The 55,591-nt window shown below is 66.4% G+C and carries 52 protein-coding genes (2 of these 52 running past the window's edge); 33 read left to right on the forward strand and 19 right to left on the reverse strand.

Going from position 1 to position 55,591, the window contains the following annotated elements:
* The 7 genes from ACSQ3Q_RS08490 to ACSQ3Q_RS08520 form a co-directional block, all read left to right on the forward strand.
* Positions 1-255: the end of an ABC transporter ATP-binding protein gene (locus ACSQ3Q_RS08490; protein ID WP_436133959.1), read on the forward strand. Its footprint begins 543 nt before the window's first position; only the last 255 of its 798 coding nucleotides appear in the window; its start codon lies off the left edge, out of view; the stop codon is at positions 253-255.
* 124 nt (positions 256-379) lie between these two features.
* Positions 380-1,366, forward strand: coding sequence for a branched-chain amino acid ABC transporter permease (locus tag ACSQ3Q_RS08495; protein ID WP_436133960.1), 987 nt, complete (start codon positions 380-382; stop codon positions 1,364-1,366).
* Between the two features lie 18 nt (positions 1,367-1,384).
* A complete protein-coding gene (locus ACSQ3Q_RS08500; protein ID WP_436133961.1) occupies positions 1,385-2,458 on the forward strand; it encodes a branched-chain amino acid ABC transporter permease in 1,074 nt (357 codons plus the stop codon).
* Between the two features lie 92 nt (positions 2,459-2,550).
* Positions 2,551-4,695 (forward strand): D-(-)-3-hydroxybutyrate oligomer hydrolase, encoded by a 2,145-nt coding sequence (locus tag ACSQ3Q_RS08505; RefSeq protein WP_436136967.1) that lies wholly within the window; start codon positions 2,551-2,553, stop codon positions 4,693-4,695.
* Between the two features lie 114 nt (positions 4,696-4,809).
* The gene (locus ACSQ3Q_RS08510; RefSeq protein ID WP_436133962.1) at positions 4,810-5,958 is read left to right on the forward strand and encodes an ABC transporter substrate-binding protein; all 1,149 of its coding nucleotides are present in this window, start codon (positions 4,810-4,812) and stop codon (positions 5,956-5,958) included.
* A gap of 50 nt (positions 5,959-6,008) precedes the next feature.
* Positions 6,009-6,875, forward strand: a complete 867-nt coding sequence (locus tag ACSQ3Q_RS08515; RefSeq protein WP_436133963.1) for an alpha/beta fold hydrolase — start codon at positions 6,009-6,011, stop codon at positions 6,873-6,875.
* Positions 6,876-6,957: 82 nt separating this feature from the next.
* Positions 6,958-7,425, forward strand: a complete 468-nt coding sequence (locus tag ACSQ3Q_RS08520) for a DM13 domain-containing protein (RefSeq protein ID WP_436133964.1) — start codon at positions 6,958-6,960, stop codon at positions 7,423-7,425.
* A gap of 32 nt (positions 7,426-7,457) precedes the next feature.
* On the opposite strand, the gene ACSQ3Q_RS08525 is transcribed toward ACSQ3Q_RS08520, so the two are convergent.
* Positions 7,458-7,826 carry a glutaredoxin family protein gene (locus ACSQ3Q_RS08525; RefSeq protein ID WP_436133965.1) on the reverse strand — a complete coding sequence of 123 codons (369 nt, stop codon included), beginning with the start codon at positions 7,824-7,826 and terminating at the stop codon, positions 7,458-7,460.
* Between the two features lie 55 nt (positions 7,827-7,881).
* On the opposite strand from ACSQ3Q_RS08525, the gene ACSQ3Q_RS08530 reads away from it, so the two are divergent.
* From ACSQ3Q_RS08530 to ACSQ3Q_RS08560, 7 genes are read left to right on the forward strand one after another with little or no spacing between them, the layout of a single operon-like run.
* Positions 7,882-8,391, forward strand: a complete 510-nt coding sequence (locus ACSQ3Q_RS08530; protein ID WP_436136968.1) for a lipocalin family protein — start codon at positions 7,882-7,884, stop codon at positions 8,389-8,391.
* The gene (locus ACSQ3Q_RS08535; RefSeq protein WP_436133966.1) at positions 8,388-9,398 is read left to right on the forward strand and encodes an NAD(P)/FAD-dependent oxidoreductase; all 1,011 of its coding nucleotides are present in this window, start codon (positions 8,388-8,390) and stop codon (positions 9,396-9,398) included. The genes ACSQ3Q_RS08530 and ACSQ3Q_RS08535 overlap by 4 nt, the downstream gene beginning before the upstream one ends.
* 27 nt (positions 9,399-9,425) lie before the next feature.
* The gene (locus tag ACSQ3Q_RS08540) at positions 9,426-9,599 is read left to right on the forward strand and encodes a DUF2256 domain-containing protein (RefSeq protein ID WP_436133967.1); all 174 of its coding nucleotides are present in this window, start codon (positions 9,426-9,428) and stop codon (positions 9,597-9,599) included.
* Positions 9,596-10,927, forward strand: coding sequence for a DASH family cryptochrome (locus ACSQ3Q_RS08545; protein WP_436133968.1), 1,332 nt, complete (start codon positions 9,596-9,598; stop codon positions 10,925-10,927). The genes ACSQ3Q_RS08540 and ACSQ3Q_RS08545 overlap by 4 nt, the downstream gene beginning before the upstream one ends.
* Positions 10,924-12,474, forward strand: coding sequence for a cryptochrome/photolyase family protein (locus ACSQ3Q_RS08550; RefSeq protein ID WP_436133969.1), 1,551 nt, complete (start codon positions 10,924-10,926; stop codon positions 12,472-12,474). The genes ACSQ3Q_RS08545 and ACSQ3Q_RS08550 overlap by 4 nt, the downstream gene beginning before the upstream one ends.
* A gap of 20 nt (positions 12,475-12,494) precedes the next feature.
* Positions 12,495-12,839, forward strand: a complete 345-nt coding sequence (locus ACSQ3Q_RS08555; protein WP_436133970.1) for a hypothetical protein — start codon at positions 12,495-12,497, stop codon at positions 12,837-12,839.
* Positions 12,836-13,534 (forward strand): SDR family NAD(P)-dependent oxidoreductase, encoded by a 699-nt coding sequence (locus ACSQ3Q_RS08560; protein WP_436133971.1) that lies wholly within the window; start codon positions 12,836-12,838, stop codon positions 13,532-13,534. The genes ACSQ3Q_RS08555 and ACSQ3Q_RS08560 overlap by 4 nt, the downstream gene beginning before the upstream one ends.
* A 257-nt stretch (positions 13,535-13,791) precedes the next feature.
* Here the strand turns inward: ACSQ3Q_RS08560 and ACSQ3Q_RS08565 are convergent, their stop codons facing one another.
* Together ACSQ3Q_RS08565 and ACSQ3Q_RS08570 are read right to left on the reverse strand one after the other, a co-directional pair.
* Positions 13,792-14,196, reverse strand: coding sequence for a DUF3592 domain-containing protein (locus ACSQ3Q_RS08565; protein WP_436133972.1), 405 nt, complete (start codon positions 14,194-14,196; stop codon positions 13,792-13,794).
* 96 nt (positions 14,197-14,292) lie between these two features.
* Entirely contained in the window at positions 14,293-16,233 is a 1,941-nt protein-coding gene (locus ACSQ3Q_RS08570; protein WP_436133973.1) for a sigma 54-interacting transcriptional regulator, read from the reverse strand.
* A 279-nt stretch (positions 16,234-16,512) separates the two neighbouring features.
* Between ACSQ3Q_RS08570 and ACSQ3Q_RS08575 the strand changes: the two genes are divergently transcribed.
* The 10 genes from ACSQ3Q_RS08575 (at position 16,513) to ACSQ3Q_RS08620 (ending at position 26,971) form a co-directional block, all read left to right on the forward strand.
* Positions 16,513-17,988 (forward strand): benzaldehyde dehydrogenase, encoded by a 1,476-nt coding sequence (locus ACSQ3Q_RS08575; protein ID WP_436133974.1) that lies wholly within the window; start codon positions 16,513-16,515, stop codon positions 17,986-17,988.
* 76 nt (positions 17,989-18,064) lie between these two features.
* The gene (locus ACSQ3Q_RS08580) at positions 18,065-18,832 is read left to right on the forward strand and encodes a coniferyl-alcohol dehydrogenase (protein ID WP_436133975.1); all 768 of its coding nucleotides are present in this window, start codon (positions 18,065-18,067) and stop codon (positions 18,830-18,832) included.
* Positions 18,833-18,847: 15 nt separating this feature from the next.
* Positions 18,848-19,774 (forward strand): alpha/beta hydrolase, encoded by a 927-nt coding sequence (locus ACSQ3Q_RS08585; protein WP_436133976.1) that lies wholly within the window; start codon positions 18,848-18,850, stop codon positions 19,772-19,774.
* A gap of 47 nt (positions 19,775-19,821) precedes the next feature.
* The gene (locus tag ACSQ3Q_RS08590; protein WP_436133977.1) at positions 19,822-21,036 is read left to right on the forward strand and encodes an ABC transporter substrate-binding protein; all 1,215 of its coding nucleotides are present in this window, start codon (positions 19,822-19,824) and stop codon (positions 21,034-21,036) included.
* Between the two features lie 89 nt (positions 21,037-21,125).
* On the forward strand, positions 21,126-22,028 hold the full coding sequence (locus tag ACSQ3Q_RS08595) for a SphA family protein (RefSeq protein WP_436133978.1): 903 nt from the start codon (positions 21,126-21,128) through the stop codon (positions 22,026-22,028).
* Positions 22,029-22,066: 38 nt separating this feature from the next.
* Positions 22,067-23,422: an ABC transporter substrate-binding protein gene (locus ACSQ3Q_RS08600; protein WP_436133979.1), complete on the forward strand. Its 1,356-nt coding sequence runs from the start codon at positions 22,067-22,069 to the stop codon at positions 23,420-23,422.
* A 6-nt stretch (positions 23,423-23,428) separates the two neighbouring features.
* Positions 23,429-24,190: an ABC transporter ATP-binding protein gene (locus ACSQ3Q_RS08605; RefSeq protein WP_436133980.1), complete on the forward strand. Its 762-nt coding sequence runs from the start codon at positions 23,429-23,431 to the stop codon at positions 24,188-24,190.
* The gene (locus tag ACSQ3Q_RS08610) at positions 24,187-24,990 is read left to right on the forward strand and encodes an ABC transporter ATP-binding protein (protein WP_436133981.1); all 804 of its coding nucleotides are present in this window, start codon (positions 24,187-24,189) and stop codon (positions 24,988-24,990) included. The genes ACSQ3Q_RS08605 and ACSQ3Q_RS08610 overlap by 4 nt, the downstream gene beginning before the upstream one ends.
* Entirely contained in the window at positions 24,987-25,886 is a 900-nt protein-coding gene (locus ACSQ3Q_RS08615) for a branched-chain amino acid ABC transporter permease (protein ID WP_436133982.1), read from the forward strand. Before ACSQ3Q_RS08610 ends, ACSQ3Q_RS08615 begins: the two co-directional genes overlap by 4 nt.
* Positions 25,883-26,971: a branched-chain amino acid ABC transporter permease gene (locus ACSQ3Q_RS08620; protein ID WP_436133983.1), complete on the forward strand. Its 1,089-nt coding sequence runs from the start codon at positions 25,883-25,885 to the stop codon at positions 26,969-26,971. The genes ACSQ3Q_RS08615 and ACSQ3Q_RS08620 overlap by 4 nt, the downstream gene beginning before the upstream one ends.
* Before the next feature lie 34 nt (positions 26,972-27,005).
* On the opposite strand, the gene ACSQ3Q_RS08625 is transcribed toward ACSQ3Q_RS08620, so the two are convergent.
* Complete coding sequence (locus ACSQ3Q_RS08625; RefSeq protein WP_436133984.1) at positions 27,006-27,881, reverse strand: LysR family transcriptional regulator; 876 nt, start codon at positions 27,879-27,881, stop codon at positions 27,006-27,008.
* A 124-nt stretch (positions 27,882-28,005) separates the two neighbouring features.
* Here ACSQ3Q_RS08625 and ACSQ3Q_RS08630 point away from each other — a divergent pair, with 124 nt between their 5' ends.
* Both ACSQ3Q_RS08630 and ACSQ3Q_RS08635 read left to right on the forward strand, forming a co-directional pair.
* Positions 28,006-28,704, forward strand: coding sequence for a class I SAM-dependent DNA methyltransferase (locus tag ACSQ3Q_RS08630; protein ID WP_436133985.1), 699 nt, complete (start codon positions 28,006-28,008; stop codon positions 28,702-28,704).
* 108 nt (positions 28,705-28,812) lie between these two features.
* Positions 28,813-29,274, forward strand: coding sequence for a hypothetical protein (locus tag ACSQ3Q_RS08635; RefSeq protein WP_436133986.1), 462 nt, complete (start codon positions 28,813-28,815; stop codon positions 29,272-29,274).
* Between the two features lie 361 nt (positions 29,275-29,635).
* On the opposite strand, the gene ACSQ3Q_RS08640 is transcribed toward ACSQ3Q_RS08635, so the two are convergent.
* Entirely contained in the window at positions 29,636-30,025 is a 390-nt protein-coding gene (locus ACSQ3Q_RS08640) for a nuclear transport factor 2 family protein (protein ID WP_436133987.1), read from the reverse strand.
* A gap of 163 nt (positions 30,026-30,188) precedes the next feature.
* Between ACSQ3Q_RS08640 and ACSQ3Q_RS08645 the strand changes: the two genes are divergently transcribed.
* Complete coding sequence (locus ACSQ3Q_RS08645; RefSeq protein ID WP_436133988.1) at positions 30,189-31,160, forward strand: AraC family transcriptional regulator; 972 nt, start codon at positions 30,189-30,191, stop codon at positions 31,158-31,160.
* Positions 31,161-31,325: 165 nt separating this feature from the next.
* On the opposite strand, the gene ACSQ3Q_RS08650 is transcribed toward ACSQ3Q_RS08645, so the two are convergent.
* Positions 31,326-32,228 (reverse strand): NmrA family NAD(P)-binding protein, encoded by a 903-nt coding sequence (locus ACSQ3Q_RS08650; protein ID WP_436133989.1) that lies wholly within the window; start codon positions 32,226-32,228, stop codon positions 31,326-31,328.
* Between the two features lie 80 nt (positions 32,229-32,308).
* Here ACSQ3Q_RS08650 and ACSQ3Q_RS08655 point away from each other — a divergent pair, with 80 nt between their 5' ends.
* On the forward strand, positions 32,309-33,229 hold the full coding sequence (locus tag ACSQ3Q_RS08655) for a LysR family transcriptional regulator (RefSeq protein WP_436133990.1): 921 nt from the start codon (positions 32,309-32,311) through the stop codon (positions 33,227-33,229).
* Here the strand turns inward: ACSQ3Q_RS08655 and ACSQ3Q_RS08660 are convergent.
* The gene (locus ACSQ3Q_RS08660) at positions 33,226-33,657 is read right to left on the reverse strand and encodes a DUF1810 domain-containing protein (protein WP_436133991.1); all 432 of its coding nucleotides are present in this window, start codon (positions 33,655-33,657) and stop codon (positions 33,226-33,228) included. The genes ACSQ3Q_RS08655 and ACSQ3Q_RS08660 overlap by 4 nt on opposite strands.
* A gap of 140 nt (positions 33,658-33,797) precedes the next feature.
* Between ACSQ3Q_RS08660 and ACSQ3Q_RS08665 the strand changes: the two genes are divergently transcribed.
* Entirely contained in the window at positions 33,798-34,679 is an 882-nt protein-coding gene (locus tag ACSQ3Q_RS08665) for a lysophospholipase (protein WP_436133992.1), read from the forward strand.
* 47 nt (positions 34,680-34,726) lie between these two features.
* Here the strand turns inward: ACSQ3Q_RS08665 and ACSQ3Q_RS08670 are convergent, their stop codons facing one another.
* Positions 34,727-36,421: a hypothetical protein gene (locus tag ACSQ3Q_RS08670; protein WP_436133993.1), complete on the reverse strand. Its 1,695-nt coding sequence runs from the start codon at positions 36,419-36,421 to the stop codon at positions 34,727-34,729.
* Between the two features lie 473 nt (positions 36,422-36,894).
* Here ACSQ3Q_RS08670 and ACSQ3Q_RS08675 point away from each other — a divergent pair, with 473 nt between their 5' ends.
* On the forward strand, positions 36,895-38,034 hold the full coding sequence (locus tag ACSQ3Q_RS08675) for a dsDNA nuclease domain-containing protein (protein WP_436133994.1): 1,140 nt from the start codon (positions 36,895-36,897) through the stop codon (positions 38,032-38,034).
* Positions 38,035-38,112: 78 nt separating this feature from the next.
* The gene (locus tag ACSQ3Q_RS08680) at positions 38,113-39,795 is read left to right on the forward strand and encodes a hypothetical protein (RefSeq protein ID WP_436133995.1); all 1,683 of its coding nucleotides are present in this window, start codon (positions 38,113-38,115) and stop codon (positions 39,793-39,795) included.
* A 280-nt stretch (positions 39,796-40,075) separates the two neighbouring features.
* Here ACSQ3Q_RS08680 and ACSQ3Q_RS08685 read toward each other — a convergent pair whose 3' ends face one another.
* Positions 40,076-42,559 carry a Lon protease family protein gene (locus tag ACSQ3Q_RS08685; RefSeq protein WP_436133996.1) on the reverse strand — a complete coding sequence of 828 codons (2,484 nt, stop codon included), beginning with the start codon at positions 42,557-42,559 and terminating at the stop codon, positions 40,076-40,078.
* 129 nt (positions 42,560-42,688) lie between these two features.
* Positions 42,689-43,804, reverse strand: coding sequence for a ferrochelatase (gene hemH, locus ACSQ3Q_RS08690; protein ID WP_436133997.1), 1,116 nt, complete (start codon positions 43,802-43,804; stop codon positions 42,689-42,691).
* 224 nt (positions 43,805-44,028) lie between these two features.
* Between hemH and ACSQ3Q_RS08695 the strand changes: the two genes are divergently transcribed.
* Entirely contained in the window at positions 44,029-44,745 is a 717-nt protein-coding gene (locus ACSQ3Q_RS08695; protein ID WP_436133998.1) for an HAD-IA family hydrolase, read from the forward strand.
* Here ACSQ3Q_RS08695 and ACSQ3Q_RS08700 read toward each other — a convergent pair.
* The 9 genes from ACSQ3Q_RS08700 to ACSQ3Q_RS08740 all read right to left on the reverse strand — a co-directional run bounded on the left by ACSQ3Q_RS08700 (position 44,737) and on the right by ACSQ3Q_RS08740 (position 54,791).
* On the reverse strand, positions 44,737-45,717 hold the full coding sequence (locus ACSQ3Q_RS08700; RefSeq protein ID WP_436136969.1) for a tripartite tricarboxylate transporter substrate-binding protein: 981 nt from the start codon (positions 45,715-45,717) through the stop codon (positions 44,737-44,739). The two genes, ACSQ3Q_RS08695 and ACSQ3Q_RS08700, sit on opposite strands and share 9 nt — an antisense overlap.
* A gap of 127 nt (positions 45,718-45,844) precedes the next feature.
* The gene (locus tag ACSQ3Q_RS08705) at positions 45,845-47,242 is read right to left on the reverse strand and encodes a sensor histidine kinase N-terminal domain-containing protein (RefSeq protein ID WP_436133999.1); all 1,398 of its coding nucleotides are present in this window, start codon (positions 47,240-47,242) and stop codon (positions 45,845-45,847) included.
* Positions 47,243-47,244: 2 nt separating this feature from the next.
* The gene (locus ACSQ3Q_RS08710; protein ID WP_436134000.1) at positions 47,245-47,913 is read right to left on the reverse strand and encodes a response regulator; all 669 of its coding nucleotides are present in this window, start codon (positions 47,911-47,913) and stop codon (positions 47,245-47,247) included.
* A 162-nt stretch (positions 47,914-48,075) separates the two neighbouring features.
* Positions 48,076-49,089 (reverse strand): Bug family tripartite tricarboxylate transporter substrate binding protein, encoded by a 1,014-nt coding sequence (locus ACSQ3Q_RS08715; RefSeq protein WP_436134001.1) that lies wholly within the window; start codon positions 49,087-49,089, stop codon positions 48,076-48,078.
* A 206-nt stretch (positions 49,090-49,295) separates the two neighbouring features.
* Positions 49,296-50,615 (reverse strand): hydroxysqualene dehydroxylase HpnE, encoded by a 1,320-nt coding sequence (gene hpnE / locus ACSQ3Q_RS08720; RefSeq protein WP_436134002.1) that lies wholly within the window; start codon positions 50,613-50,615, stop codon positions 49,296-49,298.
* Entirely contained in the window at positions 50,612-51,424 is an 813-nt protein-coding gene (locus tag ACSQ3Q_RS08725) for a hypothetical protein (protein WP_436134003.1), read from the reverse strand. The genes hpnE and ACSQ3Q_RS08725 overlap by 4 nt, the downstream gene beginning before the upstream one ends.
* Before the next feature lie 44 nt (positions 51,425-51,468).
* The gene (gene hpnD / locus ACSQ3Q_RS08730) at positions 51,469-52,308 is read right to left on the reverse strand and encodes a presqualene diphosphate synthase HpnD (RefSeq protein WP_436134004.1); all 840 of its coding nucleotides are present in this window, start codon (positions 52,306-52,308) and stop codon (positions 51,469-51,471) included.
* Between the two features lie 61 nt (positions 52,309-52,369).
* Positions 52,370-53,176: an amino acid ABC transporter substrate-binding protein gene (locus ACSQ3Q_RS08735; RefSeq protein WP_436134005.1), complete on the reverse strand. Its 807-nt coding sequence runs from the start codon at positions 53,174-53,176 to the stop codon at positions 52,370-52,372.
* A gap of 208 nt (positions 53,177-53,384) precedes the next feature.
* The gene (locus ACSQ3Q_RS08740) at positions 53,385-54,791 is read right to left on the reverse strand and encodes an L-serine ammonia-lyase (RefSeq protein WP_436134006.1); all 1,407 of its coding nucleotides are present in this window, start codon (positions 54,789-54,791) and stop codon (positions 53,385-53,387) included.
* A gap of 770 nt (positions 54,792-55,561) precedes the next feature.
* Here ACSQ3Q_RS08740 and ACSQ3Q_RS08745 point away from each other — a divergent pair.
* Positions 55,562-55,591: the 5' portion of a LysR substrate-binding domain-containing protein gene (locus ACSQ3Q_RS08745; protein WP_436134007.1), read on the forward strand. The gene runs 933 nt beyond the window's last position; 30 of the gene's 963 nt are visible here — the first part of the coding sequence; the start codon lies at positions 55,562-55,564; the stop codon falls past the right edge of the window.

Below are 55,591 nucleotides of genomic sequence, written 5' to 3' on the forward strand. Positions count from 1 at the left end.
CGCGATCTGCTCATCGTGGACGAGCCCAGCAAGGGCCTCGCGCCCGCAATCATCAACAACATGATCGAGGCGTTCGACCAGCTCAAGAAAAGCGGCGTGACGATCCTGCTCGTCGAGCAGAACATCAACTTTGCGAAGCGGCTCGGCGACACCGTGGCCGTGATGGACAACGGCAAGGTGGTGCATGCGGGCAGCATGGCCGCGCTGGCCGAGGACGAGGCATTGCAGCGGTCGCTGCTGGGGTTGGCACTATGAGTTTTGCATCAAATTTCAAGCCTTTTTGGGCCACAGCGCTTATTTATAAAGCGCTTATAGCTATCAAATGCATAGCACCAGCGCCGATGGCATCTGCAGCGACGCCACTGCAAGGAGGCCGGGAATGAACATCACCCGCGACTTCGACTGGAAGCCCCTGGCACTGGTGCCGGCGCTTGCGCTGGTGGTGCTGCCCTTCATCGGCTCGCCCAGCACCTGGCTCACGCTCACGGTGGCGGGCCTGGCCATGGGCATGATCGTTTTCATCATCGCCTCGGGCCTCACGCTGGTGTTTGGCCTCATGGACGTGCTGAACTTCGGCCACGGTGTGTTCATCGCGCTCGGTGCCTTTGTGGCCACCAGCGTGCTGGGTGCCATGGGCGACTACACCCAAAGCGCCGACCTGTGGCGCAACATGCTGGCCGTGCTGCCCGCCATGCTGGTGGCCATGGCGGTGGCGGGCGCCGTGGGCCTGGCGTTCGAGCGTTTCATCGTGCGGCCCGTGTACGGCCAGCACTTGAAGCAGATCCTCATCACCATGGGCGGGATGATCATTGGCGAGGAGCTCATCAAGGTCATCTGGGGCCCCGCGCAGATCCCGCTGCCGCTGCCTGAAGGCATGCGCGGCTCGCTGCTGGTGGGCGACGCTGCCATTGAGAAATACCGCCTGGTGGCAGTGGCCGTCGGCCTGCTGGTGTTTGGTGTGCTGGCCTGGACGCTCTCGCGCACCAAGGTCGGCCTCTTGATCCGTGCCGGCGTGCAAGACCGCGAGATGGTCGAGTCCCTGGGCTACCGCATCCGCCGCCTGTTTGTCGGCGTGTTTGTGGTGGGCTCGGCCCTGGCAGGCCTGGGTGGCGTGATGTGGGGCCTGTACCAGCAAAACGTGGTGCCGCAGATGGGCGCACAGGTCAACGTGCTGATCTTCATCGTGATCATCATCGGCGGCCTGGGCAGCACGGGCGGGGCGCTCATCGGCGCGCTGCTGGTGGGCCTGATGGCCAACTACACCGGCTTTCTGGCGCCCAAGGTGGCGCTGTTCTCCAACATCGCGTTGATGGTGGCGATCCTGCTCTGGCGTCCCCAGGGCGTCTATCCGGTCGCGAACCGCTGAAGTGAAGGAAACAAGACCATGTTGAACCGTCTTCTTTCCAACGACTACCCGCGCAGCAAGGTGCTGGCGGTGATCCTCGTGGCGATCTTCCTCGGGCTGGCGTTCGCGCCGTTCTTGTTCCCGGGCGTCAAGGCGCTGTCTGTCGCGGCCAAGGTGCTGATCTTTGTGGTGCTGGTCGCCAGTTTTGACCTGCTGCTCGGCTACACCGGCATCGTGAGCTTTGCGCACACCATGTTCTTTGGCATCGGCGCCTACGGCATTGCCGTGGCCACCACGCGCATGGGGCCCACGTGGTCGGCGCTGCTGGTGGGGCTAGTGGGTGCGCTGATCTTGTCACTGCTGCTGTCGCTGGCAGTGGGGCTGTTCTCACTGCGCGTTCGGGCCATCTTCTTTGCCATGATTACTTTGGCCGTAGCGGCGGCGTTCCAGACGCTGGCCTCGCAGCTGTCGGACATCACGGGTGGTGAAGACGGCCTGACCTTCAAGGTGCCCGAGATTTTGTCGCCCAGCTTCGAACCTTTTGAAGATCCCTTTCTGGGCGTGACCATCGACGGGCGGCTGCTCTGCTATTACCTGCTGTTCGTCACGGCCGTTGTGCTGGTGCTCTCACTGCTGCGCATCGTCAACTCGCCGTTCGGCCGCGTGCTGCAGGCCATCCGCGAGAACGAGTTCCGCGCCGAGGCCATCGGCTACCGCGTGGTGGTGTACCGCACCACATCCAGCGTGCTGTCCGCGTTGTTTGCCTGCTGTGCGGGCGCCATGCTCGCGCTCTGGCTGCGCTACAACGGGCCGGACACCTCGCTGTCGTTCGAAATCATGATGGACTGCCTGCTCATCGTAGTGATTGGCGGCATGGGCACGATCTACGGCTCGGCCCTCGGCGCCGTACTCTTTTTGGTGGCGCAAAGCTATCTGCAGGACCTGTTGCGCCTCGGCAGCGAGGCCACGGCGGGCCTGCCCTGGTTGTCCGGACTGCTGTCGCCCGACCGCTGGCTGCTGTGGCTGGGTGTGTTGTTCGTTTTGTCGGTTTATTACTTCCCCACCGGTGTGGTGGGGCGCCTGCGCGCGGCAGCCGCGCGCAAGGTGGCGTAAGTGGGTGGGCCACGTTCGCATCCGCTGACGTGGCCTGCCGGTGGCTGTGCAGAAGATTCAAAGAAAAAACTGGAGACAAGCACATGATGACGATGAGCACCAAGGTGGGCCTGCGCCCTTTCGTTCCTGCGGCCATAGCGGCTGCTGTTCTGGCCGCTTGCGGCGGCAGTGGCGGTGGAGACGGTGAAACCGCCGCCCTCAACGCCAAGCCCGCGTACCTGGGCGCCATCAGCGAAGCCAGCTACGACGGCGCCAGCAACGACCTGCTGACTGCGGGCCTTGGCGCCACCGGCATGGCCGCGGCGGTGCCGCCCGCCTTTGCCGACCCGCTCAAGCCCACCGCGGCCGAGCTGCGCCGCACGGCCATCCACACCAACTACCGCGCCATGCTCGACATGACGGCGGCCGGTGGCTACGGCACTTTGTACGGCCCCAACGTCGATGCGCAGGGCAAGGTCACGGCGGGCGAGGGCAAGGTGGCGGGCACCGAGTACATCGCGTTCGCCGACGACGGCACAGGCCGCAAGAATGTCACGCTCATGGTGCAGGTGCCGGCCAGCTTCAACCCGGCCAAGCCCTGCATGATCACAGCCACCACCTCGGGCTCGCGCGGCGTGTACGGCGGCATCTCCACGGGTGAATGGGGCCTCAAGCGCGGCTGTGCGGTGGCCTACTCTGACAAGGGCACGGGCGGCGCGCCGCACGACCTGCAGAACGACACCGTGCCGCTGATCGACGGCACGCGCACCACAGCCACCGCGGCGGGCAAGAGCGCGGCCTTCAACGCCGGCCTCACGGCCACAGAACTCGCGGCCTTCAACACCGCCACGCCCAACCGCTTTGCCTTCAAGCACGCGCATTCGGGCCAGAACTCCGAGAAGGACTGGGGCACCACCACGCTGCAGGCCGTGGAATTTGGCTACTACGTGCTCAACCAGCGCTACGGCAACACCAACGCGGCCGGCCAGCGTTTGAAGACGCTCACGCCCGCCAACACCATCGTGATTGCCTCCAGCATCTCCAACGGCGGTGGCGCGGCCATCGCGGCTGCCGAGCAAGACACGCAGGGCCTGATCAGCGGCGTGGCCGTGTCCGAGCCCGCACTGGAGCTGCCCGCCAACCCGGGCGTGACCGTGCGCCGCGGCAGCACCGACCTGGCCGTGACCGGCAAGACGCTGGTGGACTTCACCACCTACGCCAACCTGTACCAGGCCTGCGCGTCGCTCGCTCCTTCGGTCAGCACCAGCCCCTTTGCCGCGGCGTATGCCGCCGGGTTTGCCAGCGCTGGGCTGCCCATTGCCCCCAACCGGTGCGCTGCGCTCAAGACGGCGGGTTTGCTGTCGGCCAGCACCACGGCCACACAGGCGGAAGAAGCCCTGCAGAAGCTGCGCGACTACGGCTGGGAGCCCGAGTCGAACGACCTGCATGCCTCGCTCGCGGCGTTTGAAGTCGCGCCCGCGGTGGCAGTCACGTTTGCCAACAGCCTTTCGCGCAGCAGCGTCAAGGACCACCTGTGCGGGTTCAGCTATGCCGCGGCGTCGGCCGTTGGTGCGGTGATACCGCTCGCCCCTGCGGCCCTTCCAGGCATGTTCGCCACAGGCAATGGTGTGCCACCGGCTGGCGGCATCCAACTCATCAACAACCAGGGCAAGCTCGGGCCCGCACGCGACTTCCTGTCGGTCTCGGATTCGGGCGTGCTCGACTGGAACACGCCGGGCGCGCTGTGCCTGCGCAATCTGGTCACCGGCAGCGATGCCGCCGCCAAGAAGCTGCAGGCCGGCCTGGATGAAACGCGCCGCAACGGCAACCTGCGTGGCAAGCCCACGGTCATCGTGCACGGCCGCGCCGACGCGCTGCTGCCCGTGAGCCACACCTCGCGCCCCTACGCCGCGCTGAACAAAAAGGTGGAAGGCGCCGCCAGCAAACTCAGCTACGTGGAGGTGGCCAACGCCCAGCACTTTGACAGCTTCATCGGCCTGCCCACGGTGCTGCCCGGCTACGACACACGCTATGTGCCACTGCACGTGTACCTGAACCACGCGCTCGACGCCGTGTACGAGCACCTGGCCAACGGCAAGGCACTGCCCGCCAGCCAGGTGGTGCGCACCGTGCCGCGTGGCGGCACACCGGGCAGCGCGCCTGCCATTACCGCGGCCAACGTGCCTGCATTGGCAATGACGCCCGCGGCGGCCAACGCCATTGCCATCACGGCCGGTGCAATTTCCATCCCCGACTGAACCGAAGGACTTTCGCAAGACGCAAGTTGAACGCCCCCTGGTGAGCGCCGCGGCCCTGTGCCGGGCGCTCCGGTGGGCTGCGCGAGCCGCATACAGACAAAAGGGATGGACAGCATGGACAAGGTTTTGGCATGGGGCCGCCGCATGGCGGCAGCGCTGGCGGTGGTGGGGGCCGGCGCTGCCGCGGCTCCGCTGCACGCAGCGGAAATTGTGGTCGGGCAGGTGGCGCCGCTCTCAGGCGTATTGGCCAGCACCGGCGCGCAGATGGTGCTGGGCGGCAAGATCTACTTTGACTGGGTCAACGCCCAGGGCGGGGTGCATGGGGCGACCATCCGCCAGGAGGTGGTGGACGACGCGTACAAGGTGGCCGACACCGTGCGGCTCACACGCGGCCTGCTGGAGCGTGCCGAGGTGGTGGCGCTGTATGGCTTTGCGGGCACGGCCAACATCACGCAGCTGCTGGCCGATGGTGTGCTGGAGCAGGGCGGCGCCGCGCTGGTGGCACCGTACACGGGCGGGGAGTCGCTGCGCAATCCGTTCAACCCGTGGATCTTTCATGTGCGCGCAGGCTATGTGGACGAAACCGAGCACATGGTGCAGCAGCTCACGACGCTGGGCATGAACCGGGTGGCGGTGATGTACCAGGACGACGGCTTCGGCAAGGCGGGCCTCGCGGGTGTCGAGGCGGCGCTGGCCAAACGCGACCTCAAACTGGTGGTGACTGCAGGCTACGAGCGCAACACCGACAACGTCGACGACGCGGTCAAGGCCATCAAGGCCGTCGACGTGCATGCGGTCATCATGATTGCCGTCAACAAGCCTGCCGCCGCGTTCATTCAGCGTTACCGCGAGCAGGGTGGCGGCGCGCAGCTGTACAACATTTCGGTGGTGGACCCGACCGAGCTGGTCAAGCTCGCGGGCCTCAAAAACGCGCACGGCCTGGGCATCAGCCAGGTTGTGCCGTACCCATACCGCCCTCAGCTGCCCGTGGTGCGTGAATACCATGCGCTGCTCAGGAAATACGCGCCAAAGGCCGAGGTCAACTACACCAGCTTCGAGCAGTTCCTGGGTGCCAAGGTGCTGGTCGAGGCCCTGCGCCGCGCGGGCCCTGCGCCATCGCGCGCCAAGGTGGTCAAGGCGCTCGAATCGCTGCAGAGCTACGACCTGGGGGGCATCACGCTGGGTTATTCCCCCACCAACCGCATTGGGTCGCGTTTTGTCGAGGTGACGGTCATCGGCAGCAATGGCCGCCTGATGAAGTAGCTACCGACCGCACCACCGTTTTCCCACCGCTGATCCCGAAGGTCATCACCATGTCCCCCACTTCGCGCTACGCCACCTGCGCCGGCTATGAAATCCACTACCTGGAGTGGGGCGCGCCGGATGCGCCCGTGGTGATTGCGTGGCACGGCCTGGCGCGCACCGCGCGCGACATGGACGAGCTGGCCTCGCACCTCGCGCCACGCTACCGCGTGATCTGCCCCGACACCATCGGCCGGGGCCTGAGCCAGTGGGCGCGGGCGCCCGAGGCCGAGTACTGCCTGTCGTTCTACGCGCGCATCGCGGCCGACCTGTTTGATCAGCTGTCTATCGAGTCCGCGCACTGGGTGGGCACCTCGATGGGCGGCGCGGTGGGCACGGTGTGCGCCTCGGGCCTGTTCGAGCCCCAGCTCAAAGGGCGCATCCGCAGCCTGCTGCTCAACGACAACGCCCCGCGCCTGGCCGATGCGGCGCTCGAGCGCATCAAGGCCTATGCGGGGCACCCGCCTTCCTTCGACTCGGTGCGGGAGCTGGAAGCGTTCTTCCGGCAGGTGTACCAACCCTACGGCTGGCTCAGCGACGCCCAATGGCGCCGGCTGACGGAATCCTCCACCCGCCGCCTGCCCGACGGCCGCGTGACGCCGCATTACGACCCGGCCATGGTGCAGCAGTTCACGCACCACACCAACGACTACCTGATCTGGGACCACTACGACGCGCTCGACATCCCGGTGTTGTGCCTGCGTGGCGTGGACTCCGACCTGGTGCTGCGCGAGGTCACCGCCGAGATGCTGACCCGCGGCCCCGGTGCGCGCGGCCAGGCGCAGGTGGTGGAGGTGCCCGGCTGCGGCCACGCGCCTGCGCTCAACGTGCCGGAGCACTACGCGCTGGTGGATGGGTTGCTGGCGCGCGCCGCCTGATGAAGACGGCGGTCGGGTAACTGGGGTGTGAGCTGGAGAAGGCGCGCAGTACATTGGCGCAATGCCATTTCACCCCGCTGCCATGAAACGCCTCTTGCTCATCGCCTCGCACCTGTCCGCCCTGGCCGTGGGTTTTGCCGCGGGTGTGTACGTGCTACCGATCCTGATCGCGCCCGATGCGCCGACGCAGCAGCAGGCCGAAGCAAGCCTGCCCACCGCGCAGTGGACCGCCACCTTCCGCCGCGACCTCAAGGACAGTGATGCCCTGCACTGGGGCGAGGGCGTGGTGGCCATTGGCGCGAAGAGCATCACCCTGGCCGGCAAGCTCGCGCCGGGGCCGGACTACAAGCTGTACCTGTCGCCCGAGTTTGTTGAAACCGAGACCGACTTCGTGCGCCTGAAGCCCCAGATGCTGCGTGTGGGCGATGTGAAGACCTTCGACAACTTCATCGTGCCCTTGCCGGAGGGCGTGGACCCGGCAAAGTTCACCACCGTGATCGTGTGGTGCGAGACCTTTAGCCAGTTCATCACCGCCGGCAAATACCGGTAACCCGGTGAGGGCCGGGTCGCCAGGGCCCGAAACTACTGCGCCATTTGGGCCAACGCGGCCTGCAGCCCTGCCAGGCCACCGACCCGCTGTTCATTGATGAAAATCTGCGGCATCTGCCGCACCGAGGGGCCGCACTTGGCATAGAACGCCAGGCGCTCGGCCTCGTCATCGATCTTGATTTCCTCGTAGGGCAACGAACGGGATTTCAGAAGCATCTTGGCCGACTCGCATTGCGGGCAGGCGGACTTGGAATAGACGGTGATTTGAAAGGTCATGGCCCTGAGTTTACGGGCCACTGCACGGTGGACTGCGGTGGGCTGCCGTAGCAAAAGGCCTGCACGGCGGCGGGAAAGCCGGGTGATATACCATTCGGTTTGTTTTGTGACTGATTGGTAATTCATGCCTGCAATCTCCCCGCTTCTTCGCCGGTTCGCGCTGCTTTCGGCGGCGGCCCTGATGTTCGCGCTTGGGGGCTGCATGTCCACGACCCCGCCGCCCGGCATCACCGCCGTGACCCCGTTTGACCTGGCCCGCTACGAGGGTCGCTGGTTTGAGGTGGCGCGGCTTGATCATTCGTTCGAACGCGGCCTCACGGACGTGAGTGCCACCTACCAGCGCCAGCCGGACGGCAGCGTGCGCGTGGTCAACCGGGGCTTTGATGCGGCCAAAAACGATTGGCGCGAGGCAGTCGGCAAAGCGCTGTTCACGGGCGATGCGCAAACCGCCTCGCTCAAGGTGTCGTTCTTTGGCCCGTTCTACGGTGGCTACCACGTGGCTGCGCTCGACGCGGACTACCGCTGGGCCAGCGTGGTGGGGCCCGACCGCAGCTACTGCTGGATCCTGTCGCGCACCAAACAACTGCCGCCCGGATTGCGCGAGGCCCTTGTCGCCCGTGCGCAGGCACTGGGCATCGACACCCAGGCGCTGATCTGGGTCACCCACCATCGCACCGATCCGCAGCCATGAACACCATCGTGCCCCACACCATCGCTGTTGTCGGAGCAGGCATGGCGGGCCTGTCGTGCGCGCACGCGCTGGCGCAGGCGGGCCACGCGGTGCACGTGTTCGACAAGAGCCGGGGCCCGTCGGGCCGCATGAGCACGCGCTGCGCTGAGGACGCGCACGGCCCCTGGCAGTGCGACCACGGCGCGCAGTACTTTACCGCCCGCGACCCGGCATTCCGCGCCGAGGTCGCGCGCTGGCAGCAGGCCGGTGTGGCCGCTTTGTGGGACGCGCGCCTGGCCAGCTTTGACGGCAGCACATGGACCACGCCAACCACGCCCGTGGAGCGTTTTGTGGGCACCCCGCGCATGACATCGCCTGCCGCGTGGCAGGCGCAAAACCTGGGAGTGGGTGCGCAGGCGCAGTGGCAAACCACCGTGCAGCGGCTGGACCGCACCGAGGCCGGCTGGGCCATCACCTCCGCAGAGCATGGTCTGCACAGCCAACGCTACGGCGCTGTGCTGCTGGCCGTGCCCGCGCCACAGGCCGCGCCCCTGCTGGCGCCCGTGGCCCCCGCAGGCGCGGCCCTGGCCGCCAGCGCGCGCATGCGGGGCAGCTGGGCCGTGATGCTGCGCTACGCCGCGCCGGTGCACATGGCTTGGGACGGCGCCTTTATCAACACCGGCCCGCTGCGCTGGGTGGCGCGCGACAGCAGCAAACCCGGCCGCACCGGGGCAGAAACCTGGCTGCTGCACGCCAGCCCTGAGTGGAGCGACGCGCACATTGAAGACAGCGCAGAGTCCGTCACCGCAGTGCTCGTTGCCGCCTTTGCCGCATTGGGTGGCCCTGCGCCGCTGGCGGCCACAGCCCACCGCTGGCGCTATGCCGACACCGAACCCGCGCTCACGCTGGGCAGCTGGTGGGACGCCCCGCTGCGCCTAGGCGTCTGTGGCGACTGGCTCCACGGCGGCAAGGTCGAAGGCGCGTGGCTCAGCGGCCGGGCGCTGGCCGCGCAGGTAGTGCCGGGCTGATTCGTTCATCTCTTGCATTGAGCCGCCATGCGCATGCGCAAAAAACACGACCTTCCGCAGAAGACCTGCCAACACTGCGGCCTGCCCTTCACCTGGCGCAAGAAGTGGGAGAAGGTGTGGGACGAGGTCAAGTACTGCTCCGACCGCTGCCGCAGCGGGCGCAAGGCTCCAGGTGGTGCGCCCACGGGAGGCGCTGCATGAGCACAGTGATCTTCTGGTTTCGCAGCGACCTGCGCCTGCACGACCAGCCTGCGCTGGCGGCGGCCCTCGCCAGCGGCGCCACGCACCTGCTGCCCGTGGTGTGCTTGGCCCCCGCGGATGAGGCCACACCCTGGGGCTTTGCCCGCGTGGGCCCACACCGCCAAGCCTTTGTGGCCGCTGCGCTGCGTGACCTGGGCGCGCGCGTGGCAGCGCTGGGCAACCCGCTGCAGGTGTGCCGCGCGGTGCCTGCCGTCGCCTTGCCCGCATTGGCACGTGCCGTGGGTGCCAGCACCGTGGTGTGCGAAGAGATCGCCGCCCCGTATGAACAGGCTGAAGTCGCTGCCTTGCGCGCCGCCGGGCTTGCGGTGCACACCGTGTGGCACAGCAGCCTGTTGCAGCCGGGTGACCTGCCTTGGCCCGTGGCAGAACTGCCCGGTGTCTTCAGCCCGTTTCGCCACGCCGTGGAGCGCGCTGGCATCGTGTCCCCGCAGCCGTTGCCAGTGCCGGCATCGCTGCTGCCGCCACCGGGTGTGGCGCCCGACGTGCTGGAGGCTGCGGGCGCATTGCCAAGCCCAGGGCATGGCGCGGATTTGGATGGCGGTGCGACCACTACCTCGGCCGGGCGCGATCCCCGCTCGTCCTTCCCCTACGGCACGCCCGCGTGTGACGGCGGTGAAATGGCCGCGCTGGCCCACCTGGCGCAATACCTTGCCCGCAAGCTGCCCCACAGCTACAAGGCCACGCGCAACGGCCTCACCGGGCTGGACTATTCCAGCAAGCTCTCGCCCTGGCTGGCCACCGGCGCACTCTCGGCCCGGCAGGTGTTTGCCGAGCTCAAAACCTTTGAGCGCGAGCATGGCGCCAACGACGGCACTTATTGGCTTTGGTTCGAGCTGCTGTGGCGCGACTACTTCCGCTTGCTGCATCTGCAACACGGCCGCGCGCTGTACCGTGCCCGCGGCCTGTCGGCCGTGCCGCTGGCGCCGCACAACGCGCGGGGCTTTGAGCGCTGGTGCCAGGGCCGCACGGGTGAGCCGCTGGTCGATGCCGCTATGCGCGAGCTGGCTGCTACCGGCATCCTGAGCAACCGCCTGCGCCAGGTGGCGGCCAGCTACCTCATCCACGACCTGCGTGGCGATTGGCGCGCGGGCGCCGCATGGTTTGAAGCACAACTGGTGGACTACGACGTCTACAGCAACCAGGGCAACTGGCTCTACATCGCCGGGCGTGGCACCGACCCGCAAGGTGGCCGCCGCTTCAATCCAGTCAAGCAGGCGCACGACCACGACGCCGACGGCACTTACCGCCGCATGTGGAGCATGTCGTGAGCACCCTCCAGCCCCGCGCCCACACGCTGCGGCTGTTGCTGGGCGACCAGCTCAACCCCCAGCACAGCTGGTTTGCCACGCAAGACGACGGCGTGGTTTATGTGCTGATGGAGGTGCGGCAAGAGACCGACTACGTGCTGCACCACGCACAAAAAATCCTGGCCATCTTTGCCGCCATGCGCGACCTGGCCCGGCACCTGCGCGAAGCCGGGCACCGCGTGCGCTACGTGGCCATTGACGACGCGAGCAACCGCCAGTCCATCCCCGGCAACCTGGCGGCGTTGATGGCGCACTACGGCGCCGCCAAGCTGCAATACCAACACCCCGACGAATGGCGGCTGGATGAACAGCTGCACACCTGGGCTGCCGCGCAGGCCTTTGAGGTGGAGGCCGTCAGCAGCGAACATTTCTACACCGCCCGCACGGAGCTTGCCGAGGTGTTCAAGGGCCGCAAGCAGTGGCTCATGGAACACTTTTACCGCCGCATGCGCCAGCGCCACGGCGTACTCATCGACGACGCGGGCGAGCCCGAAGGCGGCGAGTGGAACTACGACCACGACAACCGCAAGCCCTGGCCTGGCACCCCTGACTTGCCTACCGACGCGAGGCCATCACATGACCACAGCGCGCTGTGGGCCACCATCAAGGCCGCTGGAGTCCAACGCTTTGGCAACCCACAAGCCGGGGAGCTGCGCTGGCCGCTGAACCGCGCCGAAGCGCTGGCGTGGCTGGACCACTTCATCGCCACCACGCTTCCGCACTTTGGCGCGTATGAAGACGCCATGAGCACGCGCAGCACGCGGCTGTTCCACTCATTGCTGTCGTTTGCGCTCAACACCAAGATGCTGCACCCGCGCGAAGTGGTGCAACGCGCGCAAGCGGCCTTCCACGCTGGCGCTGCGCCGCTGCCCGCGGTGGAGGGCTTTGTCCGGCAAATCCTGGGTTGGCGCGAATACGTGCGCGGAATTTACTGGGCGCACATGCCCGGTTATGACGAGCGCAATGCGCTGGGCCACACGGCCCCGCTGCCGCAGTGGTTCTGGTCGGGCGACACCCGCATGCGCTGCCTGCAGCACGCCGTGGGCCAGTCGCTGGAGCATGCGTACGCCCACCACATCCAGCGCCTGATGGTCATCGGCAACTTTGCGCTGCTGGCCGGCCTCGATCCCGCCGCGGTGCACCGCTGGTACCTGGGCGTGTACATCGACGCCTTTGAATGGGTGGAGGTGCCCAATACCGTGGGCATGAGCCAGTTTGCCGACGGCGGCCTGCTCGCCACCAAACCCTATGTGAGCAGCGCCGCGTACATCGACCGCATGAGCGACTACTGCCAAGGCTGCCACTACGACAAGAAGCTCAAGGTGGGCGAGCGCGCCTGCCCCTACAACGCCCTGTACTGGGACTTTTTTGCGCGCAACGAAACGACGTTGGGGCAAAACTTTCGCCTCGGCATGGTTTACCGGCAACTGCAAAAGATGCAGGGCCCGCAGCTTGACGCGCTGAGGGAACGCGCGGACGGCATCCGTTCTAGACTCGACTCGCTCTGACTTCGCATTGACCCTTGACCATGCAAATCCACCAATACCCTGTACCCAGGTTCTCAGCCCAGGTCATTCACGAATGGGCTGCCGAACTGGCCGCCCGCCACCAGCGCACCGTCGAGGCCTTTTTGGCCAAGCCCAATCATCTGATCTTCTTTACCTCGCAAACGCTTCGTATCGAGTTGATGGATGACTCTGCCGTGGAGTTTTGCTATGCGTTCGCCTTGGTCAGCGAGGCGCGGCGCGCGATAGCGGTTTTTACCGAACACTGCGGCCACCATGTGTTTCCGCATCACAACGCTAAAGTGTTTTGCAATGGCGAGCTGAGTTACGCGCAGACCACCCATCCAGGCGACTGGTCATCACCGTGAACTCCCTTCCCCAGGGCTACCGCGCCCTCGTCATCGGCGCCACCGGTGCCATCGGCAGCGCCTTGCTCGCCCACCTGCAGGCCGACCCGCGCTGCGCCCTGGCGGTGGGCTTGGGTCGCCACACCACGCCGGTGGTGGACCTGGACGACGAGGCCACCATCGCGCACGCCGCGCAGCAGCTCAAAACCCGGGGGCCATGGCATTGCGTCATTCACGCGGCGGGCATGTTGCACGGCCCGCATGGCATGCCCGAGAAGCGGCTGGGGCAGCTCAACTACGCGCAGATGGAGGCCACCTTCCGCACCAACACTTTTGGCCCTGCGCTGGTGCTGGCCCACTTCGCGCCGCTGCTGCCAAAGCAAGAGCGGAGCATTCTGGCTGTGCTGTCGGCCAAGGTCGGCAGCATCGGTGACAACCGCCTCGGCGGCTGGTACAGCTACCGCGCCTCCAAAGCTGCGCTCAACATGCTGATCAAAACGGCGTCGATTGAAGTGGCCCGCACCCACCCGCTGGCGGTGCTGGCGGCGCTGCACCCGGGTACCGTCGATTCGGCGTTGTCGGCGCCGTTCAATGGCGCAGACATCGGGCGGGCAGCGGGGGATGCTGCGGCGGATTTGCTGCGGGTGCTGGATGGGCTGGCAGCGGATGCCGGCGGCGGGTTTTATGGCTACGACGGGCAGGCGCTGCCGTGGTAAAACTCGATATGCTACAAAAATAATAGCTATAAGTCGTTATGGGATAAGCGCTAGGTCCGAATATTGCTTAAAAGCATGCCCAGTGGCACCACGGGCTGGCCCTCTGGCCATCGAGACTGCTGGCTTGCTGCCGAATGGCAAACCAATGCGGCGCAGACGGGGCGGCAGTCGCTTCAGCCGCTGAGGTGAGTAAGGGGTCCGCGGGGGAGGGGCAGGCCGTCTTGAGGCGGCCCCCCAGCACCGCGGCGATCACGCGATCAGGCCAGGACGAGCGCCGCCAGGAACAGCGCGGCGCCGATGGCGACGAGGGTCCACGACGCCTTCTCGCGCGCAAACACAAAGTTGCTCGGGTCCGCCGGCATGTACACGATCTCGACGGGCTTGGAGGCCTTGAAGTCCGCGAGAACTTCTTCAGGGAAGCTGTGCTTCACCACCATCTTTCGGCCGTCATCAGTGGTGAAGCGGAACTCGGCGGTGTAGGTCGACGAACCGCGTTTGCTGAACTCCGTGTATTGGGTGATGGGCTCCACCACCGCCCGCTTGCCGCGCTTTTGAATGCTGGTGAGTTCCGAGCGTTCGTTGAAACCCGCGATGACGAACACGAGGCCAGCGGCTGCCCCGAGCAGCTTGAAGAGAAGCTTGCCTTGTTGATGACGTTTCATGATTCCCCCCTGTTTTTGTCCGGGCACTATATCCGCGCCGCTGTGCAAGGGGCGCCGCGTTGCCAAGAGATTTTGATGGTGGATGAATCGCGGGCCTCAACCCTTGCCCACGCCAATTCCAAATTTCCGCAGCCGATACGCCATCGTTGCCCGGCTGATCCCCAGCAGCCGCGCGGCGGATGCGACGTTGCCGCCTGCGCTGTGCAGGGCTTGCCGCAGCAACTGTTCCTCGGCCTGGTGCAGCGGTGCCACGAGGGGCGCGCCGGATGGGGGCGGATTCCACGCGGAGGTTTGCTGCGCCGCCGCCGTCGATGCCTGCGGCGCTACCGCCACAGTGCTGTGCTGCGCCGTCCCGCCCGCCGCATGCAGCGTCGCCGTGCTGTTCGGATTCAGGTGCAGCGACATCACATCCGAGCTCGGCTGCTCGCCCCCGGCAAACAAATGGTGCGGCTCGATCGGCTCGCCGTCGGTGGCCAAGATCACGCTGCGCTCGATCAGGTTCTGCAGCTCGCGGATGTTGCCGGGGAAGGGGTAGTGAAACATCGCCTTCACCGCCGCCTGGCTGAAGCCCGGCACCTGGCGCTGGTGCTTGCGCTGGTAGTGCGCCAGGAAATGGCTCATCAGCAAGGGGATGTCGTCGCGCCGGTCGCGCAGCGGCGGCAGGTGAATGGGAAACACGTTCAGGCGGTAGAACAAGTCTTCGCGGAACGTTCCTTCGCGCACAGCCTGGCGCAGGTCGACGTTGGTGGCGGCGACCAGGCGCACGTCCACGCGCACGGTGCGGGTGCCGCCCACGCGTTCCACTTCGCCCTCTTGCAAAGCACGCAGCAGCTTGCCCTGGGCCACCAGGCTGAGCGTGCCGATTTCGTCGAGGAATAGGGTGCCGCCGTGCGCGCGCTCAAAGCGCCCGGGGCGCGATGTGCCTGCGCCGGTGTAGGCACCGCGCTCCACGCCAAACAGTTCGCTTTCCACCAGCGTGTCGGGGATGGCCGCGCAGTTGATGGCCACAAAGGGCTGATCTTTGCGCGGGCTGATGCGGTGCAGCATGCTGGCAAACATCTCTTTGCCTACGCCCGATTCGCCGGTGAACAGCACCGTGGCGGCGGTGGGCGCCACGCGCTGCAGCATGTGGCAGGCGGCATTGAAGGCCGATGACGCACCGACCATGGTGGCCTGGGCCGTGGGCTCGGCGGCGGTGCCTGCGAGGGCCGCTGAGGTTTTGCCCGGTGGCACGCCCAGGTAGGTGGTGCGCGCCTTGGCCTGCGCCCCTTCTGGCATCGAGGGGGGCAGCGACGCAGGCGGGGTGCCCACAAAGTCCTGCGCGTTCAGATAAAAGAGGTCCTGCTCGGGGTCTTCCCACAGGTGGGCCGACTTGCCGATCACGCGGCAGTGCGCGGCGCCGGACGAGCGGCAGTCCACCTCGCGGAAGACGATCATGTGGCCGAACAAGGTGCTCACGTAGCCCGTGGCGTAGCCCACCTGCATCCAGCACGCGGGCGATCCGCCCACGCCGTAGGCGGCAATGTGCTCGTCGTCCTCGCTGGAGTTGTGCCACAGGAACTCGCCTTCGTAGGCGCCCCTGTCCGCGTCATAGCGCGCGTGCACCACTTCCACCTGCACCACGCCCTCCAGCGCATGCAGGCGGGTGCCCGCAATGGCCGCGGCCGTAGGCTCGGCATTCGGCCATTGCTGGCGCACCAGGCGGGCGTCGCGCGCGCCGCTCACATAGCCCGCGCGGGTGAGCAGGCCGCGTGCCTTGTCCAGGCCGATGCTGTCGATCAGCTCCCGCCGCAGCGAGCCCAGGGCTTCGGAGTGCAGCAGGATCATGCGCTGGTCCTGCAGCCAGATGCGCCCATCGCCGGGGGAGAAGAACAGGCACTCGCTGATGTCGGCCACCGTGGGGTGGGTGTGCTGGCTCACGCCGACGGTGTCGAAGCCGCCAAGGGCAGAGGGCGCGGTCGGGGCGAGCAAACCCCCGGCCTGACCGGTGGCGGTGCTGCGATTCAGATCGGCCAGGGAGACACGGCGTCGGGACATGGACTTCTCCGGCAGTCATCAAAAGTTGATCAGAAAGTGATCATTTGAGCAATTGGCAAGCGCCCATTTGTTTATGAATGGTAACTATTTGGCGGGAAAAAGTCGCCCATGCCAGCCGTCTTTCAGCCTAGGGAAAGTCCGTAGCGTCCCCTCTCAAAAAAGCCCGGCTGAGCGTGCTCAAAGGCGTTGGGGCGTGTGGGGCTGGTACGCCCGTTGCAATTTGAGGTCACACCGCCGCAGCAATGCGGTGGGTTTTGATTTCAACCAAGGAGCAATGCAATGGGTGTTTCAGAAAAACCAGGCCTGCTGGACAACCGCCTGTGGGCGGGCAAGGCCTTTGATGGTGCGTGGGAAACCTCGCTGAGCACAGCGCGTGATGCGGTCGAGCCGGCAACGGGCCAGGTGCTCAGCCGCGTGGGCATTGCCAGTGCGGCCGACATGCAGGCCGCCATTGGCCGGGCGCAGCAAGCGCAGGCCGCTTGGGCGGCGACGGCGCCGCGCGAACGTGCGGCCGTGTTCCACCGTGCAGCCAGCATTTTTGAGCAGCACTTTGACGAGCTGGCCATGGCAGTCGCCCGCGAAACCGGCGGCATCGTCCCCAAGGGCCAGCACGAGGTGCGCGAGTCCATCACGCTGTGCCACCTGGCCGCAGCCCTGCCCATGCAGGCCCAGGGCCAGGTGCTGCCCAGCACGCCCGGCCGCCTGTCCATCGCCCGGCGCGTGCCGCATGGCGTGGTGGGCGTGATCTCGCCGTTCAACTTCCCGCTCATCCTGGGCTTGCGCTCGGTGGCCCCGGCGCTGGCGCTGGGCAACGCGGTGGTGCTCAAGCCCGACACGCGCACGCCAGTCAGCGGCGGCTTCATCATGGCCCGCGTGTTTGAAGAGGCGGGCCTGCCCAAGGGCCTGCTGCAGGTGGTGCCCGGCGACGCCGAAGCGGGCGAGGCGCTGGTGGTGGACGAGCGCGTGCCCATGATCGCCTTCACCGGCTCGCCCGCCGTGGGCCGCCGCATCGGCGCGCTGGCGGGGCAGCACCTCAAAAAGGTATCGCTGGAGCTGGGCGGGGCCAACAATCTCATCATTCTGGAAGACGCCGACCCCGATGCCGCAGCCAGTGCCGCGGCCTTTGGCGCGTGGTTCCACCAAGGGCAGATCTGCATGGCATCGAACCGCATCCTGGTGCACGAGTCGATTGCCGACGCCATCTTGCAGCGCATGGTGGGCAAGGCCACGCACCTGCCCGTGGGCGACGGCGCCAGCGGCCAGGTGGCCTTGGGCCCAATGATCGACGCCAAGCAGCTGCAGCGCTTCGACAAGCTCATCCAGGACAGCGTGGCCCAGGGAGCCAAGCTCGAAGCGGGTGGCACCTACGAGGGCCTTTGCTACAAGCCCACGGTGCTCTCGGGCGTCAAGCCCGGCGTCCGTTCGTTCGACGAAGAGCCCTTTGGCCCGGTGGCCAACCTCGTCACCTTCCGCACCGACGACGAGGCCGTGCAACTGGCCAACACCAGCCAGGGCGGCCTGGCTGCAGCCGTCATCAGCCCCAGCGTGGGCCGCGCCATGGCCATCGGCCAGCGGCTGCGCGCAGGCATGGTCCACATCAACGACCAGACAGTGAACGACGAATGCACCAACCCCTTTGGCGGTCCCGGCGTGGGCGGCAACGGCGGCAGCGTGGGTGGGCCTGCCGACATTGACGAGTACACGCAATGGCAGTGGATCACCGTGAAGGACACGCTGCCCGCGTTCCCGTTCTGAAGTCGCAAGCCCTCGGCGCGGCTTGGCCGCGCCGAGGGCTTGTGCCACCAATCACAAAAATCAGGAGACCACTTTCATGACCCTTCACAACAAAACCATCGTCGTCACCGGCTGCTGCTCCGGCATCGGCGCAGACTTTGCCAAGCTGGCGCGCCAGCAGGGCGCCCGCGTGATTGGCGTAGACCGCAATGCGCCCACACTCACGCTCGACGGCTTCGTGCAGGTGGACCTGGGCGACCCGGCCGCCATTGACGCCGCCGTGGCGCAACTGCCCGCCAGGATCGATGCACTGGCCAACATTGCCGGCGTGCCGGGCACTTCGCCCGCCGAGCTGGTGGGCCGCGTCAACTACCTGGGCCTGCGCCACTTCACGCAGCGTGTGCTGGAACGCATGGGCGAGGGCGGCTGCATCGTCAATATCTCTTCCATCCTGGGGGCCGAGTGGCCGCAGCGCCTGGAGCCACACCGCGCACTGGGGGCGACCACCAGCTTTGAAGAAGGTGCACGGTGGCTGGCCGCCCACCCCGTGGAGCAAGAAACCTGCTACCAGTATTTCAAAGAAGCGCTGATCGTGTGGACCTACACCCAGTCGCAAAAGATCTTCATGGAGCGCGGTGTGCGCATGAACTGTGTGGCCCCGGGCCCCGTGTTCACGCCCATCCTGGGCGACTTTGTGCAGATGCTGGGGCAGGAGCGGGTGGAGAAAGACGCCCACCGCATGAAGCGCCCGGCCTTCAGCGATGAAGTGGCGCCCGTGATTGCGTTCCTGTGCAGCGACGCCGCACGCTGGGTGAGCGGCATCAACCTGCCCGTGGATGGCGGGCTGGCTTCCACCTACATCTGATCCAAGGAGCTCCACATGTCCGCACAGCAACTTCAGGCCATTCTGCAGATGGCCGCACAGAACCCTCCGCCCGCGCAGGGCGGCCCCGCCCAGTTGCGCGCCTGGTTCGATGCCAACAACAGCCACATGCCGCCGGCCGCCGGGCTCACGGTGACGTCCTTGCAGATCAGCAACGGTGCGGGTGGCACCATGGCAGCAGAGCTGCTGAGCACGCCGGGCGCCGACCCGGCCAAGCTCATCATCTACTACCACGCGGGCGGTTTTGTCTTCGGCTCGCTGGATTCGCACCGCACGCTGTGCTCTTACCTCTCGCAGTTCAGCGGCGCGCAGGTGCTCAACGTGGGCTACCGGCTGGCCCCCGAACACCCTGCGCCTGCTGCGCACGACGATGCCTTCGCGGCCTACCAATGGGCGCTGGACAACGGCTATGCCGCGTCAGCCATCGCGCTGGCAGGGGATTCGGCCGGCGGCAACCTGGCCTTGTCCACGGCAGTGCGCGCGCGCAACCAGGGCCTCGTCCTACCGGCCGCTATCGTGGCCCTTTCGCCGGCGCTCGACCTCGCCGCTGAAGGCGAATCCCACCACACAGTGGACGACCCGTTCATCACGCGCGAGCTGATGGGATTTTTCAACGCCATGTATGTGCCTGATGGCGACCTGCGCTCGCCCGCCATTACGCCGTTCTACGGCGCCGACCTGCAAGGACTGCCGCCTGTGCAACTGCAAGTGGGCGGCTGGGAGCGCCTGCGCGACGACGCCGTGACCACGGCCACTCGCCTGAAGGCTGAAGGTGTGCAGGCGGAATGCACGGTGTGGGAAGGCATGGTGCACTGCTGGCAACTGTTCGCACCGGCGCTCGATGAAGCGACGGCGTCGCTGGAGCAGGCCGGCAAGTTCATCGCCACCCAGCTGAGCGCCGTGCCGCTGGCCCGCGTGGCCTGAGCGGCCAGACCAGGCAGGCATCCAGCCCACCTCAAAGACCCACCATGATGAACCCATCTACCGGCCCAGGCCGGGGCGCGAGCCTGCGCGGCGCAAGGGCCATGGCCCTTGCCACGGCTGCACTGTGGCTGTGCGGCGCCATGCTGCCGCCCGCTGCTGCTGCCCCAGAAGCCCAGCGGCCCATCAAGCTGGGCGCCGTCAGCGCCCTGAGTGGGCCCCACGCCTTTCCTGAGTCCTCGCAGGCCGCCAAGGCGTATCTGGACGCTGTGAATGCCACTGGCGGTATTCGCGGACGCCGCATCGAGTTCATCTCGCTGGACGAAGGCACCTCGCCCGCCACGGCCGCCGCCGCTGCAAGCCGGCTTGTCAACGACCCCGAGGTGGTGGCGTTGGCAGGCAGCTCCGGTTTGCTTGACTGCGCGGTCAACGCCGACCGGTATGCGGCAGGCGGGCTGATGTCGCTGCAGGGCGCCTCGGTCTCGCCGGTTTGCTTTACCGCATCGCACGTGGTGCCGCTCAACAACGGGCCCTACATCGGGCTCGCCAGTGCCGTGCTGTTTGCCCGCCAGACGCTGCGCAGTGGCCGCCTGTGTGCTGCGGTGATGGATCTTCCGGGCATGGTGGACGGCTTCCGCAGGGCCCTCGGACAACTCGCCAAGGTGAAGGCGATCGAGGTGCCACAGCTGCAGGTCCTTGCGCCCGAGCAGGACCCGACAGAGCTTCTGCGCGCAATGAAGGTCCAGGCGTGCGACACCGTGATCTTCACCGGGCATGAGGCGGCCGTGCTGCGCTGGAGCGAGGTTGCACAGGCGCTAGGAACGCGCGGCATGACCTCCATCTATCTGACCCCGGCCTACACCGACCGCGTGGCCCGCGCGCTGGCCACGCACGACGGTGCCGTGTACGTGATGGCCGAGTTCGAACCGTGGAAGAGCCGGTCGCTGCCCTCGCAGGACTGGCGGCGCCTGATGCAGGAGGCCCGGCTGCCATTGAGCTCGTTGTCCCAAGGCGGCTACGTCGCGGCCCAGATGCTGGTGCGCGCCCTGCGCCAGGTTGAGGGCCCCATCACCCGCGAGACCGTGACCCGCGCCTTGCAGCAAATGCCGCCCTCCAGCCATCCCCTGCTGGGGATGCCGTTTGAGATCGGCCACCGCCGCGCCCACAACCCCAACCGTGCGGCCCTGCCGCTCAAGCTGCAGCAAGGGAACTGGTACATCGCGACCCCTGCCTGGATCGAGGTGCCCGAGTTGCTGGCGCCCTGAAGCCGTGCGGCCCCGTTTTGTGAACGGATCGATTTCCCCTGAGACCGGAAGCGTGCATTTCAAAAAACCAACCTGAACGAGGAGACAACATGACAACGCACTACAAAAAATCTTCCCACCTGGCAGTGCTGGCCCTGGCCGGCACGCTGTGCACAGCCGCCTTCGCCACCGAGGGCGGAGGTTCCACCTATCCGCTGGGCACCGAGAACTTCATGGCCGGCGCCGCGCCGCCGCCCGGCCTGTATGTGCTGGAGTACCTCAACTACTACACCACCAGCCGCGTGAACGATGGCCAGGGCAACGCCGTGCCCATCCCCGGTTTCAAGGTGCGTGCCGCCGCCGCTGCCACACGCCTGATCTGGATCACGCCACAGGAGGCACTCGGCGGCCATCTGGTCGCGCACGCCATCCTGCCTGTGGTGGACCTGTCGGTGCGTGCCGGTGGTGCAAACGATTCGCGCACCGGACTGGGCGATGTGACGATCGGGGGATCGGTGGCGTGGCACCACTCGCCGCAGCTGCACAGCGTGGTCGGACTTGATGCCGTGCTGCCCACCGGCGGATATGACCGCACGCGCCAAGCCAACATTGGCCGCAACTATCTGTCGCTGCAGCCCCTGGGCGTGCTGACCTGGATGGACCCGAGTGGCTTCAACGGCGACGTGAAGGCCACGCTGAATTTCAACCGCACCAACAGCGACACCAACTATCGCTCAGGCCGCGAATTCATCGTGGACTACGCCGCGGGCTGGGGCCTGGGCAATGGCTGGGTGGTGGGTGTGGGCGGCTATGTGTACCGGCAGTTCAGCGACGACAAAGCAGGCGGCGTGGCGCTGCCGGGCTCGCGTGGCCGCAGCCAGTCCATTGGCCCGTCTGTGCGCTACGCCAATGGCAAGGGCTGGCTCATCACCGCCAAGGTTGAAAAAGAGTTCGGCGTGCGCAACCGCGCGCAGGGCTCGCAGTTCTGGCTCAAGACCACCATTCCTTTCTAAAAAAACCTGCAACCGAACCGATCCCTGGAGACATTCCCATGACAACCAACACCCCCGAATTCACCGTGCGCGCCGCAGAAGATGAGCAGACCCACCAAGCCGCCACCTCCCGCACCATCTCGCGCCGTGGGTTGATCACGGCCGCGGGCGCCGGCGGCCTCGCGCTCAGCGCCGGCCCGCTATGGGCGCAGGCAGCCGGTGCCGCGCCCGTGCTCAAGGTCGGCTTCATCAGCCCGCGCACCGGCCCGCTGGGCGCCTTGGGTGAGACCGACACCTTCATCCTGGCCCAGGTGCGCAAGACGCTGGCGGCAGGCCTGACCATTGGCGGCGTGAAGTACGCGGTGGAGATCCTGGACCGCGACACCCAGTCCGACCCGGCCCGCGCCAGCCAGCTGGCCAAGGCGCTGATCAACAGCGACAAGATCGACCTCATGCTGACCACCACGACGCCCGAAACGGTGAACCCGGTGTCGGATGCGTGCGAGGCGGCGGGTGTGCCCTGCCTGTCCACCGTGATGCCGTGGGAGGCCTGGTACTTTGGCCGCGGCGCCAAGCCCGGTGCGCCGTCGCCCTTCAAGTGGACCTACCACTTCTCGTTTGGCGGCGGCAGCTTCACCACGTCGTACACGTCGCAGTTTGCGGCGCTGCCCACCAACAAGAAGATTGGTGTGCTGTACCCCAACGATGCCGACGGCAACGCCATTCGCGGCACGCTGGCGCCCGAGCTCGCTAAGGCCGGCTTCACCATCGTGGATGCCGGCCCGTACGAGAACGGCACTACTGATTACTCCGCGCAGATCGCCAAGTTCAAGGCCGAGCGCTGCGAGATCTTCAACACCTTCCCCATCCCGCCAGACTTCGCCACCTTCTGGCGGCAGGCGGCCCAACAGGGCTACACGCGCATGGTGAAGATCGCGCAGATCGCCAAGACCGGCCTGGTGCCCTCGCAGGTCGAGGCGCTAGGCCCGCTGGCGCTGAACCTGGGCGCGGGGTGCTTCTGGCACAAGACCTTCCCGTACGCGTCGCCGCTCACGGGCCTCAGCGGCGTGCAGCTGGCCGATGCGTATGAGGCCAGCACCGGCAAGCAGTGGACGCAGATGCTGGGCTCCACCATGTCGCTGTTTGACGCGGGCACCGAGGCGCTGAAAGCCAGCACCAACCCGCGCGACAAGGCGGCGCTGGTCAAGGCCATCAGCACGCTCAAGGCCACCACCATGCAAGGCCCGGTGGACTTTGCGAAGGGCCCGGTGCCCAACGTGTCGGTGACACCCGTGGTGGGCGCCCAGTGGGTCAAGCCTGCAGCGGGCAGCAAGTTCAAGCTCGACATTGTGGTCACCGAGAACGCCACGGACCGCAACATCCCTGTGGCGGCGGCACTCAAGTCCTACAGCTGATCGGCCATGGCACATCCACAACCATCGCGCCCGCCGGGGGGCGGCCCCCTGCTGTTGCAGGCCCAGGGCATCGAGATGCGCTTTGGCGCCTTGAAGGTGCTGGACCAGCTCGATTTTTCGGTAGGCACCGGAGAGGCCGTGGGCATCGTCGGCCCCAACGGCGCGGGCAAAACCACGCTGTTGAACGTGCTGGCCGGGGCGTTCGCGCCCAGCCAGGGCACCGTCTGGTTCCAGGGGGTGGATGTAAGCGCGCGCGACGCGGCCGACCGCTGCCGTGCCGGGATCGGGCGCACCCACCAGGTGCCCCGGCCGTTTTTGGGCATGACGGTGTTTGAAAACGTGCTGACCGCTGCCACCCACGGCGCCGGCCTGCACGCACGCGACGCCGGCGACCAGGCCATGGAGTGCCTGCGCCTGTGTGGCATGCAGGCACTGGCCAACCGCCGCGCAGAGACACTGGGCCTGCTTGGCCGCAAGCGGCTGGAGCTGGTGCGCGCGCTGGCCACGCAGCCCAGCGTGCTGCTGCTCGACGAGATCGGCGGCGGCCTGACCGATGCGGAGGCGAGCGAACTGGTGGACCTGGTGCGCACCATCCGCAGCCGCCGCATCGCCATCGTCTGGATCGAACACATGGTGCATGTGCTGCTGCAGGTGGCAACGCGCCTGGTGTGCATGGACGGCGGGCGGATCATTGCCAGTGGCGACCCGCAGGCCGTGCTCAATGACGCCACAGTGGTCGAGGCCTATCTGGGCGGGGTGGCAGCATGAGTGTGTTGCTCACTATTGAGGCGCTGAACGCCCACCACGGCCAACTGCCTGCCGTGCGCAACGTATCGCTGCAGGTGCGCCAGGGCGACATCCTGGCCCTGGTAGGGGCCAACGGCGCGGGCAAGACCACGCTGCTGCGCACGCTGGCCGGCGCACACCGCGCCAGCAGTGGCGCGGTGCGGTGGGATGGCGTGGACATCACCCGCATGCCCGCCAACGAGCGTGTGGCCGAAGGCCTGGCCCTGGTGCCCGAGGGGCGGCGCCTGTTTGCCGGCATGACGGTGCGCGAGAACCTGCTGGTGGCGCGCGCAGCGGGGCGGCGCGGGCAGTGGAGTTTGGACGCCGTGCTGGACGCTTTTCCGCAGCTTGCGCCGAAGCTGAACGCCCGTGCGGGCGAGCTTTCGGGCGGGCAGCAGCAGGCGGTGGCCATTGGCCGCGCGCTCATGTCCAACCCGCGCGTGCTGCTGCTTGACGAAGTCTCGCTGGGCCTGTCGCCCCTGGCCGTGCAGGGCGTGTATGAAGCGCTGCAGGGCGTGATGGGGCAGGGCACCACGCTGGTATTGGTAGAGCAGGACCTGCAGCGCGTACAGGCCGTAGCCAGCCGCATTGTCTGCATGCTCGAAGGCAGCGTGGTGGCTGACGCGCCTGCCGACCAGCTCACCCGCGCGCAGATCACTGCGTTTTATTTTGGCGCGCAGCGGCCCGAAGGTGCGCCCGGTAGCCACACCGCGGGCAGTGCCGACGGCGAAGCTGCCAACCACGCAAGCCACACCCACTCTGGCCACAAGGAGGCCGCATGAACCTTCTCAACCAGATCCTCCAGGGCCTCTTGCTGGGCGGCTACTACGCGTTGCTGGCCTGCGGGCTGTCGTTCATGTTCGGGGTGATGCGCATCATCAACCTGGCCCATGGCAGCCTGACCGTGGTAGCCGCCTACCTGCTGTGGGTGCTGGCCGAGCCGATGGGCTGGCACCCGCTGCTGGCCCTGCTGGCGGTGGTGCCCGCCATGGCGCTGCTGGGCTGGCTGCTGCACAAGCTGGTGCTGGAGCGCAGCGCGCGCCTGGGCGCCCTGGTGCCGCTGCTGGCCACATTTGGCCTGGCCAGCGTGATCGACAACGTGTTGTTCCAGCACTTCGGTGCCGACACGCGGTCGCTGGCTACTTCCATCGGCACGCTGGCCTACGACAGCTGGGAGCTGCCCGGCGGCCTGTATGTGGGGCAGCTGCCCACTCTGGTGCTGGTGCTGGCGGTGCTGCTGCTGGGCGGTCTGCACGCCATGCTGGCGCACACCGCGCTGGGGCGGCAGATCCGCGCGGCGTCGGAAGACGCCGACACCGCGCGCCTGGTGGGCGTGCGCACTGGCACGGTGTTTGCCGCGGCCTCGGCCATCACCATGGTCACCGTCACGCTGGCCGGGGCATCGCTGGCGCTGCGTGCCACGTTCGATCCGTTCTCGGGCCCGCAGCAGCTGATCTTTGCGTTCGAGGCCGTGATCATCGGCGGCGCGGGATCGCTGTGGGGCACCTTGCTGGGCGGCGTGGTGCTGGGCGTGGCGCAGAACCTGGGGGCGCAGGTGCATCCCCAGGGCTTCTTGATCGCCGGGCACGCCACCTTTCTTGTCATCCTGCTGGCCCGGCTTTACGCGAGCGGCGCGCTGCGCAGGTTCTTCTCCTCCCGCCGCAGGGCTGTGCCATGACTGTTCCAACGACCTCTGTTCCCTCCGCAATCACGGGCCCCTCCCCATGGGTCATCGAGCGCTGGACGCGCGCGTCCATCGCCTTCGCCAGCGCCACCGTGCTGCTGCTGGCCGTGCTTTGCCTGGGGCCGCTGTGGCTGCAGGCGGGCACGGTGGACCGGCTCACCACGCTGTTCATCTACGTGATCCTGGCGGTGATGTGGAACGCCCTGGCGGGCTACGCCGGGCTGGTGTCGATTGGCCACCAGGCGTTCCTCGGCCTCGGGGCCTATGCCATGGTGCGGCTTGCCGATGCGGGCCTGGGCCCGTACCCCGCACTGCTGGTGGGCGCTGTGCTGGTGGCCTTAGTGGCGGTGCCGCTGGCGGCTTTCATGCTGCGCCTGCAGGGCGGCGAATTTGCCATCGGCATGTGGGTGGTGGCAGCGCTGGCGCACCTTTGTGTGAACCTGGACAGTCTGGTGCAGGGCGAGACGGGCACCTCAATGATTGCGCTGCAGCAGTACGCAGCCGACGACCGGCGGGCATATACCTACTGGGCCGCGCTGGCCGCCATGGCCGGGCTGTGCTGGGTGGTCTTCCTGCTGTTGCGCAGCAAGGTGGGCACGGCCGCACAGGCGATTCGCGACAACGAGACGGCCGCCATTTCCCTCGGCGTGCGCGTGGTGGCCATCAAGCGGCTGGTGTTTGTGCTGTCGGCGTTTGGCTGCGCACTGGCCGGCGGGCTGTGGCTGGCCACGTCCATCAGCTTTCAGCCCAAGACCTATTTCAGCGTGCAGTGGACGGCGTACATGATCTTCATGGTGTTGGTGGGGGGGATAGGCACCATGGAAGGCCCCATCCTCGGCGCGCTGCTTTTTTTTGCGGTAGAGACCCTGTGGGGCGGGCAGGGGGTGCTGTATCTCATTGGCCTGGGCGCCATTGCCATGCTGTTCGCGCTGTTTCTGCCCAAGGGCATCTGGGGGGCGGTGCAGCAGCGCTGGGACGTGCACCTGCTGTCGGCGGGGTACCGGGTGCATGTACGGGCGTCGCACACGGTGGAGGGAGGTCAGGCACCACCCAGCGCGGGGGGCAGTGCGAACCGATGAGACCGTGCTTCGCCGGCCTCTACTGTGCAGGCGCCTAGCCCGCCAACCCCTCGGCCAGCGCCTCGAACACCACCCGAATCCGCCGCGAGGTGCGCAGTTCGCGGTGGGATACCAGCCAGAAGGGAAAGCGAATTGGCTCCACATCGTCCAGTACGCGGACCATGCCGGGGATTTCGCGGGCGATCTCGTCCATCATGGCGCCGATGCCTATGCCCTGGCGCACCAGTGCCCAGTGGGCGACGGTGTGGTCGGAGTAGCAGCTGAAGTTGTCCTCGCTCACGATCAGGCCGTGCTGGCGCAAGTAGGCAAGGTAGTGGCCGCTGCGGTCTGTGCCAACAAACGGCAGGTGGGCTGCGTCCTTTGCAGTGCGGGGATGGCCGTGGGTCTGGACCCAGGCTTCAGACGCATAAAAGAAGGCCTGGGCCTCGCGCACCAGGCGGGCGATCAGGTCGGGCTGTTCGGGCTTGACGTGGCGGATGGCAATGTCGGCCTCGCGGCGCAGCAGGTCGCTCAGTGCGTCGGACGCGATCACCTCGACCGCAATGCCCGGCTCCTGCGCCCGCAGGCGCTGCACGATGGGTGGAAGCAGGTAGGTGGCCACGGCATCGGTGGCCGACACGGACACCACGCCCCCCACGGCCTGCGACCGCCCGCTGGCAGCCAGGCCCAGGGCCTCGGCGGCAGCGCCCATGGCACGCGCGTGTTCCAGCAAGTCCAGCCCGGTCGGCGTCAGCACCATGGCCTTGCCCACGCGCTCGAACAAGGTCACCCCCATCTGCTGCTCAATGGCGGCCACTTGCCGGCTCAGGGTGGGCTGGGTCAGGCCCAGCTTGCGGGCGGCGGCAGACAGCGAGCCGGTCTGGGCCGTTTGCAGAAAGGCTTTTAGCTGATTCCAGTCGAGGTTATCCATGCGTAAACGTATATGTTCGCTGCAATTTACCGCAGTTTCCTGGGCATCAATGCATGGATAGCATCCGGGTGTTGCCCATTGCGCTCTGCATTTCGCCGCCCCAGCACTTCACCGTCCGTACCCCATGTCTTCTCCCGCCATTGTTCCGGTCTCCAACGCTTCGCCCTCTGCTGCGGCCCGTTTGGCCGCGGCGTCCAAAGCGCGGTTCTGGGACCGCATCGCGCCCAAGTACGCCGCCGACCCCATTGCCGACCTGGCGGGGTACGAGGCCACCTTGCTGCGTGTGCAGGGCCTGCTGTCCACCCAGCATGACGTGCTGGAGATCGGCTGCGGCACGGGCAGCACGGCGCTGCGCCTGGCGCCTTTCACCCGGAGTTTGCTGGCCACCGACGTGTCGCCTGAAATGATTGCCATCGCCCACCAGCGGCTGGCCGCACAGCCCGCGCCACAGCTGCGTTTTGCCGTGGCCGACGCCGAGGCCGCGGCCTTCGTGCCAGGGGCGTACGACGCCGTGCTGGCCTTCAATGTGCTGCACCTGACGACCGACCTGGACGGTGCGCTCAAGCAGGCGGTGCAGGCCCTGCGACCGGGCGGGTTGCTGATCTCCAAGACGGCCTGCATCGCCGAGATGAATCCGCTGATTCCTTACCTGGCCGTGCCGCTGATGCGCGCCATTGGCAAGGCCCCGCCGGTGCTGTGCTTTGACGCACCACGGCTGCAATCAGCCATGGTGGCGCAGGGCCTGCAGATCGTCTGCGCCGAGCGCCACGGCACGCGGGGCAAGGACATCCGCGCCTTTGTGGTGGCCCGCAAACCGGGCTGATTTTTTCCCCTTTTTCACCCTGACGTGTGTGGCCCTTTTGGGGGCCGCAGGGAGTTGTTTTGCCTGTTGGTTTCCGTCGAGTCGTTTGTTTATCCCTCTATCCACACCATGACATCCATGACATCCATCGCGTCCATCACCTCCATGAAACCCCGTAAACACCTGCTGTCCATCTCCCCCGTGGCTTGCGCCATCGCAACCCTGTCGCTGCTCACCGGTTGCGCTTCGACCCTCGACCAGTCGGGCCTGGAACAGCGCACAGCACAGTCGATAGGGCGGCCTGCGGGCCAGTTCACCATCACCGACCGCCAGGAGGAAACCGGTGGCCGCGTCAACTACACCGTCAACACCCGCGACGGCACCACCTACCGGTGCTACGTGTACGGCGCCACAGGCTTTCAAAAGGCCATGAGCTTTGGGCAAACGCCGCACTCCGACGCCATGTGCACGGCCATGGTGGCGAGCCCGGGCAACAGCAGCAACCCGGCGCCAGCGGCTGCTGCAGAGCCGCGGGGCCGCAGCGCGGGCAAGGAGTGCAATGCGCTGCTGCGAACGGCTGGGCGCTGCTGAAGGCTGCTGAATGTTGTCGGGCGGCCGTTCAGTCCCTCCCGCATTCATCAACAACCCAGCAAGCCAAACACGATGAAAAGACGGCGCTGGTCCGGCATGCTGCGGGCGCTGCTTTTGCCCAAGGCCATCTGGGGCGCGGTGCAGCAGCGCTGGGATGGGCACCTGCGGTCTGCCAGCTACCGCGTGCGTGGACCCGCGCCACGCGCCGCAACGGGAAAAGCCCAATTGCTATAAATTACATAGCATAAAACGCTTATGGAATAAGCGCTAGGCACAACTTGGCTTAAAAAAATGCACACGCCCGACGCCTGACCTGTCGGGGAGCGGCGTGCGCGGGCTATGAGGGGCACGCACGGTGAGGTCACTGCCCCCAGAACGCGTCTTCCTGCGCCGGGTCGCTCGAGAACAAACGGACTTCAATGATCTTTCCGTCTGCGATGCGGACGAGGTCAACCCCCGGCTGCCGGAGCACGAGGCCGTCGCGCTCGCCCGCAAACTCGATGCTCACAGCCACCCAGTCTCCGTTGGCCATGTAGTGGTCAGCCCGGGTGATGGCAAACGTCCCTTTTGACACCGCCATCATCTGCCCCAGCAATTGGCCCACGGCCGCCATGCCGCGGTGTATGGCCGAGAACTGGTTGTTGCCCGGCTGGTGCCACACCACGTCGGGCGAGATGACGCGGCCGAGGGTGGCTTGGTCGCCGGTTTGTGCGGCCTGGATGTAGGTCTTGGCGATTTCAATGGAGTGCATGTGTTTTCCTTCGGTGAGTGTGGAGGGGGGTGGTTGCGGCCAACGCCCCGGCTTGCTGTGCTGCGAGGTGATTGTTGGACAATCAACACCCCAAAAGACGGGTAAAAACGGGGCTTATCGCTGTCATTTCAGGACAAACTGCGACCCCGTACAGCAGACCACCATGACCTCTCGCCACCACAAACCCGCCGCAGTGCGCCACCCCGACATCCAGCACCTGAGCTACCAGCCCGAGGGGCTGTACCCGCTCGACCTGGAGATATTCCGGGTATCCGACTTGCGGCAAAGGGTGGGCGGCGAGGCCCTGGGATCGACGTACCGCTACGCCTTTCCGACCCTGATCTTTGTGACGCAGGGAACCTGCATCCACCTGGTGGACTTCGAGTACGTGCGCTGCGGCCCGGGATCGGTGCTGGTCCTGCGGCCCGGCAAGACCCACAGCTTTGGAGACGCCCAGGATTGGGATGGTTGGATGGTGCTGTTCCGCCCGGAGTTTCTGTGGGCAGCGGCCCCTGCCGCGCAGGACCAGTCCCTGACCGACGGGCTGGACGGGCTGCCCACCGCGTGGGAGCTGGGCAGCGACAGTGCACCGGTGATCGCCCACGCCATTGCGCAGATGCACCAGGACACGCAGACCCACGCCGCGTCGCTGCATGCCAACGCCTTGTTGCGCTACCAGCTCTATGCGTTGCTGACGCGGCTGCGCATGGCGCACGAGCAGCAATCCGCGCAGCGCGCTCCACCGGGGCGCGCGCTGCAGAGGTTCAAGGCGTTTGAGTTGTTGGTGGAGAGGCACTTTGCCACCTGGCACCAGCTGCCCCGTTACGCACAGCAGCTGGGCTGCTCCGAGAAAAGCCTGGTGCGCGCGTCGCTGGAAGCGGCGGGCGTCACGCCCAAGGCCTTCATTTCCGCCCGCGTCGTGCTGGAGGCCAAACGCCTCCTGGCCCACACCACCTGGCCGGTGGCGCGCATTGCCGAGGGCCTGGGCTACAGCGACCTGGCGAACTTCGCCAAGTTTTTCAAGCGGGAGGCCGGGTGCACCCCAACCGAATTTCGCAGCAGGCAGACGGCCCACCACACCCACAAAGCAGGGGAGGCCGAGCGTCCGGCCCCCGCCCCGGCACGCGCAGCCTGATCGGCGCAGCCGCGGCGCATTGACCGCCGCGCGTTGTAGGCCGCGGTTCGCGGCTTCGGGCAGGTTGCGGTCCCGCACATCGCGCCGCCACGGCCGATGTGCCTTGTGCTGCGCCAACACCTGTCATGCCGCACCGCAGAAGGCGGCCTGGCAGGGCCTGGCCGCCTACCCAGGTTGTTGCGACCGTGCGATGGCGGCGATGACCTGCTCCAGCGCAGTCGTACCTGCCCGCTGCGCAGCGCTGGCATCGCTCTTGATATCGATGTGCGAGCTATTGAGGCCCACCGTCATTTCCGTGAAGCCCGCCAGCGCAGCCTTTGAGAAATGAGCGCCCGCCAGCGCCAGCGGCCAATCCGCTGGGGGCAGCACCGCCACGTCCACAGGCTTGTGGATCGTGGCCGACACCACGGCGGCTACATCGTGCGGGCTGTAGTCTTGGGGCCCGGTCAGCGTCACCGCGCGGGTCTGCGTCCATTCTTCCTGCAGCAAGGCAGCGGCAGCCCTGCCGACATCCAGCGTGGCCACCATCGGAATTCGCCGTTGCGGTGGTGCCAAAAACGTGGGCAAAGTGCCGCTGCGCACCGCTTGGTGAACGAACGGCGTCCAGTTCTCCATGAAGTAGGCCGCACGCAGAAAGATGGTGGGCACGCCCGCGTCGCCCACCCGCTGCTCGAACACGCGGTTCATCCCGATCCACCCGATCTTGCAGTCACGGTCTGCGCCCACCGAGGACAGGGCCACCAGCCTGGGCACGCCCGCTGCGACGGCCGCTTTGGCTACCGCGTCGGCCATCCAAGCAGCCTGCTCGAACAAATCTTCGCGGCCATATTGCTGGGGGCAGACGACGTAGGCGCCCCGCACGTTGCGAAGTGCGCGCGTCATGGATGCCACATCGGTCAGGTCGGCCACGGCCACCTCTGCGCCGCGGTCGGCCCACGGTTGGCTTTGGGCCGGGTTGCGCACCACCACGCGCACCCGTTGGCCGGCCTGCAACAGCGCGTCGGCGGCGGCTGCGCCGGTGCGGCCTGTCACGCCAAACACGGCGTAAGGCAGTGAGGAAACAGTCATACAAAAACTCCTATTCAAGATGGACAGGAATGGTGGATGATGGTCCGCAATGCATCAATGACATGGAGGGAATACCGAGAATGCACCAAGTGGATTTGTCGATGGTCGACCTCAACCTGCTCAAGCTTTTTGAAGCACTTGTGCGGGACCGAAGCGTGACCCTGGCGGGCCTGCGCCTAGGCTTGAGCCAACCGGCGGCCAGCCGGGCACTGGGGCGCCTGCGCCGCATGCTGAACGACCAGCTGGTGGTGCGCGGCAAGCTCGGTTTGGACCTGACGCCGCGCGGCGAAGCCCTGGCAGGCCCGGTGAGCAAGCTGCTGGACGATGCACGCGGCATCGTGTCCCCCGCAGTTTTCGACCCCGCCGCGGCCACAGGCCGCATCACCATAGCCGCGCACGACCACCTGAGCGTCGTGGTGCTGGCTGGCCTGGTGTCGCGCCTCGAGCGACAAGCGCCCGCGTTGAGCCTGCACATCGCGCAGCCGGCCGGCGACAACGTGCGGCTGATCGAACAAGGCGCCGCAGACCTGGCGCTGGGCATTTTTGATGCGTTGCCCGGCAGCCTGCATCGGCGGGGGCTCTACACCGACAGCTTGGTGTGCGTGGTGCGGGCCGGTCACCCTGCGGCCCAGGGTGCCTTCGGGCTGGACCGCTATGTGGCCTTGCGCCACGTTGCGGTGACGATTTCTGGCGTGGGGGAGAGCCCTGTGGATGTTGCTCTATCGGCCCAGGGTCTTACCCGCCACGTCGCACTGCGGGTGCCGCACTTTCTGGCGGCTGCCATGCTGGTTGCAGACAGCGAAATGGTCCTGACCTTGCCCAGTCGGTTCGCGCGTTTGATGGCAAAGAGGCTTTCTCTCGCGCTGCTGGACCTGCCGCTGCCAGTGGCACCGTTGTCACCGGCCATGATCTGGCACGAGCGCTTTCACGGGGACCCAGCGCATGCCTGGGTGAGGCAGCAGCTTGTGGATATCGCTGTGTCGTTGGATGGGGAGGCTTAGGCGCCATGCAGTCGTTGGACCGTGCGCGGGTCTTTCTGCCCGTCAAAGTACTTTTGCAGCACCGCGTCGAACACACTGCCCGGCGCAGCAGAGGCTCCGCCAAACAGTGTCATGCTGGAGCGCAGCTTGAGGTCGTCTGGCGTGCCCAACACATCCAGCGCAGAAGACGTCTCCAACTCCATCAGGATCTGACCGCACTCACGCAAGCGGCCACCGAGCACCGGGTGCGCCAGATACGCCTGTGCCTCGGCCAGCGACTCAATGGCATAGCGCTGGGCCATGTCGCTGTGCCCCAGCCCCTTGATTTGCGGGAACACAAACCACATCCAGTGCGTGCGCTTCTGGCCCGCCCGCAGCTCGGCGATCACGCGGGGCCAGACGGGCTCCTGGGCTTGTAGAAACCGGTCGAGAACTGGGGGGAGCGGCATGCTGGATTAGGTGGTGGGCTGGTTGAAGTGGATGGTGACTGTGAACCCTGCACAGGGCAAGATTTGAACGGTGATGGCAGGGGAAGAACAGAGGGTGATGTGCTCGTGACACGCCGCCAGACCCCGTGCAGAATAAAACGATGAGCACTTCCATCTCCTCCTTCCAGTCCAACGCAGACGGCACCCAGGTCACCACCTACACCTGGGCCGAGACCTCCGGCAAACCGGTGGGCGTCGTGCAAATCTCTCATGGCCTTGCCGAGCATGGCGAGCGCTACGACCGGTTTGCCAAGGCCCTGAATGCTGCAGGCTTCATCGTCCACGCCGTGGACCATCGCGGACACGGGCGCACCGCTGGTGGTCGGCTCGGGGACTTCGGCAGCGCTGGTTTCAGCGGCCTCATTGCCGACGTGGCCCAGTTCGGCGCGTTGCTGCGTGCGCAGCATGCTGGCCTGCCGCTCTTCCTGTTCGCGCACTCCATGGGCTCATTCGCAGCGCAGGCGGCCATCCTGGACCACTCCTCCACCTGGTCCGGTGTGATCCTGTCGGGCTCCACTGCCCTCGACCTATTGGCCGCCGGCATGGCCAACGCCCCCGCCGATGCGCCTGCCGGGCTCGCGGCATTCAACGCCGGGTTCGAGCACCGCACCGGCTACGAATGGCTGTCGCGCGACCCTGCGGAGGTAGATGCCTATGTGGCCGACCCCTGGTGCGGTTGGGACATGCCGGACGACGTGATCCCTTCACTCTTCGCGCCTGCGCCCCGGCTAGCCGATCCCGCGCTGCTCGCGGGCATCCGCAGCGACTTACCCATCCTCATCGCGTCAGGCGACGCGGACCCGCTGGCTGCGGGCGGGGTCTTATTGAAGCAACTGGGGCAGCGGTATCGGGATGCAGGAGTGGCCGATGTGACGGTCGAGCTGTACCCGGCGGCGCGGCATGAGATCTTGAATGAGACGAATCGGGATGAGGTGACGGGGGATGTGGTGGCGTGGCTGCGGGCGCGTTCCCGCATTGCGTAGTCACGGCTCACGTAACAGCAGTCTGCTGAAGCGGCTCCCACTCCAGTTCATGCGAACAGCTCTGCCACCCTCTCCAGGAATTCCTGCATGTTCAGCTCGGCATCCAGTGTTTCGCGGGTGATAACGTCGGCGTTTCCGTGGCGCGCCCCGTACTCGATGCGCAGCTGCATTTGGCCGTCGTCGTCCAGAGCGTTGTCGTAGCCCATGCGGTACATGCGCCAGATGTCGCCGCGGTGAGCCAGTGCCAAGAATCGATGCTCGTCGAGGCCAGTGATGGGTGGAAAGCAAAGGCACACCACTTTGATCGCGCCCTCACCAGCCCTGCCGGGCAGGGTGGCCACATGGCATCCGAGGCCGTCCGGGGGGATGCGTGCGGAGCCAGGCAAGGTGGAGGCCTTGTCTTGCCATGCGCGCGTGAGCTCGGATGCACCATTCGGACCTGTGAACCTAGCCCAAAAGCCACCTGGGTCTTTGCTCAGGCCCTGGTGCAAGGCTTCGGTCACTTCATAGTGGTGACAGCGCCGCCCGCGCGGGTCGGGGGTGTGGGACTGCAGCGATGCAGGAATAGGGCGCAGTGCGGCCCGCCAGGCAGCTATGTCGTTCCAGTGGGCCAGTGGCGGCGTGTGGGCTAGCGTGGCGCGCACCGCCGCCAGGGCCTCGCGTTCCTGAGGCGCGCGCCAGTGGCTGCTGTGCTGCCAGTGGTCCTCCAGCTCGTGGGCGATGTTGGTTGTAAGTGGGTTGCCATTGAGGTGGGCGATGACGAGGCGCTGCGCATGCGGGAAGACTTCTTCACGCAGGCTCCGCGAGCCGTCGGAGCAGTCCGGGCGGCCCGACCAGGTGTAGGCGTTGCGGTAGGGGGTACGCACGGTGTCGGCGCTGGCATCGTTGAGCAGTTGGTCCAGCCCATGCAGGTCAGTGCACAGGCCGGCCAGGGGCAGCACCCGACCACATACCAGCGCGAGGACCGCAGGCAACTGCGACAGACGTTCGAGTGTCCAGCGGTGCAGGGATCCCGGTCCGGGCTCGAAAAACGCCATGCCCAACTCGAAGGCGGTGTCCTGGTGAGGCTCGGGGCCCAGGGCTTGTGCCAGCACAGCGGTACAAGCGTCATGCCACACACGAAGGGTCAGGTTCAGCACTTCATAGCGCATCAGATTGACGGTCAGCACCTGGCGCACTGCACCGAGCCGTCGGGCGATGACGATGGGCGCGCCGGGCTCGTCGGGTGGTGCAGCTTCCAGTTCAAAACCGCTGCCAGCCATAGCGCGCGCCAGGGCAGGGGCCAAAACTTCTCGCACCTCGCTCTCGCCGCGCAGCGCATCTGGCGGGCGAGCCCCCCAGGGCAGCTTTTCGGCGGGCGCCACAGGCGTGGCGGCTTGCGCGAACTCGGTCGGCACTACCCGGCCGTCGGGCAGAAAACCCACGCCCAGCGTCGCGTCATAAGCCACCAATCCCAGCGCACCGGCAATATCCACAGCCGCCCGATATGCGGTCATCTCGTCCACGTTCGGGAGGTCAAACTGCCATGCCGCGCGACGGCAGGCGTTGGCCTGCTGCAAAGGCGTGGTGCGGCCCGTGTCCTTGAAGCGATCCTCGCACCGCAGCGCGAACTCGACGAAGCGCAGGTTCTTGCCGTCTGCGCGTGCGTGCAGTAACTCGCGCATGGCCTCCAGCGCCGCAAAGCTCTCAGGCAGCGGCAGGGCATGGCGATCGGGGTCGAAGAGGTGAAGGCTAGAGGGCATGGCTGAGCGAATGCAAAGGGTTGGCTCTCGCAGCTTAGCCGCGATCAGGGCCGGGCAGCTTCGCCGCACGAGAGGGACTTCACGCTCGCGTCGCGTAGCAGCATGCCGGCCTCCCGCCCTTCCTGTTCGGGCACTCCATGGGCTCCTGCCCAGCGCAGGCGGCGATTCTGGACCAAGCATCCACAAGCTGTAGCCGGCGGCGCAGTATGAAATCTTGAATGAGACGAATCGGGATGAGGTGACGGGGGATATCGTGGCGTGGCTGCGGGGGCGTGTGGAGGTGGCGTAGTCGATGGCCGATGCCAGGGTGGCGATCTGGCCGATGCCTGCGCTAGGCTGATTCGTAGTTACTTCCCCCTGTCCGCTATCCCTGTATTGGCTAACTACTTGTAACATCTGGTCGGAATGCCGAGCGTGCGCGCGCTCGCGCATCCTGCAAATGAACGTGTCACGCGCACGAAGAGCGGAGGTATATGGAAGATATTCCAAAGGAAATCGCCGAAATCGAAAGCATCGAAGTAGACGATGCGCACCATGATTTCGGCGGACCTGAAAACAACCAAGGAGGGGACTTCGCCCATTTTTGGCTGATTGTTAGGCTGCTTGACGTTGAGACCGCAGGAGCGCATGACTACATGTTCGTATGCGAATACGTTCAGGACGTCGCGGAGTTCGATTCCAGCAATGCACCCACATCGGTGGTGCTCTACCAGCTAAAGAAAAAGGCTGGAGGCTACTGGGGCACCGCCGAACTTACCGGGCAGACGCAAAAGAGTAAAGCGCCAAAGCCGACGAAGCCACTAATCAAGCTCTACAAGAGCGTCCAGGCTTTCAAGGAACTCCAAGCCCGTGGAGCATTCGTCTCGAATGCAAAGTACAGCGTTCCGCTTCGCACGATGCAGCACTCGACCAAGGCAGAGCAGATTTCGTTGGCGGAGCTTGACGACATTCACTGCGACGCTCTTCGAGTCGCTCTAGGAGGTTTAGCAGGCATTGCGCCAGAGGCGGTTGACCTCGATTTGCTTGAGATGCGGACGGTCTCGCTGAGCATCGACGACCTGCACAGGCACACAACGGGAATCATGTTTTCGTACCTGCAGCAAAAGGCGGCCGACCATGCAAATCAGGCGGCTGCTTTGGTTGACACGATTTACCTGAAGCTGCGAAGTGCTGCGCGAAAAACCAACGTAAGCAAGACATGGGCTGAACTTGTGGAGCGGCGCGGGTTCGGCAAGATGGCGTTCAAGAGCGCAGTGCAAGCCCTAAAGACAATTCCCGACGCGCACCAAGAGCACTTGCGCCTTCTGGACAAGCTTGCGAAGGACTGGTCTACACCAAAGACCATAAAGGTCCGCATCGCGCTCGCAAACCTCTACCGCGACAAAGTTTTGCTTGGCGACGGAAACCCTTGGCACATCGACGTCGCGCCGATCAAGGCGATCTGCCTTGCCGCGATGGATCAAGAGCACGACGACGCTGCGTGCTTCTCGGTCGTGGTCAACGAGCTGCAGAGTCAGCTGCCTTCATTGAGCGCCGAGGATGTAAGCGCGCTGGCTATTTACGAGATGATTGAGTCATGGATGCCAACAGTCCCAACCCTCGCCTCATCCTGAGAGCACTGCGAAAGAAGAAGAATGTTGCGCTTGCAATTCAACAGAATCAGAATTTGCTCCGAGAGCGAGCAGAAGGCCGTGACGCAGACGTTCCACCCCAGAAGGACGTTGTTGTGGGGCGAGAACGGAGTGGGGAAATCGACAATCCTCAAATCTCTCTACCGGGCATTTGACGCTGAACCACAAGGGGAGCTTCGTGACTGGGACTACGAAGCAATCGTAGCGGTCGATTTCACAGTCGATGGGCAACCTTTCACTGCATTGCGCCGAGGTGATTTGCGCGCCATGTACCGGGGGCAGGAGCTGATTGGCGCTGCCGCAAGCAGTGCGGATTGGAACCGCATCTTCGCGCAGACCGTTGGGTTCAAGCTGCAACTGCTCGACCGCGGGGGTACGTTCAGGCCAGCCGCCCCAAGCAACTATTTCCTTCCGTTCTTCGTCAACCAGGACGGCTCCTTTGGTGGAGCATGGGAGACTTTCAAGAGCCTCAAGCAGTTTGACAAATCGGTGGACTACACCTTGGACTACTTTGTTCAAGTACATCCAACCGACTACTTCGAGCTGAAGGCAAAGGCTCAACTAGAGAAAGTGAAGGCTGCGGAACTGAAAGTGGAGTTGGCGACACTTGAGCGGACCAGAGCGCGCTTGCGGCGAAACTTGCGGAAAACGCCCGTGAAGCTGCATGCGAAGTACTTCCAGCTTGAGATTCAGCAGTTGACGGACCTGTCCGTGGACCTCGTGAAGAAGCAGGATGCATTGCGCAAGAGCATTGTCCAAGAGCAAGAACTTGCATTCGCTCTTAAAGAACAAATTCGGCTTTCGGCGGCGGCCCTGAAGGAGCACTCTGCTGATTTCAAATTTGCGGGCGAGGCCGCGGTGATGGAGAAGCCGTTCGTGTGCCCGACTTGCCACGCAGAGCATGACGCCTCGTTCCACACTTTGCTAGGACTTGCTGAAGATGCTCGACAGCTTCTGTCATTGAAAACAACTTTGGAAGATGACCTAGACGGGGTGGAGGAGCGCTTGGCACGGCACCTCCGGCTAGCAACAGACCTGAAGCAGAAGTACGCCGACGTCGAACAAGTTCTGACCGTGAAGAGAGGGCGCTTCACATTCGACGACTTCATCAAAAGCTACAGTGCTGCGGAGGCTGACTCGCAACTGGCGGCTGAGCAGCGTGTCGTTGAAGTGGAAATCGAGACAATTGCTCGAACCATTTTGTCCATCAAGGTGGACTTGGCCGCTCTCGCGGCAGAGCATGACCCAAAGGCGCCGGTGGCGGCTTTCCGTGAGCACTTTACGCAGGCATGCGTGAAGTTGGATGTGAAAGCGCCAGACGGCATCGATACCTGGAGACTTGCCAAGCGCCCGGTCGAGTCTGGCAGCCGCAATGCTCGCGCTCTCATTGCGTACTATTCGGCGCTGTGGAGCAGCGTCGCCCGAGACGGCTATTTGCCGGTACCCGTGGTCATCGATTCACCTAATCAGGGTGCGCAGGACCGGCCACATCTCAAGCAAATGCTAGCCAATATTGCTGCTATGGCACCTCGCAATGCTCAAGTCATTCTGGCGCATGAGGAGCGGCCCGACGTCTTCGACGCTGACCTTGTAGTGCACCTGACCGCCAAGGAGCGTGTGCTCACTGAGGAGGCATTCATCGAGCTGCATCCCGAGTTGTTTAGCTATGTACAACGTGCAAGGTCTTCCCTTGCCGGGATGGTCGTCCAGGCGGACGAGGACTTTTCAGACGACGAAGGCTGAACAGTTTTCGTACGCATGGGATCCGTGTTAGTCCAGTCATAGTCCGACGAGCTCAATCCTTGCATGACCGGCGGGGGCCAGCTTCTGCCACTGATCGCAGACTTGCCTTGGGGGTGTTCGCTCCGCGCTAGGCTCACAATCGCCGCCCGATTTTTGCCGCTTCGTTTGCGTTGAGGCGCGGTTTGCGAACGCTGTCACCGGAGCGGTTAGTCCCTAGCGTTAGCACCCGCTGCAGCGCAGCCATAGCCCAGAGCCTCGAACTCTTCGATCACCGCCCCATCTACCGCCCCCGTACCCCTCGCCCCCTCCGCGCAGTCCCCGCGATCTGACAAGCGCGTCGGTACGCCCTCAAGGTCAGCTCGGCCCGCTGCATCACGGTGTCTTCCACAGCAGCAGCACGGTTGGCCAGCTCGTCGGCCTGGGCCTGTAGCAGTTCGGCCGGGCTCATCCCCGAAGCCTCGCCCGTCAGCAGCGCAATCCCCTCGCTCACGTGCCCCATGGTGTAGACATGGAACAGCCCGCGCTCCACCGCGTCCAGCACGCTGCGGTCCAGCATCAGGTGGCGTTGGTTGCGCGCGGGGATCAGCACACCGTGCGTGCCATCCAGCCCCGCCGCCACGCAGGCCTGGAACCAGCCTTCGATCTTTTCATTGATGCCGCCGACCGGCAGCACCTCGCCGTGTTGGTTGAGCGCGCCCGTCACGGCAATGCCCTGGCGCAGCGGCAGGCCGGACAGGCTGGAGAGCAGCGCATACAGCTCGGCGCACGAGGCCGAGTCGCCTTCCACGCCGCTGTATTCCTGCTCGAACACGATGGACGCGTTGAGCGCAAGCGGCGCCACGTGGCTGAACAGGGCGGTGAGGTAGCTGTGCAGGATGAGCACGCCCTTGTCGTGGATGGGGCCGGACATATCGACCTCGCGCTCGATGTTGAGCAGGCCCTCTTGCCCGGCAAAGGTGCGCGCCGTGATGCGCACGGGGAAGCCGAAGCGGTAGTCGCCCAGGTCGATCTGCGTCATGGCGTTGATCTGGCCGGTGATGGAGCCTGCCAGCGTGATCAGGCGCTCGCCCTCGGTGATGGACTCGTGCAGCTCTTCTTCGGGCTGGTTGTGGCGCAGGGTGCGGGCGGTCTGGGCGGCCAACACGTCGGCCGCGTGCACCAGGGTGCCGCCGCGCGCCTTGCACAGCGCGGCGCTTTCAATGGCCAGCGCTTCGGTGTGTGCAAAGCGGGCGCTCTGGCGGCGCTGGTCGTCGGCCTCGCGGTGGGTCTGCTCCAGCAGCAGGGCCACGGCGTCGGGCGCAAAGTGGGGCAGGCCGCGCTGTTTGCAGAAGTGCGCCACCAGGATGGCAGTGGCGTGGTGCGTGGCGGGGGTGGCCGAAAACTGGTCTGAAAAATCCACCTTGACGCGAAAGCGCCGCGCCGCGTCGGGGTCGGCCTCTTGCATGGCGTAGTACTCGTCCACCGAACCAATGAGGACGATCTTCACGTCAACCTCTACGGGCTCGGGCTGCAGTGCCACGGCAGCGCCGGCGCCGCCCCCGGGTTGCGCTGGGCTGCCTTCCTCGATCTGCAGCCGGCCGCAGCGCAGAAAGCGCCGCAGCCGCGCCCACAGACCTTCTTCGGCCGCCAGGTCGTGCAGGTGCAGAAGGATGAAGCCGCCGTGCGCCTTGAGCAGGCTGCCCGCGTGGATGCTGGCATGGTCGGCCTGCACGGTGTCGCTGTCGGTGCCGTGCTCGATGCTGCCAAACAGGGTGCGCAGGGTGGGGTGGTCCTCGACCAGCACGGGCGCGGTGGTGTGGCCGTGGTGGTCCACCACCAGGTTCACACTGCAGCGGGCCAGCAGGCTGTCGAGCGCGTCCTTGCGGTCGTCTTCGGCGTCGGTGTCTTGCTCGTCGTCGATGCCCTCGAACAGATCGATGTTCAGCAGCACCGCGTGCTCCACCTGGTCGAGCCACTGGCCCAGCTTGGCGGCGTCTTTGATCTGTTGGGTGAGGCCCTGGCGGATGTCGTGCAGCGCGTGTTCGACCAGTGGCTTCACGGTGAGCCGGCGCAGCTGGGCCAGCGCGTCATCGCGCGCGTGCTCCAGCGGCCGGGTGGTTTCGATGAAGCGGGTGATCTCGGCGCGCAGCGCGTGTTCGGCCGTGTCGATCTCGGCACGGTGCTCGCGGGGCAGGGCGTGGGTCTCGGCTTCGCTCAGCGGCTGGCCGCCGGGGCCGAGCAGGGTGAACACCATCTGCCCGTTGTCGCGCGACAGCCGCACGTGGCGCGCTTCGGCAAACGCGTCCAGCGTGGCAAACGCACTGCGCTCCTGTTCCTGCCAGGCCTGCTCGATGCGATCGGCATCGGCCTTGAAGTCGGGGCTGGCCAGCCGGCGCGGGATGTCGACCTGCAGGTTTTTGCCCATGTCGGCCATGCGCTGGCGCAGCACGCGGCCCTGGCCGGGCGGCAGGCGCAGGGCGCGGGGCCGGTCGGGCAGGTCGAAGTTGTGCAGGTAGCACAGGTCCGGCGGCACGGGCCGTGCGGCTGCTGCTGTTTGCATGGCCTGGCGCATCAGCGATGCACGGCCGCTGCCCACTTCGCCCAGCACAAACAGGTGATAGTCGGGCTGCAGCATGTTCAGGCCGAACTGCGCGGCGGCCTGCGCGCGCTCTTGGCCGATCCAGGGCAGGGGCAAGTCCTTGAGCTCGGCCGTGCTGGCAAAGCCGAGCGCGCTGGGGTCGATGGTCAGCCGCAGCTGGTGGGGGGCGAGGGACTGAGCGGGCATGGGCAAAAGCGGGGCGGCAGGCGGGTGTAAAACACGGCGCCCGCATGGGTTTTGAGGTCAAAAATGGCTCTAGCGCTGGATGGTAGTGCGCTAGTAGCTATAAAAATGATAGTAAATCGATGGCGCTGGTCAAGGCCGTGCAACCGGGCACGCGCCCGCGGGTGCACCGCCTGCCAGCGCGTGGCTTTTTGCGTCGCCCAGCGCAGCCGCGCCCGGCAGCTCCGTGGGCCAGCCCGCCAGATGCTGCTGGGCCACGCGGCTCAGTGCGGTGATCCAGTGGTTGTTGTCGTTCAGGCAGGGGATGTAGTGAAACTCCTGGCCGCCCGCGTGCAAAAAGGCTTCGCGCACTTCCATGTTGATTTCTTCCAGCGTCTCCAGGCAGTCGCTGGTAAAGCCGGGGCACACCACATCCACGCGCCGCGTGCCGGCCTTGCCCAGTGCCTCGATGGTGGGCTGGGTGTAGGGCTCGAGCCACTTGGCCTTGCCAAAGCGCGACTGAAAAGTGATGCGGTAGCGCTCTGCGCGCAGGCCCAGGCGCTCGGCCAGCAGGCGGCCGGTCTTGCGCGCCTCACAGTGGTAGGGGTCGCCCAGGTGCAAGGTGCGCTCGGGCACGCCGTGGAAGCTCATCACCAGCTGGTCGGGCTGGCCGTGGTGCTTCCAATGGGTTTCGATGGTGCGGGCCAGGGCATCGATATAGCCGGGGTGGTCGTGGTAGCGGTTCACAAACCGCAGCTCGGGCACGTTGCGCGTGCGTGCAGCCCAGCTGTAGACGGCGTCAAACACGCTGGCGGTGGTGGTGGCCGAGTACTGCGGGTACAGCGGCAATATCAGGATGCGCGTGGCGCCCTCGGCCTTCAGCGCGTCGAGCTGGCTGGCGATGGAGGGGTTGCCGTAGCGCATGGCGTGGCGCACCAGCACGGTGTGCCCGGCTTCGCCCAGCCAGCCGCGCAGCAGCGTGGCCTGCTTGGCCGTCCACACCGCCAGCGGCGAGCCCTCGGGCGTCCACACGCTGGCGTACTTGGCGGCCGACTTGGAAGGACGCGTGCGCAGGATGATGCCGTGCAGGATGGGCAGCCACACCAGCTTGGGGATCTCAACCACGCGGTGGTCGCCGAGGAACTGCGCCAGGTAGCGGCGCACGGCGGGCGCGGTGGCTGCGTCCGGCGTGCCCAGGTTGCACAGCAGCACTGCGGTGCGGTCGGCCTGGCCGTGGGTGTAAGGAGGTTCGGGGCGGAAGGAGGGCATGGGGCATTTTCGCCCACGTGTGCAACGCCGGGCGGCGCGGTGCTTGCTGGAGCGTCTATGCGGCCTGAACAGCCCCTTGGCATCAAGCCTGCCGCCGGGCACATTCATCGTGCGGAGGTCGCCCCAGGACCCCGAGTGCGAGGGGGCCTGCGGTATGCTTTGCGGCCGCCGCCTGGCACCCACCGGGCCCTTCACCTCCCGCTGTTTTTTGTAGGTGCGCCCCCGTGCTGACCCCCTCCCTGGACCTCCCCCGCATCCGTGCTGTCACCATCGACCTGGACGACACGCTGTGGCCCATCTGGCCCACCATCGAACGTGCCGAGGCCGTGTTGCTGCAGTGGATGACCGAACATGCGCCCGCCACCGCGCGCCTGTTCCAGAGCACCGAAGCCCTGCGCGCCATCCGCAACCAGATGGTGAACCTGCGGCCCGACTTGCAGCACGACCTGAGCGCGCTGCGCCGCGAATCGATTCGCATGGCGCTGACGCAGGCAGGTGACGATGGCGCGCTGGCCGAGCCCGCGTTCAACCTGTTTTTTGCCGAGCGCCAACGCGTGACGCTGTTTGACGATGCGCACGACACACTGGCGTTCCTGTCGGCTCGTTACCCGGTAGTGGCACTGTCCAACGGCAACGCCGACATCCACAAGGTGGGAATCGGCCAGTATTTCAAACACAGCCTGAGCGCAGCGGTGCTGGGCGTTGCCAAGCCCGACGCGCGCATCTTTCATGCGGCCGCAGAGCTGCTGCAGTTGCCGCCCGAGCATGTGCTGCATGTGGGCGACGACGCCACCCTGGACGCCCGCGGCGCCATGGATGCGGGCATGCAGGCCGTGTGGCTGAATCCGGCCGAAGCGGCGTGGCCCTACGACCAGCCGCCCCACGCCACGGTGAGTAGCTTGAGCGAGCTCTGCAGCCTGCTGGGCCAAGGCTCAGCGTGACCAGGCCCTGAGCCCGAGGTCCTGCGCGAGCTGCCTGTACTCCTCCAGGCTGCGCTGCACAAAATCCGTGAGCGCATCGCCCGTCAGTGCAAACGGGTACAGGCCATATTGCGCGCACAACCTGCCGTAACCGGGGGCAGCCAAGGCTTCGCGCAGGGCGCTCGTCCACGCGCGCACTGCGGCATCCGGCGCGCTGGCCGCCATGTACAGGCCGCGCACCGTGGGCCAGACGAGGTCCAGGCCCTGTTCGCGTGCAGTGGGCAGCCCCGCCAGGTTGCCGGGCATGCGCGCTTGCGACAGCACAGCCAGTACCCGCAGCGGCGCGCCCTGCGCCGCGGCCTGCATGGCCTCTGCCGCATCGCCGGTAAAGAGGTGGATGTGCCCGCCGCGCAAGGCCTTGAGCGCCTCGCCGCCGCCTTCAAACGACACAAAACGCATGCGCTTGGGGTCTTGCCCCGCGGCACGCACCAGCAGGGCGGCTTTCATCCAGTCCTGGCTGCCGAGCGTTCCGCCGGCTCCAAACACCACGCGCGCCGAGTCTTTGCGCAAGGCAGCCACCACGTCCTGCAAGCGCTGGTAGGGCGCGTCACGGTGTACCGCCACCACGCCGTAGTCGGTGCCCAGCGTGGCAATCCAGCGCACGGCGCTCACCGGGTGCGGCCCGAAGCGCCCCTGCGCGATGTTGAGCAGCGAGCCGCTGGAGAACGCGACCAGCGTGCCCGGGCCGCCCAGGCGCCCGGTGGCCACTTGGTCAAAAGCCACGGCGCCGATGCCACCGGGCAGATAGCGGGTGCGCAGCGGCGCGCGTGTAGGCCGCACGGCCTGCAGTGCCTGGGTGGCCAGCCCGCAGGTCAGATCAAAACCGCCGCCGGGCCGTGATGGGGCCACGCATTCGGCGGGCTCGGTGGACGCGTCGGCTGTGTTTGCCAACGTTGGCGCTGCGCAGCTCGCCGCGCAGGCAGCGGCCAGCATTGCCAACGCTTGCCTGCGGCTCGGGGGCGCTGGCGCGCGGCCTTCCAGCAAGTGCTTGTGGGCTGAGGGTTGCATGGCGTTGTGGCGTTGTGGCGTTGGGCGTTGTGGCGTCAAGGCACGGCGGTGTTCATGCCCGTGGCCACCAGAGTATGGCCAGCAGGCCCGTCCCCTCGGACCGCGCCTCCAGGCGCAGGCGGCCGCGGTGGCGTTCTGCAATCGACCGCGCAATGGCCAGGCCCAGGCCCGAGCCGCCCGCTGCGGCCTGCGAGCCGCGCCGGTAGCGGTGGCCCAGGGCATCGCGCTCTTGCGGCGAGAGGCCCGGGCCGTTGTCTTCCACGCTCAGGCTCCAGCCCAGGCTGTCTTCGGCCGCTGACACCGTGATGGTGCCGTGCTCCGGGGTGTAGGCGATGGCGTTGGCCGCCAGGTTGGTCAGCGCCTCGCGCAGCAGGCCGCTGTCTGCCACTGCGGGCACTTCGGCGGTGGCGGTATGAATGCCGAAGTCGATCTGCTTGGCGCGGGCCTGGGGCAGCAGCGCGAGCGCCACCGTGCGCAGCAGCGCGGCCAAGTCGCAGGGTGCCAGGTCCACGGCCGCGGTGTCGCTGCGGCCCAGCGCCAGCAGCTGCTGCGTGCTGCGCGTGGCGCGCGCGATCTCGTTGCCCAGGGCGGCCAGCGTGTCTTGCACCTGGGCCACATCGGGCGCGCGGCGCGCGTAGTCGATCTGCATTTGCAGCGTGGTGAGGTGGGTGCGCAACTGGTGCGACGCATCGTCGAGAAACTGGCGCTGCTGGGCCACCAGGTCTTGCGTGCGTGCCATCTGCTGGTTGACGGCCGCGACCAGCGGGCGGATGTCGGCGGGCAGCTCGGCGCCCTCCATGGGCGTCATGTCGTCGGGGCTGCGCGCCTGTACCTCACGCGCCAGACGCGCCAGCGGGCGCAGCGCCAGGGCCAGCGTGCCGGCCGTGCCCAGCACCATGAGCGCCAGCACCAGGCCATCGCGCAGTGCGGCGCGGCGCACGAACCGGCGGGTGAAATCCTCCCGCGACTGCGTGCTTTCGGCCACCTGCACCAGCACGCTGCTGGCCTCGGGCGTGGTCGGCGGCGTCTCGGTGGCGCGCCGGTACGCGGCCAGGCGCACGGATTCGCCAAAGTAGGTCGCGTCGTAGAAACGCGGCACACCGGGCTCCAGCGGCTCGGGCGGCAATGGCAGGTCGGCATTGCCCAGTTCGACCAGGCCATCGGACGACGCCACCCGAAAGTACACCGGGCCGCTGGCCGTGAGCTCAAAAAACTCGAGCATGCTGTACGGCAGCTCGGCTGACAGCCCGCCCGACGCGGTGGAGATGTTGGCGTCGATGGACTTGAGCGCGCCCAGCAATGAACGGTCGTACGCCGCATTCGCGGCCTCGAGCGCGTCGTGCCGCGTCATCCACAGCTCTACCCCCGTCACCACGGCCAGTAGCGGTAGCAAGAGGCCGGCGAGCAGTCGCCACAGGCTGGCCCGGCGCAGGCTCGCGGCAAGTCGCATGCTCAGTCCGACTCGAGGGCGTAACCCAGACCACGCAGCGTGACGATGCGCACGCCACTGCCATCGAGCCGCTTGCGCAGGCGGTGTACGAAGACTTCCACGGCCTCGGGGTGCACGTCGTTTTCGTCAGAGAACACCCGGTCCAGGATCTGCTGCTTGGAAAATGGCTCGCCACTGCGCTGCACCAGCACCCGCAGCACCGCGTGCTCGCGCGGCGACAGGGCCAGCGGTTCGCCGTGCAGCACAAATTGCTTGCGCGCGCTGTCATAGGCCAGAGGGCCGCAGGCCAGGCGAGGCCGCTCGGTGCCGCGCGCACGGCGCACCAGGGCGTGCAGGCGCGCTTCCAGCTCGGCCAGCTCGAACGGCTTGGCCAAAAAGTCGTCCGCCCCCGCGTTGAGCAGGCGCACCCGCTCATCGAGCGAATCGCGCGCAGTGAGGATCAGCGTAGGCAGGCGCTGATCGCGGTCGCGCAGTCGCTGCAGCACCGCATGGCCATCAAGCCCCGGCAGGCCCAGGTCGAGCACCAGCGCGTCGTAGTCGCCATGCTGCTGCAAGGCGCGGTCGGCCAGGCGGCCGTCGTTGACCCATTCGACCTGAATGCCCGCGTGCTCCAGCGCCCGGCTGAGCCAGGTGCCAAGGCTGTGTTCGTCTTCGGCCAGGAGGATGCGCATGGGTGGGATGCTACTGGCGTTGTGCAGTGCCGTCGCCGAGGTCCGCGCGCCCGGGCCACAGGCCCGGCGCGCCCCGCCAGCGCCACCGTGGAACTGGCTTTGCCAGGCCACAGGTGGCGTCCCCCTCTGGGGGAAGGCGCGGCACGCGACTCAGGGGGAGCTTTAGTCCGGCTTCACCTGCGCACGCTTGATCACCTTTTGCCAACGCGCCTGTTCGGTGGCGATGAACTGCGCAAACTGCGCTGGCGAGCCGCCGATGGCTTCGGCCGCATCGCCGCTCAGGCGCTTGATCGACTCCGGCGCCTTCACGGCCTTGGCGGTTTCGGTGGCGAGTTTGTCCAGGTGCTCTTGCGACAGGCTGGCTGGGGCCAGCATGCCGTACCACTGCGTCATCTCAAAGCCCGGGAAGCCTTGCTCGGCCACGGTGGGCACATCGGGAAGCTGCGGCAGGCGCTGGGTCGATCCGGTCGCGATGCAGCGCACCTTGCCGGACTTGATGAAGGGCAGCATGGCGGCGGCGCCGACCGATGCGGCGTCGAGGCGGCCCGAAAGCAGGTCGGTCATCATCGGGCCGGTACCGCGGTAGGGCACGTGCAGCATGAAGATTTCGGCCGTCATCTTGAGGTACTCGAACGCCAGGTGGCCCGCGCTGCCGTTGCCTGCGGAGCCGTAGCTCAGCTTGGCGGGGTTCTTTTTGGCGTAGGCGATGAACTCCTTGAGGTTCTTGGCCGGCACGTCGGGGTGCACCACGTACAGGCTGGGCACCTTGGCCAGCAGGCTCACGGGCTTGAAGTCCTTGTTGGCGTCATATGGCAGCTTGTCAAAGATGTAGGGGTTGACGGCCAACGTGCCGATGTGGCCGAGGATCAGCGTGTGCTGGTCGTCGGCGCGGGCCACTTCCTGCATGGCGATGTTGCCGGCGGCGCCGGGCTTGTTGTCCACGAACACGCTCTGGCCCAGCGTCTTGGTGAGCTCCGCCGCCGTCGAGCGCGCGACGATCTCGGAGCTGCCCCCGGGGGCAAAGGGCACCACAAAGCGGATCGATTTGGACGGCCACGCGGCCTGGGCCGACGCCAGCGTGGGCAGCAGGCCGCCCATTGCCAGTGCGCCGCCCGCGCCCAGCAGGTGGCGGCGCGAAAGGTGGAGGAGGGTGGAAAGGTCGTTGTGGGTGGGCATGTTTGTCTCCATGAAAGCCGTCAAGCGTGACAGGGCCCATGTTGCGCGCGGCGTGCTTTCGGAATGCTGTCAGTCGGCCCCGGGTTTTCCCGGGGGCGGGCCGGTGGGGCTCCCTGCGCCTGGGCTTTCGACGCGCTCGGCCGTTGTGCTCGGCTTCTGCAAGCTCGGCCCCACCGTTGTTGGTGTTGCGAAGCGGCGCGCAGTCTTCAGGCCAACGCCGCCACAGCCGTGCCGCTGAGCACCGCCCCTTCCAGCGTGGCGGGGTAGGGCCCGTCCACATAGTCGCCGCAAGCCGACAGGCCGGGCAGCACTTGCATGCCGGGGCGCTCGAGGCCCGGCGTGCAGGCAAAGGTGGCACGTTTTTCAACCACCGTCTGCACGGGTTGCAGCGCGCTGATGCCCAGTTGCGCGGCGGCTTGCTGCCGCACCTGCTGTTCGATGTGGCTGCGCTCTCCATCGCTGGCGCTCACCACAAAGGCGAGCAGGCCGTGGTTGCCGTCCAGCTGGCCACGGTCGAAGACGAACTGCGCCGGGCTCTCTGGGCTGCTGCGCAGCGCCAGCATGGGCTGGGCCAGGCGCGCCCCTGGGGCGTAGGCATAGACGGTGGTGATGGCCTCAAAGCGCAAGGCGCTGGCCTGGTTGCTCCACCGGCTGGCGTCGGCAAGCCCGGCAACGCCGGCAACGCCTGCCACCAGGCGGCTGGCCTCCCACGATGGGCACGCCAGGGTCACCTGGTCAAACGCTTCCGGCGCGCTATCGGCTGCGCCGGGCTGGGCGCTCCCGCACACCACCTCCCAGCGTCCGCCAGGGTGGGGCTGAAGCCGCTGCACCCGTTGCCCGGTGATGACCTGGTGGCCGCCGTGTGCCTGCAGCCAGCGTGCAGCCGGCTCCGGGAAGAGGGCGCCGAGGTCGGCGCGCGGCAGCAGCAGGTTGGAGCCACCGCGCCCGCTGAACAGGCTGTCTTGCAGCACGCGCAAAAACACCTGCCCGCTGGCCTGGTGCGCGGGCGTGTTGAGCGCTGACACACACAGCGGATCGATGAATTCGGCCATGAGGCGGGGCGTGAGCGGCGCGCACAAATCCGCCACCGAGGTCTGCGGCGCGCAACGGAATCCGCGCAGCTGCCAAGCGGTGGCCGTGCGCAGCAAGGTCAGCTTGTCGCGCCAGCTCCAGCCCTTGGCGCGGGCGATGCCGAGCAGGGCATCCAGCGGTGGGGGCAGGTCAGGCAACTGCAGCCCCTGTCCATCCGGAAACTGCAGCGTGAGGGGCAGGCGCAGCAGCGCACTGTCGACGTCCACGCCCACCAGCCGCATCAGGCGCAGGCTTTCGGCGTAAGCGCCGATGAGGATGTGCTGGCCGTTGTCGAGCGTTACCGTCGCGCCCTGGGGCAGGATGGCCGGTACGGCGCGTGCGCGGCCGCCCACGGTGCGGGCGGCTTCAAACACCGTGACCTCGCGGCCCGCCTGGGCGTGCGCAATGGCGGCGGCCATGCCGGCCCAGCCCGCGCCGACGACTGCCACTTTCATGGAGCGGCAGGCCGGGGCTTGGCAGCAGAGGGAGACGCGACCGTGGCGGCGCCCTGACACGCCTGCCGCACATCCTGCGGTGCGGTGCGCAGCAGGGCCGGATCGGTGCAGCGCAAGCGCAGCTCCTGCTGGGCTGTGCGGTGCCCGGCCGACGCGGCATGCGCCAGCAGGCGCAGGCCGGCCAGATTGAACTCGGCAATGGTGGAGGGACTGTCGGCGGCGCCAACAGGTGTCTGAGCGGCGGGCGTTGGCTTCACAGGCGCAGGCGCAGGTGCGGTGGCGGTGGCGGTGGCGGGCGGCAGCGTTTTGGCGCCGTGCAACTGGGGCATGCGCTCCAACACACTGAAATCGCCCGATTTGCCCGCCTGCGCGACGAGGCCCTGGTACAGCTGCATCATTTGCGAGGTGTCCGCAGCCGACAGCGTGGCGGCGGGCTTGGCCAGGTACACGGCCACCTCGGGTGGCAGCGCTGCGTTGACCGCGCTGAATGCATGCGCCGCGCCGCCTGTCGCAGGGGCCGCAGCGGCGTCTGCTGCACCCGCCGCTTTGCCCCCTGCGCGGGCCGCGTCATCGGCCAGCGTGGCGGCGCCAGCCCCGGCAGCGGCGGCCGTCCCTGCGCCGGCAGCCTTGCCAGCGGTTCCCGTTGCACCGGCGGCCTTGCCGGCACCGCCGGCTGCCTTGCCCAGGAGGCCCCAGAACGCGTGTGCGGGCGCGGTGCCCGCACCCAGCGCAATCGCCAGTGCCGCAGCAATGCAGGCGCGGCCCAGTGGGTTTGCACAGGTCGTTATCAGGGAAGCGTGTCGGGCCATGGTGAGCTGCGGGGCGAGGTGGGGTGGGGGCGGCGGAAGATGGACTACATGCGGCCCAGTGCCTGCACCTTCCACGCCAGCCAGAACTTGCGCAGCGGCGTGAGGCGGATGCGCTGGTGCAGCACCTGGAAGTTTTCGTGCTCGATCTCGCGCAGCAGCGTGCGGTAGATGCTGGCCATCATCAGACCGGGTTTCTGGGTGCGGCGGTCGGCATCGGGCAACAGGGCAAAAGCCTCGTCGTACAGGCGGTGCGCACGCTCGGCCTGAAAGCGCATCAGCGCGGTGAAGCGGTCGGAGTAGGTGCGCTTCAAGATCTCGTGCGCCTTCACGTCGAATTGCTGCAGCTCGCTCACCGGCAGGTAGATGCGGCCCAGCATCGCGTCTTCGCCCACGTCGCGGATGATGTTGGTGAGCTGAAAGGCCAGGCCCAATGCGTGCGCGTACTCGGTGGTGCGCGCGTCGGTCTGGCCAAAGATGCGTGCCGCCACCTCGCCCACGATGCCGGCCACCAGGTGGCAATAGCCCTTGAGGCCTGCAAAGTCCAGGTAGCGCGTCTGTTCCAGGTCCATCTGGCAGCCGTCGATGACGGCCTGCAGGTGGCGCTGCTCAATCCCGTAGTCGGCGGTGTGGGGCATCAGCGCCAGCATCACGGGGTGGGTGGGCTGGCCGGCATAAGCCTTGGCCACTTCGGCCTGCCACCAGGCGAGTTTGGTGCGGGCCACGCCCGGGTCGGTCACTTCGTCGACCACATCGTCCACCTCGCGGCAAAACGCATAAAACGCCGTGATAGCGGCGCGGCGCGGCGCGGGGAGGAACAGGAAGGCGTAGTAGAAGCTGCTGCCCGAGGCGACGGCCTTTTGCTGTACGTACTGCTGTGGGGTCATGGGGCGGGATTGTCCCATGGCCTCCAGCCGCACGAGAGAGGCTGCACCTGGCCTGTCTCCGTCAAAAAGCGATCTGCTCCACCCCTACGTCGCTCGGGCGCTTGAGCGCCTCGCGCATGAAGGCACTCATGGGCAGCACCCCCTGGTCAGAGTTGAACCATTTCTTGTACAACGATGACATTTCTCCGCTTTGGATAGTCCGCCGCGTCACGCGATCCACCAGGTCCTTGAACCTCGGGTCATCGCGGCGCAGGCCGATGCTGTAGGGCTCCATCGACAGCCGCTTTTCCAGAAAGTGGTATTCGCCCATCGACTTTCCCAATTGCGTCATGGGCACCCAGAGACTCGCGTCGTCGGCAAACGCTGCGTCCGCCTCACCCCGTGTGAGGGCGGCCAGGCTCTGTTGCGCACTGTCTACCAGCACGTAGACGAACTTGCGATGGAAAGTGCGCTCGTTGGCCACCAACAGGCTGTCGTTCGTCGTTTTGCGTTCCACCGCAATGCGCTTGCCCTGAAGATCATCCAGGGTCTTGATGCCCGAGTCCTTGCGGACTACGAACGCAGTGGTGGCAATAAAAATGTGATGGCTGAAGGCTATTTCCTTCTGGCGCTCGGCGGTGTTGGTGGTGGTGCCGCATTCAAGGTCCACCGTGCGGTTCTTCACGTCGCTCAAGCGGTTTTTCCCGTCGACCAGCACATAGGTCAACCGGAGATCGGGGCGCTTGAGTTCTTTCTTTACCTCGTCATAGATCTTCGTGCAGATGTCCACGGAGTAGCCCATCACCTGCCCCGTTGCGGGGTCCCGATACGAAAACGGGCGCGAATTGTCCCGATGGCCCAAGCGCAATTCACCAGTTTTGGCCACCATGGAAAGGGTGTCCTGAGCCCAGGCGCCAAGCGGGTTGTGAAAGCAAAAAACAAAGATGAAAAAGGTTCGCAGCGAGATACGCAAGTACATGGCAAAGGGAGTGAATGTCCTCGCGCATCAGGTCCCTCAGCAGATTTTGTGAGGGTGTCGCGAAGGTGACAGATTGTGCTCCAGACTTTGCGGCGATGCAGCATTTGTCAGCGAGTGGTCAGCATTCCACAACGTTCACCGCCAGCCCGCCGCGCGACGTCTCTTTGTATTTGCTCTTCATGTCTGCGCCGGTCTGCATCATGGTCTTGATGACCTTGTCGAGCGAGACCACATGCTGGCCGTCGCCGCGCAGTGCCATGCGGGCGGCGTTGATGGCCTTGATGGCGCCCATCGCGTTGCGTTCGATGCAGGGGATCTGCACCAGCCCGCCCACCGGGTCGCAGGTCATGCCCAGGTTGTGCTCCATGCCGATCTCGGCCGCGTTCTCGATCTGCTCGGGCGTGCCTCCCATCACGGCAGCCAGCGCGCCCGCAGCCATGGAGCAGGCCACGCCGACTTCGCCCTGGCAGCCGACCTCGGCGCCGGAGAGCGAGGCGTTTTCCTTGTAGATGAGGCCGATGGCGCCAGCGGTGAGCAAGAAGGTGGCAATGCCATCGTCGTTGGCCGGGATGGGCCCTTGCAGGAAGTTGACGTAGTAGTGCAGCACGGCCGGGATGACGCCCGCCGCCCCGTTGGTGGGTGCGGTCACCACGCGGCCGCCGGCGGCGTTCTCCTCGTTGACGGCCATGGCGTAGAGGTTGACCCAGTCGAGCATCGACAGCGGGTCGCGCAGCGCGGCTTCTGGCGAGCGGCTGAGCTGCTGGTGCAGTTCGGCCGCGCGGCGGCGTACCCGCATCGGGCCGGGCAACGTGCCGGTGCTGGCGCAGCCGCGCTGCACCGCGCCGGCCATGGTCTTCCAGATGGCCAGCAGCTGGCGCCGAACCTCGGTGGCGCTGCGCCAATGCTCTTCGTTGGCGGCCATGAGCAGCGCGGGGGAGAGGCCGGTGGCCTGGCACCGGGCCAGCAGCTCGGCGCCGGTCTGAAACGGGTGGGGCAGGCCTTGGCCGTGCCCTGCGGTGCCGGGCAGTGCACTGCTGTGGTTCAGCACGCGCTCTCCGGCGGCGTCGATGACAAAACCGCCGCCCACCGAGTAGTACTCGCGCTGCACGATCTCTTGGCCGAGCGCGTCGCTGGCGTGGAAACACAACCCGTTGGGGTGCATCGGCAGGCTCTTGCGGCGAAAGAGCAGGTGTTCTTTTTCGATGAATGCAATAGAGCGCTCGCCCAGCAGGTTGAGCGATTGGCTTGCGCGGATGGCGGCAATGGCCGGCTCGATCTGGTCGGGGTCGATGCGGTCGGGCTCGTGCCCCGCCAAGCCCAGCAAGACCGCCTTGTCGGTGCCGTGGCCGACGCCGGTGGCCGACAGCGATCCGAACAGTTCGACCGTGACGCTGTGCACTGCGGCGAGGCCTACAGTGGACTCAAGGTAACAAGCAAACTGCCGCGCCGCGATCATCGGCCCCACGGTGTGGGAGCTGGACGGGCCGATGCCGATCTTGAAGAGGTCGAAAACGCTGACGGACATGGGTGGGGGTGTACCGGGTAGGTTCAGTGGATGCGTGGAGGCGATGACATGGAGAAAGCAGCGATGGCGCGGGTGGCGCCATCGCTGGTCTGTCAAAGCAACATCCTTCGCACTGCCAGCGCTCTTGGAGCTGGAGTGGGCGCGAGGCTAACCGCGCAGGGTGTGGGCGGCACACGCGTAATCCCTGAGGTGTGGCGGTCTGGGGCGGGCAGCCCGTGCCCGCGGCAGTGGAGTTAAATTCAATATTGATAGCAAACAAATGAATAAGGAAAAGCGATAGGGCCATTTTTTACTCAATTTTTCTGCCATCAACCCGCGCTGGCGTGGCTGCGCTTGCCACCCATGAATGTTTCTTACAGTGCAGCGGGCAGGGCCGCAACCAGGGCCAGGGACATCATGGCCTGGGGTGCCGTGGTCCGGGGGGCTGCTGCGTGGTGCTGGGGCGCACGAACCATGGGCGCAGCAAGGTCTCAATCGCAGCGCTGGCGCGGGCTCGCCCGTCATGCCGGGCCGTTGTGGCGGAGCTCCAATGGCCGCCTTCTGAACCAGTCCAACATCCTCGCGGTTTGGCTGCTTGCCCAGGTTCTGAACGGGTTGCAAGGCTGGAGCTGCGGAGCCTCTGCCCTTGGGGGTACCGGTGGGGTCAGGGGTGCGGTGCACACGCGGCAGATAATGAGTAAATCTATCCAGTCAGTCGACTTTGTTTCAGGCATGCCGCAGATCGTACGAACCACGGCGCCAACTGACTATCGACAATATTTACTCTAATCATGAACTCAGCTCATGCCAAGGACCGCAGT

Source organism: Acidovorax sp. LjRoot129 (genome assembly GCF_964253765.1).
In the GTDB taxonomy this organism is placed as follows: Bacteria; Pseudomonadota; Gammaproteobacteria; order Burkholderiales; family Burkholderiaceae_C; genus Acidovorax.

Coding starts and splice junctions, on each gene's coding strand:
- ACSQ3Q_RS08700 (WP_436136969.1), bottom strand. CDS start 45,717: ATGCTGGCCGCTGCCTGCGCGGCGAGCTGCGCAGCGCCAACGTTGGCA.
- ACSQ3Q_RS08655 (WP_436133990.1), top strand. CDS start 32,309: ATGCACCAAGTGGATTTGTCGATGGTCGACCTCAACCTGCTCAAGCTT.
- hemH (WP_436133997.1), bottom strand. CDS start 43,804: ATGCCCTCCTTCCGCCCCGAACCTCCTTACACCCACGGCCAGGCCGAC.
- ACSQ3Q_RS08685 (WP_436133996.1), bottom strand. CDS start 42,559: ATGCCCGCTCAGTCCCTCGCCCCCCACCAGCTGCGGCTGACCATCGAC.
- ACSQ3Q_RS08495 (WP_436133960.1), top strand. CDS start 380: ATGAACATCACCCGCGACTTCGACTGGAAGCCCCTGGCACTGGTGCCG.
- ACSQ3Q_RS08725 (WP_436134003.1), bottom strand. CDS start 51,424: ATGGCCCGACACGCTTCCCTGATAACGACCTGTGCAAACCCACTGGGC.
- ACSQ3Q_RS08575 (WP_436133974.1), top strand. CDS start 16,513: ATGGGTGTTTCAGAAAAACCAGGCCTGCTGGACAACCGCCTGTGGGCG.
- ACSQ3Q_RS08585 (WP_436133976.1), top strand. CDS start 18,848: ATGTCCGCACAGCAACTTCAGGCCATTCTGCAGATGGCCGCACAGAAC.
- ACSQ3Q_RS08555 (WP_436133970.1), top strand. CDS start 12,495: ATGCAAATCCACCAATACCCTGTACCCAGGTTCTCAGCCCAGGTCATT.
- ACSQ3Q_RS08715 (WP_436134001.1), bottom strand. CDS start 49,089: ATGCCCACCCACAACGACCTTTCCACCCTCCTCCACCTTTCGCGCCGC.
- ACSQ3Q_RS08635 (WP_436133986.1), top strand. CDS start 28,813: ATGACATCCATGACATCCATCGCGTCCATCACCTCCATGAAACCCCGT.
- ACSQ3Q_RS08650 (WP_436133989.1), bottom strand. CDS start 32,228: ATGACTGTTTCCTCACTGCCTTACGCCGTGTTTGGCGTGACAGGCCGC.
- ACSQ3Q_RS08660 (WP_436133991.1), bottom strand. CDS start 33,657: ATGCCGCTCCCCCCAGTTCTCGACCGGTTTCTACAAGCCCAGGAGCCC.
- ACSQ3Q_RS08625 (WP_436133984.1), bottom strand. CDS start 27,881: ATGGATAACCTCGACTGGAATCAGCTAAAAGCCTTTCTGCAAACGGCC.
- ACSQ3Q_RS08530 (WP_436136968.1), top strand. CDS start 7,882: ATGTTCGCGCTTGGGGGCTGCATGTCCACGACCCCGCCGCCCGGCATC.
- ACSQ3Q_RS08500 (WP_436133961.1), top strand. CDS start 1,385: ATGTTGAACCGTCTTCTTTCCAACGACTACCCGCGCAGCAAGGTGCTG.
- ACSQ3Q_RS08590 (WP_436133977.1), top strand. CDS start 19,822: ATGAACCCATCTACCGGCCCAGGCCGGGGCGCGAGCCTGCGCGGCGCA.
- ACSQ3Q_RS08630 (WP_436133985.1), top strand. CDS start 28,006: ATGTCTTCTCCCGCCATTGTTCCGGTCTCCAACGCTTCGCCCTCTGCT.
- ACSQ3Q_RS08520 (WP_436133964.1), top strand. CDS start 6,958: ATGAAACGCCTCTTGCTCATCGCCTCGCACCTGTCCGCCCTGGCCGTG.
- ACSQ3Q_RS08515 (WP_436133963.1), top strand. CDS start 6,009: ATGTCCCCCACTTCGCGCTACGCCACCTGCGCCGGCTATGAAATCCAC.
- ACSQ3Q_RS08615 (WP_436133982.1), top strand. CDS start 24,987: ATGAACCTTCTCAACCAGATCCTCCAGGGCCTCTTGCTGGGCGGCTAC.
- ACSQ3Q_RS08610 (WP_436133981.1), top strand. CDS start 24,187: ATGAGTGTGTTGCTCACTATTGAGGCGCTGAACGCCCACCACGGCCAA.
- ACSQ3Q_RS08535 (WP_436133966.1), top strand. CDS start 8,388: ATGAACACCATCGTGCCCCACACCATCGCTGTTGTCGGAGCAGGCATG.
- hpnD (WP_436134004.1), bottom strand. CDS start 52,308: ATGACCCCACAGCAGTACGTACAGCAAAAGGCCGTCGCCTCGGGCAGC.
- ACSQ3Q_RS08645 (WP_436133988.1), top strand. CDS start 30,189: ATGACCTCTCGCCACCACAAACCCGCCGCAGTGCGCCACCCCGACATC.
- ACSQ3Q_RS08670 (WP_436133993.1), bottom strand. CDS start 36,421: ATGCCCTCTAGCCTTCACCTCTTCGACCCCGATCGCCATGCCCTGCCG.
- ACSQ3Q_RS08705 (WP_436133999.1), bottom strand. CDS start 47,242: ATGCGACTTGCCGCGAGCCTGCGCCGGGCCAGCCTGTGGCGACTGCTC.
- ACSQ3Q_RS08600 (WP_436133979.1), top strand. CDS start 22,067: ATGACAACCAACACCCCCGAATTCACCGTGCGCGCCGCAGAAGATGAG.
- ACSQ3Q_RS08605 (WP_436133980.1), top strand. CDS start 23,429: ATGGCACATCCACAACCATCGCGCCCGCCGGGGGGCGGCCCCCTGCTG.
- ACSQ3Q_RS08640 (WP_436133987.1), bottom strand. CDS start 30,025: ATGCACTCCATTGAAATCGCCAAGACCTACATCCAGGCCGCACAAACC.
- ACSQ3Q_RS08665 (WP_436133992.1), top strand. CDS start 33,798: ATGAGCACTTCCATCTCCTCCTTCCAGTCCAACGCAGACGGCACCCAG.
- ACSQ3Q_RS08580 (WP_436133975.1), top strand. CDS start 18,065: ATGACCCTTCACAACAAAACCATCGTCGTCACCGGCTGCTGCTCCGGC.
- ACSQ3Q_RS08735 (WP_436134005.1), bottom strand. CDS start 53,176: ATGGTGGCCAAAACTGGTGAATTGCGCTTGGGCCATCGGGACAATTCG.
- ACSQ3Q_RS08525 (WP_436133965.1), bottom strand. CDS start 7,826: ATGAATTACCAATCAGTCACAAAACAAACCGAATGGTATATCACCCGG.
- ACSQ3Q_RS08570 (WP_436133973.1), bottom strand. CDS start 16,233: ATGTCCCGACGCCGTGTCTCCCTGGCCGATCTGAATCGCAGCACCGCC.
- ACSQ3Q_RS08540 (WP_436133967.1), top strand. CDS start 9,426: ATGCGCATGCGCAAAAAACACGACCTTCCGCAGAAGACCTGCCAACAC.
- ACSQ3Q_RS08675 (WP_436133994.1), top strand. CDS start 36,895: ATGGAAGATATTCCAAAGGAAATCGCCGAAATCGAAAGCATCGAAGTA.
- ACSQ3Q_RS08620 (WP_436133983.1), top strand. CDS start 25,883: ATGACTGTTCCAACGACCTCTGTTCCCTCCGCAATCACGGGCCCCTCC.
- ACSQ3Q_RS08595 (WP_436133978.1), top strand. CDS start 21,126: ATGACAACGCACTACAAAAAATCTTCCCACCTGGCAGTGCTGGCCCTG.
- hpnE (WP_436134002.1), bottom strand. CDS start 50,615: ATGAAAGTGGCAGTCGTCGGCGCGGGCTGGGCCGGCATGGCCGCCGCC.
- ACSQ3Q_RS08510 (WP_436133962.1), top strand. CDS start 4,810: ATGGACAAGGTTTTGGCATGGGGCCGCCGCATGGCGGCAGCGCTGGCG.
- ACSQ3Q_RS08565 (WP_436133972.1), bottom strand. CDS start 14,196: ATGAAACGTCATCAACAAGGCAAGCTTCTCTTCAAGCTGCTCGGGGCA.
- ACSQ3Q_RS08740 (WP_436134006.1), bottom strand. CDS start 54,791: ATGTCCGTCAGCGTTTTCGACCTCTTCAAGATCGGCATCGGCCCGTCC.
- ACSQ3Q_RS08545 (WP_436133968.1), top strand. CDS start 9,596: ATGAGCACAGTGATCTTCTGGTTTCGCAGCGACCTGCGCCTGCACGAC.
- ACSQ3Q_RS08505 (WP_436136967.1), top strand. CDS start 2,551: ATGAGCACCAAGGTGGGCCTGCGCCCTTTCGTTCCTGCGGCCATAGCG.
- ACSQ3Q_RS08710 (WP_436134000.1), bottom strand. CDS start 47,913: ATGCGCATCCTCCTGGCCGAAGACGAACACAGCCTTGGCACCTGGCTC.